General features: G+C 55.2%; 49 protein-coding genes, 1 tRNA gene and 1 pseudogene. 10 read left to right on the top strand and 41 right to left on the bottom strand.

Annotated elements, in window-relative coordinates:
• Window positions 1-666: 666 nt before the first annotated feature.
• Window positions 667-1806, top strand: coding sequence for a thioester-forming surface-anchored protein (locus BMOU_RS01720; RefSeq protein ID WP_034874132.1), 1140 nt, complete (start codon window positions 667-669; stop codon window positions 1804-1806).
• Between the two features lie 245 nt (window positions 1807-2051).
• Here BMOU_RS01720 and BMOU_RS01715 read toward each other — a convergent pair.
• From BMOU_RS01715 to BMOU_RS01675, 9 genes are all read right to left on the bottom strand, one after another.
• A tRNA-Lys gene (locus BMOU_RS01715) sits at window positions 2052-2125 on the bottom strand.
• 348 nt (window positions 2126-2473) lie between these two features.
• Window positions 2474-2920 carry a 50S ribosomal protein L9 gene (gene rplI / locus BMOU_RS01710; RefSeq protein WP_034874130.1) on the bottom strand — a complete coding sequence of 149 codons (447 nt, stop codon included), beginning with the start codon at window positions 2918-2920 and terminating at the stop codon, window positions 2474-2476.
• Between the two features lie 19 nt (window positions 2921-2939).
• The gene (gene rpsR, locus BMOU_RS01705) at window positions 2940-3188 is read right to left on the bottom strand and encodes a 30S ribosomal protein S18 (protein WP_003838589.1); all 249 of its coding nucleotides are present in this window, start codon (window positions 3186-3188) and stop codon (window positions 2940-2942) included.
• Window positions 3189-3226: 38 nt separating this feature from the next.
• Window positions 3227-3883 (bottom strand): single-stranded DNA-binding protein, encoded by a 657-nt coding sequence (locus tag BMOU_RS01700; protein ID WP_034874126.1) that lies wholly within the window; start codon window positions 3881-3883, stop codon window positions 3227-3229.
• 44 nt (window positions 3884-3927) lie between these two features.
• Window positions 3928-4215, bottom strand: a complete 288-nt coding sequence (gene rpsF / locus BMOU_RS01695) for a 30S ribosomal protein S6 (RefSeq protein ID WP_034874124.1) — start codon at window positions 4213-4215, stop codon at window positions 3928-3930.
• Between the two features lie 289 nt (window positions 4216-4504).
• Entirely contained in the window at window positions 4505-5518 is a 1014-nt protein-coding gene (locus tag BMOU_RS01690; RefSeq protein ID WP_034874122.1) for a ribose-phosphate diphosphokinase, read from the bottom strand.
• A 582-nt stretch (window positions 5519-6100) separates the two neighbouring features.
• Entirely contained in the window at window positions 6101-7078 is a 978-nt protein-coding gene (locus BMOU_RS01685) for a ribokinase (RefSeq protein WP_034874120.1), read from the bottom strand.
• A gap of 191 nt (window positions 7079-7269) precedes the next feature.
• A complete protein-coding gene (locus BMOU_RS01680) occupies window positions 7270-8226 on the bottom strand; it encodes a nucleoside hydrolase (RefSeq protein WP_051428855.1) in 957 nt (318 codons plus the stop codon).
• Window positions 8227-8489: 263 nt separating this feature from the next.
• Window positions 8490-9572, bottom strand: a complete 1083-nt coding sequence (locus BMOU_RS01675) for a LacI family DNA-binding transcriptional regulator (protein ID WP_034874116.1) — start codon at window positions 9570-9572, stop codon at window positions 8490-8492.
• 346 nt (window positions 9573-9918) lie between these two features.
• Between BMOU_RS01675 and BMOU_RS01670 the strand changes: the two genes are divergently transcribed.
• Window positions 9919-10341: a hypothetical protein gene (locus BMOU_RS01670; protein ID WP_235143645.1), complete on the top strand. Its 423-nt coding sequence runs from the start codon at window positions 9919-9921 to the stop codon at window positions 10339-10341.
• Window positions 10342-10684: 343 nt separating this feature from the next.
• Here BMOU_RS01670 and BMOU_RS11485 read toward each other — a convergent pair whose 3' ends face one another.
• Window positions 10685-10864 carry a hypothetical protein gene (locus BMOU_RS11485; RefSeq protein WP_235143644.1) on the bottom strand — a complete coding sequence of 60 codons (180 nt, stop codon included), beginning with the start codon at window positions 10862-10864 and terminating at the stop codon, window positions 10685-10687.
• Window positions 10865-11059: 195 nt separating this feature from the next.
• On the opposite strand from BMOU_RS11485, the gene BMOU_RS01665 reads away from it, so the two are divergent.
• A complete protein-coding gene (locus BMOU_RS01665; RefSeq protein WP_235143643.1) occupies window positions 11060-13423 on the top strand; it encodes an LTA synthase family protein in 2364 nt (787 codons plus the stop codon).
• A 47-nt stretch (window positions 13424-13470) separates the two neighbouring features.
• On the opposite strand, the gene BMOU_RS01660 is transcribed toward BMOU_RS01665, so the two are convergent.
• From BMOU_RS01660 to BMOU_RS01635, 17 genes and pseudogenes are all read right to left on the bottom strand, one after another.
• A complete protein-coding gene (locus BMOU_RS01660) occupies window positions 13471-14388 on the bottom strand; it encodes a glycosyltransferase family 2 protein (RefSeq protein WP_034874112.1) in 918 nt (305 codons plus the stop codon).
• Between the two features lie 58 nt (window positions 14389-14446).
• Window positions 14447-14908 (bottom strand): hypothetical protein, encoded by a 462-nt coding sequence (locus BMOU_RS11480; protein ID WP_235143642.1) that lies wholly within the window; start codon window positions 14906-14908, stop codon window positions 14447-14449.
• An 85-nt stretch (window positions 14909-14993) separates the two neighbouring features.
• Window positions 14994-15224, bottom strand: a complete 231-nt coding sequence (locus tag BMOU_RS11670) for an oligosaccharide flippase family protein (protein ID WP_268744933.1) — start codon at window positions 15222-15224, stop codon at window positions 14994-14996.
• Window positions 15225-15243: 19 nt separating this feature from the next.
• Window positions 15244-15573, bottom strand: coding sequence for an oligosaccharide flippase family protein (locus BMOU_RS11665; RefSeq protein WP_268744926.1), 330 nt, complete (start codon window positions 15571-15573; stop codon window positions 15244-15246).
• The gene (locus BMOU_RS11660) at window positions 15495-15791 is read right to left on the bottom strand and encodes an oligosaccharide flippase family protein (RefSeq protein WP_268744925.1); all 297 of its coding nucleotides are present in this window, start codon (window positions 15789-15791) and stop codon (window positions 15495-15497) included. The genes BMOU_RS11665 and BMOU_RS11660 overlap by 79 nt, the downstream gene beginning before the upstream one ends.
• On the bottom strand, window positions 15751-15852 hold the full coding sequence (locus BMOU_RS11655; RefSeq protein WP_268744932.1) for an oligosaccharide flippase family protein: 102 nt from the start codon (window positions 15850-15852) through the stop codon (window positions 15751-15753). The genes BMOU_RS11660 and BMOU_RS11655 overlap by 41 nt, the downstream gene beginning before the upstream one ends.
• Before the next feature lie 87 nt (window positions 15853-15939).
• Window positions 15940-16470 (bottom strand): glycosyltransferase, encoded by a 531-nt coding sequence (locus BMOU_RS10845; RefSeq protein WP_081738452.1) that lies wholly within the window; start codon window positions 16468-16470, stop codon window positions 15940-15942.
• A gap of 801 nt (window positions 16471-17271) precedes the next feature.
• Window positions 17272-18525: pseudogene (locus tag BMOU_RS01655) on the bottom strand (nucleotide sugar dehydrogenase).
• Window positions 18526-18821: 296 nt separating this feature from the next.
• Window positions 18822-19496, bottom strand: a complete 675-nt coding sequence (locus BMOU_RS01650) for a glycosyltransferase family 2 protein (protein ID WP_235143641.1) — start codon at window positions 19494-19496, stop codon at window positions 18822-18824.
• 1000 nt (window positions 19497-20496) lie between these two features.
• On the bottom strand, window positions 20497-20688 hold the full coding sequence (locus BMOU_RS11470; protein WP_235143640.1) for a hypothetical protein: 192 nt from the start codon (window positions 20686-20688) through the stop codon (window positions 20497-20499).
• Window positions 20675-20959 (bottom strand): glycoside hydrolase family 99-like domain-containing protein, encoded by a 285-nt coding sequence (locus BMOU_RS11650; protein WP_268744931.1) that lies wholly within the window; start codon window positions 20957-20959, stop codon window positions 20675-20677. The genes BMOU_RS11470 and BMOU_RS11650 overlap by 14 nt, the downstream gene beginning before the upstream one ends.
• Window positions 20960-21024: 65 nt before the next feature.
• Window positions 21025-21726 carry a glycosyltransferase WbsX family protein gene (locus BMOU_RS10835; RefSeq protein WP_268744924.1) on the bottom strand — a complete coding sequence of 234 codons (702 nt, stop codon included), beginning with the start codon at window positions 21724-21726 and terminating at the stop codon, window positions 21025-21027.
• 118 nt (window positions 21727-21844) lie between these two features.
• Window positions 21845-22459, bottom strand: coding sequence for a glycosyltransferase family protein (locus tag BMOU_RS11165; protein ID WP_161631963.1), 615 nt, complete (start codon window positions 22457-22459; stop codon window positions 21845-21847).
• Window positions 22440-22691 (bottom strand): glycosyltransferase, encoded by a 252-nt coding sequence (locus BMOU_RS10830; protein WP_081738451.1) that lies wholly within the window; start codon window positions 22689-22691, stop codon window positions 22440-22442. Before BMOU_RS10830 ends, BMOU_RS11165 begins: the two co-directional genes overlap by 20 nt.
• A 67-nt stretch (window positions 22692-22758) precedes the next feature.
• The gene (locus BMOU_RS01645) at window positions 22759-24567 is read right to left on the bottom strand and encodes a DUF4012 domain-containing protein (protein WP_235143639.1); all 1809 of its coding nucleotides are present in this window, start codon (window positions 24565-24567) and stop codon (window positions 22759-22761) included.
• Window positions 24568-24633: 66 nt separating this feature from the next.
• A complete protein-coding gene (locus BMOU_RS01640) occupies window positions 24634-26199 on the bottom strand; it encodes a sugar transferase (protein WP_034874465.1) in 1566 nt (521 codons plus the stop codon).
• 224 nt (window positions 26200-26423) lie between these two features.
• A complete protein-coding gene (locus tag BMOU_RS01635) occupies window positions 26424-27515 on the bottom strand; it encodes an acyltransferase (RefSeq protein ID WP_034874108.1) in 1092 nt (363 codons plus the stop codon).
• Between the two features lie 28 nt (window positions 27516-27543).
• Between BMOU_RS01635 and BMOU_RS01630 the strand changes: the two genes are divergently transcribed.
• Window positions 27544-28482, top strand: coding sequence for a glycosyltransferase (locus BMOU_RS01630; RefSeq protein WP_034874106.1), 939 nt, complete (start codon window positions 27544-27546; stop codon window positions 28480-28482).
• An 11-nt stretch (window positions 28483-28493) separates the two neighbouring features.
• Here the strand turns inward: BMOU_RS01630 and BMOU_RS01625 are convergent, their stop codons facing one another.
• Entirely contained in the window at window positions 28494-29477 is a 984-nt protein-coding gene (locus BMOU_RS01625) for a glycosyltransferase (RefSeq protein ID WP_034874104.1), read from the bottom strand.
• Between the two features lie 53 nt (window positions 29478-29530).
• On the opposite strand from BMOU_RS01625, the gene BMOU_RS01620 reads away from it, so the two are divergent.
• Both BMOU_RS01620 and BMOU_RS01615 read left to right on the top strand, forming a co-directional pair.
• Complete coding sequence (locus BMOU_RS01620; RefSeq protein WP_034874102.1) at window positions 29531-31585, top strand: glycosyltransferase; 2055 nt, start codon at window positions 29531-29533, stop codon at window positions 31583-31585.
• Between the two features lie 130 nt (window positions 31586-31715).
• The gene (locus BMOU_RS01615; RefSeq protein ID WP_034874100.1) at window positions 31716-32627 is read left to right on the top strand and encodes a surface protein A; all 912 of its coding nucleotides are present in this window, start codon (window positions 31716-31718) and stop codon (window positions 32625-32627) included.
• A gap of 56 nt (window positions 32628-32683) precedes the next feature.
• On the opposite strand, the gene BMOU_RS01610 is transcribed toward BMOU_RS01615, so the two are convergent.
• The 12 genes from BMOU_RS01610 to BMOU_RS01555 all read right to left on the bottom strand — a co-directional run bounded on the left by BMOU_RS01610 (window position 32684) and on the right by BMOU_RS01555 (window position 50430).
• Entirely contained in the window at window positions 32684-33988 is a 1305-nt protein-coding gene (locus BMOU_RS01610; protein ID WP_034874098.1) for a DUF2142 domain-containing protein, read from the bottom strand.
• 40 nt (window positions 33989-34028) lie between these two features.
• Entirely contained in the window at window positions 34029-35315 is a 1287-nt protein-coding gene (locus tag BMOU_RS01605; RefSeq protein ID WP_034874096.1) for an ABC transporter ATP-binding protein, read from the bottom strand.
• Window positions 35315-36151, bottom strand: coding sequence for an ABC transporter permease (locus BMOU_RS01600; RefSeq protein ID WP_034874094.1), 837 nt, complete (start codon window positions 36149-36151; stop codon window positions 35315-35317). The genes BMOU_RS01605 and BMOU_RS01600 overlap by 1 nt, the downstream gene beginning before the upstream one ends.
• Window positions 36152-36224: 73 nt before the next feature.
• Window positions 36225-37301, bottom strand: a complete 1077-nt coding sequence (locus tag BMOU_RS01595) for an NAD-dependent epimerase/dehydratase family protein (protein WP_081738448.1) — start codon at window positions 37299-37301, stop codon at window positions 36225-36227.
• A gap of 26 nt (window positions 37302-37327) precedes the next feature.
• The gene (locus tag BMOU_RS01590) at window positions 37328-38035 is read right to left on the bottom strand and encodes an IspD/TarI family cytidylyltransferase (RefSeq protein ID WP_283202113.1); all 708 of its coding nucleotides are present in this window, start codon (window positions 38033-38035) and stop codon (window positions 37328-37330) included.
• Between the two features lie 57 nt (window positions 38036-38092).
• Window positions 38093-39241, bottom strand: a complete 1149-nt coding sequence (locus BMOU_RS01585) for a LicD family protein (protein ID WP_235143637.1) — start codon at window positions 39239-39241, stop codon at window positions 38093-38095.
• Between the two features lie 96 nt (window positions 39242-39337).
• Window positions 39338-41209, bottom strand: a complete 1872-nt coding sequence (locus tag BMOU_RS01580) for a glycosyltransferase family protein (RefSeq protein WP_034874090.1) — start codon at window positions 41207-41209, stop codon at window positions 39338-39340.
• An 84-nt stretch (window positions 41210-41293) separates the two neighbouring features.
• Window positions 41294-44710, bottom strand: coding sequence for a glycosyl hydrolase 53 family protein (locus tag BMOU_RS01575; RefSeq protein WP_034874459.1), 3417 nt, complete (start codon window positions 44708-44710; stop codon window positions 41294-41296).
• Between the two features lie 106 nt (window positions 44711-44816).
• The gene (locus BMOU_RS01570; protein WP_034874088.1) at window positions 44817-45869 is read right to left on the bottom strand and encodes an acyltransferase family protein; all 1053 of its coding nucleotides are present in this window, start codon (window positions 45867-45869) and stop codon (window positions 44817-44819) included.
• Window positions 45870-45921: 52 nt separating this feature from the next.
• On the bottom strand, window positions 45922-47628 hold the full coding sequence (locus BMOU_RS01565; protein ID WP_034874086.1) for a GDSL-type esterase/lipase family protein: 1707 nt from the start codon (window positions 47626-47628) through the stop codon (window positions 45922-45924).
• 1 nt (window position 47629) lies between these two features.
• Window positions 47630-49309 (bottom strand): hypothetical protein, encoded by a 1680-nt coding sequence (locus BMOU_RS01560; RefSeq protein ID WP_051428862.1) that lies wholly within the window; start codon window positions 49307-49309, stop codon window positions 47630-47632.
• A gap of 128 nt (window positions 49310-49437) precedes the next feature.
• Window positions 49438-50430: a glycosyltransferase family 2 protein gene (locus tag BMOU_RS01555; protein ID WP_034874084.1), complete on the bottom strand. Its 993-nt coding sequence runs from the start codon at window positions 50428-50430 to the stop codon at window positions 49438-49440.
• 121 nt (window positions 50431-50551) lie between these two features.
• On the opposite strand from BMOU_RS01555, the gene BMOU_RS01550 reads away from it, so the two are divergent.
• Together BMOU_RS01550 and BMOU_RS01545 are read left to right on the top strand one after the other, a co-directional pair.
• Entirely contained in the window at window positions 50552-51994 is a 1443-nt protein-coding gene (locus BMOU_RS01550) for a CHAP domain-containing protein (RefSeq protein WP_034874082.1), read from the top strand.
• Between the two features lie 67 nt (window positions 51995-52061).
• The gene (locus BMOU_RS01545) at window positions 52062-52832 is read left to right on the top strand and encodes a leucine-rich repeat domain-containing protein (protein WP_034874080.1); all 771 of its coding nucleotides are present in this window, start codon (window positions 52062-52064) and stop codon (window positions 52830-52832) included.
• A gap of 24 nt (window positions 52833-52856) precedes the next feature.
• On the opposite strand, the gene BMOU_RS01540 is transcribed toward BMOU_RS01545, so the two are convergent.
• Entirely contained in the window at window positions 52857-54626 is a 1770-nt protein-coding gene (locus BMOU_RS01540) for a glycoside hydrolase family 25 protein (protein WP_235143658.1), read from the bottom strand.
• Window positions 54627-54917: 291 nt separating this feature from the next.
• On the opposite strand from BMOU_RS01540, the gene BMOU_RS01535 reads away from it, so the two are divergent.
• Both BMOU_RS01535 and BMOU_RS01530 read left to right on the top strand, forming a co-directional pair.
• Window positions 54918-56552, top strand: a complete 1635-nt coding sequence (locus tag BMOU_RS01535) for a sialate O-acetylesterase (protein WP_235143635.1) — start codon at window positions 54918-54920, stop codon at window positions 56550-56552.
• A 117-nt stretch (window positions 56553-56669) separates the two neighbouring features.
• On the top strand, window positions 56670-57533 hold the full coding sequence (locus BMOU_RS01530; RefSeq protein ID WP_034874076.1) for a hypothetical protein: 864 nt from the start codon (window positions 56670-56672) through the stop codon (window positions 57531-57533).
• Window positions 57534-57671 lie beyond the last annotated feature (138 nt).

The following is a 57671-nucleotide window of genomic DNA, read 5'->3' as shown; positions in this document are numbered from 1 at the left end:
ACGTCCTGTGGTACCGCTCAAAGAATGTACGCACATATGCGCAATATTGGCTAAAGACACTACATATTGCCAAAATATGAACATATTTGATTTGCCTAATCAGCCAATGCCGGGAGATGGCATCAAAGCCGTCATAAAGTGTGCGACGGAACACTGCGAAGGACCTTACCGCAATTGGTGCCGGAATCGGCATGTCCCGCGCCCACGCACTATCTATCGCGGAAGAGGTGCGCGACTCCGTCGCCTCCGCCCAGGAACTGAGAGAGGATGTGCGAAAGTACGGTTTTTCAATACGACAAGCCGCGTGAAACCCCTAGATAGCCCCTAGAAGGAATCATCTCGTTCGATCGGATCATGAGAAGCGTCGCCGCCGCCGGCGCGATTGGGTTTCGCGGGTTTCAGTTTGGATGCAGTCAGCATACAGTTATTCATTCGCCGATTTTCGTCGCTTCAAAGAGGGTGACGGATGGAAGGGTTCTGTCAGAAAATTCGTCCGACATCTTATGCAACCTTTCAGCTTGCGCCCGCAGGCAGAGGATTCGGGGGAAAAACTACACGTATAGGTACCCTGAGAAAGGCGAGATGCAGGATTTTCTCCTTATAATCGGAAAAAATCCGGTTTAATGGTTTTCCTGCTCTCCCGAGATTGAACTACGAGAGGGTACTATGAGAACAATCAGAAATCGAACACGCATCCTATCCGCTCTGGTCGCCGTCGCGGCGATCATGCTCATGGGCGTATTCTCCTCCGCCCTGGCGCATGCGGACGGCAATCCCACCGTGCCGGTACAGGTGTCGAAGGTCGACGCCGACGGTGCCGCGCTCAAGGGTGCGCAGCTGCGAATCTCCCACAAGGACGCCAATGGCGCAACCGTCACCGACGACGAATGGACCTCAGACGGCACCGTGCATACCACCAACCTGACCGCAGGCGACTACACGCTTACGGAGACCACGGCCCCTGAGGGATATGACAAGGCGGCCGACCAGCCGTTTACCGTCAAGGCTCCCGAAGACACCACTCCGACGGACTACACCTTCCAGGCAGGTGGCGCGCTGACTTCGAGTGCGCTCGTGTCGAAGGACGCCTCCAAGACAGTCACCCCCGTGTACTGCTTCAATCTGCGGAAGTCCAGCCCGACGGGAGGACTGGACTACACGAGGATCGAAGGTTCGGCCGACGCGTTCAGCCAGCTTGCCGAGCGCGCACGCCCCGGCACCGACCTGTATCAGGACGTGCTGCGCGTGCTGTACAACGGATATCCGAACAACAATGCAGGTATCCAGCAGCAGTACAATCTGACCGACCGGGAGTTCGCAGATGCGACCCAGTATGCGATCTGGTACTACACCGACTCCCGTCCGGTCGTGCCGCACCCCTATTCCGCCGCCGTCCAGGCGCTGGTTGACAGCACGGCGGACATTCCTTCGGGGCAGACCCTGGACATCTATAAGGCGTCCAACGATCGATATCAGAATCTGCTGGCCACCCAATTCCATCAGGCCACCCCACCGGTCAGCCTGACCATGGTCAACCAGAAGACCCAGACGCCGACGCCGACGCCGTCTCAGCCGACGACGCCGACCACGCCGACCACTCCGACGACTCCGACCACACCTGAGCAGAATACTCCGGTGAAGCCGCTGGAGAAGACGCCGCAGAAGTCGACCAAGGCGACCACCACCCAGCCCCAGACCAAGAGCCTGTCGAATACCGGCAGCAACGTCACCATCCTCGCGATTGTGGCCGTGATCGCTCTTGTGGCAGGTGGAGCCCTTGTTCTCGTGCGTCGTCGCATGAACTGAACATTATAAAGTTCCTTCATTCCCTGTGGGGCGTGCTCGCATCATGCAGGCACGCCCCACAGGCATTTGAGGGCGGTTGAGGCCGGGCTCATTGCCGGGCGGCGGCCATGACGGATGCCCGGGACGGATAAAGGGCGCTATCGGCCTGATAGGCATGCTCTTGCGCTGTTGCCAGTGTTACCGGAATGGGTTGTGACGGAAAACGAAGAAACCCTTGGAACCTAACGATTCCAAGGGTTTTGCTGTGCCCCCTCAGGGATTCGAACCCTGGACACGCTGATTAAGAGTCAGCTGCTCTAACCAACTGAGCTAAAGGGGCGTTGGTCTTGCGAGGATTTGTTCTCGCTGAGCACGAGAAGTAAATATACTCAGAATCGAATCAAATGCAACTCTCGGCGTGTCGCAAATGCAGAATCGCGGAATTCCAGCGATTATCGGCAATCCCATTACCATGGATGATCAGCGGGATCTACGAATGAGACCGTCCCTATGAGTTGCTCATACTTCAGTAATTACGATTTCTTCACAAATTAGATGTCGGTCCTAACGAAAATCCCCCTGCTCCACAGTGGTGCAGGGGGATTCCCAATGCTTAAGCTCAGACGTACAGTCTGAAGTCATTCACCATGGTCAGGCAAGACCCTAGCCATGGCGAACAGGGCCGAAATCACTCAGCGACGACCTTCACGAAGAAGGAGGCGGTGATTTCCGGGTGCAGAGCGACGGTCGCCGGGAAGTCACCGGTGGTCTTGATCGGCTCAACGGTGATGTTCTTCGGATTGACCTCGACCTTGGAAGACAGCGCGATGGCGATCTTCTCAGCGGAGATGCCGCCGAACAGCTTGCCGGACTCGGAGACCTTGGCTGCGATTTCGACGGTGGTGCCCTCGATCAGTTCCTTGGCGGCAACGGCCTCTTCGCGGGTGGCGACGGCCTTGGCCAGACGAGCGCGCTTCATGGACTCGATCTGAGCCGCGGCGCCCTTGGTCCAGGCGAAGCCCAGGCCCTGCGGGAGCAGGTAGTTGCGGGCATAGCCGGCCTTGACGGTCACCACATCGCCCGGGTGGCCCAGGTTGGTGACGGACTTGGTAAGAATAACCTTAGTTTCAGCCATTGTTCAAACCTCTCTAAGATCAGCGGCCGGAAGTGGCGTACGGCAGCAGAGCCATCTCGCGGGCGTTCTTGATCGCCTTCGAGATCTTGCGCTGTTCCTGCACGGTCACACCGGTGATACGACGGGAGCGGATCTTGCCGCGATCGGAAATGAACTTGCGCAGCAGGGCGACGTCCTTGTAATCGATCTCGGTGATCTTGGCGGCCTTCAGTGGATTCGGCTTCTTCTTAAACGGCTTGACCGGCGGCTGCGGCCTCTTGCGTGACATCTTGATGTTCTCCTTAAAATCTGGGGTTGCTTTTCAGCTTAGAATTCCGGCTCGCCGTCGTTGCCTCCGAATTCGGAGGAGCTGGCGCCGAAGGATCCGAAGGACGCTGCGGAAGAATCCGCGCTGCCCCACGGGTCGGAAGCCGGTGCTGCGGCGGGCGCGGCGTTGGCGGGAGCGGAAGCCCCGCCCTGATAGCCTGCGCCGCCGGAATACCCGGCACCGCCCTGGTAGCCGCCGGCGTTGCCGCCGAAGCCACCATTATTGTTCGCATAGCCTCCGTTGTTACCGGTGAAGCCACTGCCGCCACGATTGCCGGCATGGCCACTGGCGCTGGAGGTACGCGTAACCTGGGCGGTCGCGTAGCGCAGGGACGGGCCGATTTCATCGACCTGCATCTCGACGACGGTACGCTGAGAGCCGTCCTGCGCCTGATAGGAACGCTGCTGCAGACGGCCCTGCGCGATGACGCGCATGCCCTTCGACAGGCTCTGCGCACAGTGCTCGGCCATGTCGCGCCACGCGGAGCAGCGCATGAACAGGGCCTGACCGTCTTCGAACTGGTTCGAGTTACGGTTCCAGGTGCGCGGAGTGGAGGCAATCGTGAAGCTGGCCACGGATGCACCGTTGCCAGTGGTACGGATTTCAGGATCAGCCGTGAGGTTGCCCACCACGGTGATAATCGTTTCGCCTGCCATGACGTTACCTACTTACTTGTGCAGCTTGAAAAGCTTGAAATTACTTACTTGCGAAGAATCTTCGTGCGAATGACGGATTCGTTCAGGTTCAGCAGACGATCGAGTTCGTCGCTGGTGGTCGGATCAGCGAAGTAGTTGACCACGACGTAGTTGCCTTCGGTCTTGCCATCGATCTCATAGGCAAGCTTGCGGCGGCCCCAGATGTCGATGTTCTCGACGTCACCGCCTTCCTTGGTGACAGTTTCCAGATACTGCTCGGTCAGCTTCTTCAGACCGCGCTCATCCAGCTCGGGATCGGCAATGAACATCAGTTCGTACTTATGCGCAGACATCACCCACCTCCTTCGGACTATCGGCCATGGACTTTCCACGGCAGGAGTGTGTATGCGTACTGCCTTCACGCATCCATATATAAGGTATAGAGATACATTTCAGACAACCTGTTTAGCATATCCCGACACCCAGACGAGTCCTCCTTTTTTTCCGCTCCCCAAGCAAAGGGGTTGACGGCTTTCATGTCCCGAAAAAAGGAAAGGGGAAAGGCCGAGCGAGGAATCCGGCTTCAATCGAAAAGCCCCGCCGCAAAGGCGAGGCTTCGTCACATAGGTCACCAATCATGAATCATGCATAGATGCTGCGCGGACGCATGTCTTCAGGCAATCCGTTAAGCAGCGTGGAGACCGAACCGGATTCGAATACGGAACGGATGCCGGCGGCCAACAGCGGCGCGGCGGACAGCACGGTCATGTTCGGCAGACGCTTCTCTTCCGGAACCGGCACGGTGTCCGTAAGCACGATCTCCCTGGCACCGCAATCACGCAGACGTTCCACGGCCGGGCCGGAAAGCAGGCCGTGCGTGGCGACCAGGGTCACCGACTTCGCACCAGCCTCGCGCAGGGTGCGCACTGCCTCGCAGATGGTGCCGGCGGTATCGATGATGTCATCGACGACCACGCATTCGCGGCCCTTGACCTCGCCGATGATGCCGTGCGCGACCGCATGGTTCGGGCGTGTGGTGTCGCGGGTCTTATGGATGAATGCGAGCGGCAGACCGCCGAGCTTGGCGGCCCACTGTTCGGAAACCTTGATGCGGCCGGCGTCCGGGGACACGATGGTGGTGTTCTCCAGCGGCATGTTGTTGCGCACGTAGTCGATCAGCACCGGCATGGCGGTGAGATGGTCGACCGGGCCATCGAAGAAGCCCTGCTCCTGAGCGGCATGCAGGTCGACCGTCATGATGCGGTCGGCACCGGCGGCTTGGAACAGGTCGAAAATCAGACGTGCGGTAATGGGTTCGCGACCCTGATGCTTCTTGTCCTGACGGGAATAGCCAAGGAACGGCGCGACCACGGTGATGGAACGGGCGGAGGCGCGCTTCAGGGCGTCGACCATAATGAGCTGTTCCATGATCCACTTGTTGATCGGCATGGTGTGCGCCTGCATCACGAACACGTCGGCGCCGCGCACCGGTTCGGTGTAGCGCACGTACATCTCACCATTGGCAAAATCATATGAGGTGGTCTCAAGCACATGGGTGCCAAGGTACTTCGCGGTTTCCTCGGCCTGTTCGGGGTACGCGCGACCCGTCACCAAAGCCAGTTTCTTATCCGGGGTGCCTTCGAGAATCGCCGACATGCTTCGCCTTCCAATATACGGGTGCGTGAATTTAAGCCAAATTCAAATATAACAATGCGGGTGCCCATGCCGCACGCGGATGGTTCGCCCCACCAAAGTGTTATGGCAGGAGGATAAGGAGAATGAGAGAAAGGAGAAAGGAGGGAAAGGAAAAGATAAGGATGGCAGGAGGATAAAGAGAATAAGGGAAGTAAGAAAAGAGGAGAAGGAAGGGAGAAGAGAAGCAGAGAGGGCGGATTGTGCAGTGCGCCGCGCACGATTGCTCGGAAAAGACCCTTTCGAAAATCGTGCGCTTGGATTCCACTCCATACGGGTCTATTCGCGTCTCAGACAGCCAATTTCATACCCCCTAACTCAAGAAATCCGTTTTTCGAGGCCATTTAAGGGACATGCAAAAAACACGATTTGCCAAAACAGTCGTTTTGGCAAATCGTGTTTGTGCGAAAGTCGATAATCATCAGGAATAATTGCAACTACCGTCCGCCACCGCAACTATCGGTAAACTCCAAGCCACGCGTCACCGCAAAACCAGACCGGCCGCCGCCGAACCAGACCGCCACAGAACCCAGCGGCCGCACCAGCCTACTCGGCGAATGCCTCGCGAATCTGCGCGGCGTTGCCGTATGAAGCCTGCGCTCCGTAACCGGTGGCCGCATATGCGGACACGTACGAGGCGAGCTGCGCGGATTCGGAAAGCGTCATGTCCGAAGCGAGGCCAGCCAGCACGGTACCCATGAAGGAGTCGCCGCAACCGGTGGTGTCGACGGCCTTCACGCGAACCGGCGCGATGCGCTGAATCGGCTTTTCGGCGGTGGCGTCGAGCACCACGGAACCGTCGCCTCCCAATGTCACAATCGCCTGTTCGAAGCCGAAGGATCGCATTTCGGCCAGAACATGGCCCCAGTCGAAGGCATCCCAATCGTCGTCCTCGGGTTCGTCGATGCCGAGCAATTGCGCCATCTCATGTTCGTTGACGAGCAGGATGTCGGAGGCGGCCACCAGCTCGGCCGGCAGCGACGGCGTGAACGGCGAATCATTGAGCAGCACCTTCACACCCGCCTCATGGCAGATGCGTGCGGCGGCGGTCACCGTTTCGATCGGGCTTTCGAGGCACAGTCCGAGCACGGAGGAACGCACGAGCGCCTCACGTACGGATTCCACGTAGTCAACGGTCACCTGCGCGTTGGAGCCCGGAGAGTACACGATGGTGTTTTCGCCGGCTGCGTCAACGGTGATCACGGTGGTTCCGCTCGGCCCGAGCACGCGGCGCACGTGCGTGGTGTTCACGCCCGCCTCGGCCAGCGCGCCGAGCAGGAACTCGGCATTGCCGTCGGAGCCGACCGCACCGAACATCTGCACGGTAGCGCCGATGCGTGCGGCCGCAGCGGCCTGATTGCCTGATTTCCCGCCCGGCAGCAGCTGCAGCGGGCCGCCGGTGATGGTCTCCCCCGGCCCGGGTAGCCGTTGCGCGGTAACGGTGTAGTCCGCGTTCATGGAGCCGATCACCGACACCGTGCCGTGGATTCGATCCAATGCAGAGAGCACTTCAGTCGCACCCATCCTTGCCTCCTTGAGACGTTGTTTTCCGATTGTTTCCAATGATTTTCAATTATTGCGGATTCCGGTCCTTCAACGGGCGGCCCGTCCGTGAAACATTCCGTGAAACCTACTTTCCGTCCTTCTTGCTTTCAAACTCCACATTCAATACGGAAAAGGTCAAACGGAAAGGGCCGCGTCACTTCGGCGCGCCCTCACTCCGCGCTCCCGGCGAGCCCCGAAATGCGTGTCATGAACTCGTTCAGGAACCTTGGCACGTCCACGCCCACGGCCACCTTCATGGTCTTGACCGCATCGTTGAGCCGGTTTTCGTCACCGATGGTGCGGCCTCGGGTCGGGCCGTCCACATCGACCTTCATGTTGATGTCGAGCGTGGTCACGAGCGTCGGATCGACCGCCACGCCTACGGCGAGCGGATCGTGCAGACCGCAGCCGCCCAGGTGCGGTGCGGTGGTCTCATAGGCCTTGATGTAGTAGTCGGTCATGTCGGCCAGGAACGTGCCGGCCTTGGTGCCCAGATCGCGCCACTGCCGGGTCTCCTTGTAGGTGAGCAGGGTCTGCAGGGTCACGTCGAGCCCGATCATGGTCACGGGTGCGCCGGAGCGGAACAGATGGTCGGCCGCGTCCGGATCCTGCGAAATGTTGGCTTCGGTCCATGCGTTCACGTTGCCCGGAACGGTCAGGGCACCGCCCATGAGCACGATTTCGCCGATCTCGTCCTTGATTTCCGGCGCCTTGCCGAGGGCCGCCGCGATGTTGGTCATCGGACCGGTCGGCACGTAGACGAGATCCCTGCCATACGTTTTGACGGCGTCGATGATGAAGTCGACTGCGGATTCGGTTTCGACGGAACGGTCGGAGTCGGGGATGCTCACGTCGCCGATGCCGTTTTCGCCGTGAATGAACGCGGAGACCGGCAGCACTTCGAAACGGTCGGTGGCGCTGGAGTGCGGCAGCCCTTGGTAGACCTTGACTTCCGGGTGGCCGAGCAGGTCGGTTACGGCCAGTGCGTTGCGCACGCCTTGTTCGACGAGCACGTTGCCGTAGGTGCCGGTGATGCCGATGAGTTCGACTTCCGGGCTTCCTAGGGCGTAGGAGATGGCCAGAGCGTCGTCGACACCGGTATCCAAGTCCAGAATCAGCTTCTTCATGGTTATGCCTTTCCTCATTGACGGGCCTGACGGCGGTCCGCCACTACACGTCCCATTGTCGTCAGCTTGTATTGCACAAAGCAGGCGAGTACGTTCTCAACCTTGTTGTTACATGTATGATAAAGCGTTTTATCAAGGGAGTCAAAGGGGGTCAGCCTGCCCGCGTGTCGCTTTTTACCCCCGACAAGCGGAAAGGCCCGTCAAACCCCGCAGACCGACACCTTCTACACAAGAAGGGGATACACGTCAAAGAAGATGCACGGTCAGGCCCGGACCGCCTGCACCAGTCTCGGAGTAAGCACCTGCACCCGCGGACGAGACAGCCAGGGGCGCTCGCCGCCCTGGGCATCCTCGGATTCGGAATCATCCTCGCTCTTGCCGGCACCGGTGCGGCCGATTGCGACGTCGATGCGGGTGGAGAGCATCTGCCAGCACGCTGCCGCCAGTTCGGCGACGCTCTGTTCGACGGTGGTCATATGCATGCCGAGACCGAATCGATTGAGAATATTGTCGTAACCGATCACCCGCATATCCTGCGGCACCTGCAGACCACGCTCGGCGAGACGCTGACGGAATCCCAACGCCATCACATCGTTGCAGCAGAACACCGCCGTGGCACCGCCGTCGACAATCCGATCGGCGGCTTGGTAGCCGCTGTCGAAGCGGTAGTCGCCCGCAACGCACAATGCGGGATCGAAATGCTCCCCCGCCTGTTCGACGGCATCCATGAAGCCACGCTTGCGGTCAAACGCACTCGATTCCGCAACGTCACCGGTCACGATGCCGATATGCCGATGGCCTTCCTCCAACAGGTACCGCGCGGCAAGCTGGCCACCTACATAGTTGTCGAATCCGACGGCATCGCACCAACCGTTCTGCACAAGCCGGTCGATGAGCACCACCGGGCAGGCCACCTGCTCCACATCGGCCTGCAATTTGTCTTCGGCGGCGCATGATTCACGCGCGGGAATCAGCATCATGCCATCGACGCCTCGCGAGGAGAGCCGGACCATCAAATCATGTTCGACCGTGCGCGAATCGTCGGAATTGGCCACGATCAGCGAATAGCCCTGTGCGGCGCACTCGTCTTCCACGCATTTCGACAGTGCGGCGAAAAACAGGTTCTCGATGTCAGGAACGATCAGCGCCACGAGTTTCGACTGCTTGGTCACGAGGCTGCGCGCACTCTGGTTGGGCACATAGTGCAGCTCCTTGGCCGCTTTGGCGATCAGCTCGCGCTTTTCCATCGACACACGCGCGGGGCGCCCGTTCAGCACCAGAGATACGGTGGTCACCGACACTCCCGCAGCCTGCGCCACGTCCTTCAATGTTGCGCGTCGTGCCATATGTCCCCCTTAGAACATTGTTTCTTCTAGCATAAAATCATCACGCGTCACAACGCGCTGTGAAAATGTTCCCTTACCTGCACGCAACAGGCACTGCGTCACATCAATCGAGCACGGCACCCTTTAATGCCACCCGAATCACCTCGGCACCTCTGTATGCCCTTATATTGCAACCATTCCCCTCATAGAGAAAAAAACACGAAACCATTTCTTTAGCAAGCGATTTTCTCATGAAATTTTTTGTATGCTCTTAAGGTCTCGTTGAGATTCACATGCAACAGGATAAGAGGGAAAGAAATAGTGAAGATCGAAAAAAAGCAATGCCAAATCAAGGCATTCGATTGCAGTGATCGCCATAATCGCGGTCATCGCGATCGTATTGACCGTAGCAGCGATCATTTTTGTCGGCAATCGGCAGGAACTGACGCAAGCCGCCAGCGATACCTGCAAACTGAACGCAAAGACACTGACCGTCCATCAAAACAGCTTCGAAGCGGCACAGACCAGAGCCGAACAGGCGGCGAAGCTCACGGTCGACGATGTGGCGAACGGCTCCACGCTGGAAACGCTCAAGGATGCGATGAAGCTCGCCGACGACATCGACGATGCGCCGACCTGCCCCGCCAACGGCAGCGTGGATGACTTCACCAAGGCCACCAATGACATCAAGGACTACGCCAACGACCTGCGCAACATCACCAATGAGCTCGATTCCGCCGCCAAGGCCGTGGTCGCCTCACAGGAGATGAAGCTCGATTCCACCAAATAACCGCCTTCCGCCGACGACCTTCCAACCGCAATCGCCCTACCGCGGAACGGTACGGAAGATGGTCTGATGGATGCACCAGTTATTGGCGGCACCGTCGCCGCCAATGGCACAACCGATTGCGCCATCGTCTCGACAGCGCCCGCCCCACTCCATGCCCACCCTTCCGATGGAACGAACCTGGCTTGCTTTCAGTGCGGAAAGCCGCCCTCCCGCGTGGATTCGTATGCAGAAACCGCCCTGCAAACATACAGGAGATGTTGCACGACTCGTAAGCAGTCCTTTCGTCCAGACTGCGCCATTAGAATAGCCCTGATTCACTTAGAGTTCACCTCCCAAAGGCAAATCAGCCAGAACGGAAGTACCCCCAAAGGACGCGATGATGCAGAACATCCTGGCCACCGGTCACTCGAAGGATCTTCCATATCTGCAGCCAGCCGCATTCAGCAAACGCCCAGAACCGGTCGTCGGTGAAACACGCCATCGTTCCTTTCCCTCCTCCCGCACGGTCAATCAGCACATGCATATTTCACCTTCCATCATCAGAAACGCTTTCCGACCAGCCGATGAATCGACGAAACGGGCGCGGAGAACATCATTGTTCGTCAGCAAGCGGCCAATCCACGCGTCAACGGAACCACAAGCGCAACATGCTCAGCATCGTGCCACGCAGCGTAGGGGCACGCGCTACAGCCTGTACACGCAAGGCATGCAATCAGGCATGCAAACGACCGAGCATGATATCGGAACGGTCAACGCGCCCGCGCCGGTTCCGGCACTGGCGCAACCAGCCGCAAACACGGCATCGGCGGAGCCCAATGCGCTCGTTCCGGCCGACAAGGCCGAGGAACTGGCCGTGATCACGGTGCGTAAGGTGCATACCGTCGCACATACCGCCCGGCAGGCGGCCCGACGAGTGGCCGCAACCGTGCATCATGCCGCGGAGAAGGTTCATGACCGGTGGCAGGCCTTTACCGATCTGAAGCCCGTACGCAAGTTCATCGACATCGCCAAAATGCTTCACGGCCTGTGGCGCAAACGCATGAAGTTCTCCTATGCGTTCTACACGGTCGTGTTCATGCTGCTCACCTCGGCGGAGGTCATCTTCCTGCAGTGGGGCATGTGCACCGAGCCGGAATACGCCGCGGACGCGCAGGTCGACGATACCACCAGGATCATGCAAAGCGTGGCCGGTCAGCTGACGAAATTCGTCAGTCAGATGTGGCTGGAGCAGAAATACATATTCCTCGTCAATTTCGTTGGTTTGGGATTGGTGTATCTTGCGCTGATCTTCATTACGAACAGATTCTGGATTGCGACCATCATATTCGGCACCGTCATGACCACATACGGCGTGGCCAACAGCATCAAGGTGCAGTTGCGTAACGAACCGATCATTCCGGCCGATCTGACGTTCGTTTCCGGTGGTGACACCGGCAGCATCATGTCGTTCGTACCTGAGACCAGCGAAGCGCTCGTTCAAGGTGCAATCCACGTGGTGATCTGGTTCGTGGTGATATGCGTGATCCTATTCGCGCTCGACGGCCGCAGGAGATTCATCCATTGCTCGTGGCGCCACCCCATCGCGAACGTCAAGAACATTGTCGGCAACAGTTGCCGTGTTCTTGCCGCCGTGCTCAGCGTGGTGCTGCTCGGCTCGTATACGGCGGGCTTGAGCACCCCGGATTCGTGGTCCTACACTTGGGCCACGGATATGGGCTACCGCCCAGAATTGTGGAACTCCCTGATGGACGCGCAGAACAACGGTCCGGCAACCACGTTCCTGAGCCTGACCAAGGTCAAGGCCATGGATAAGCCGGAGAACTACAGCCAGAAGACCATGGAGCAGATCGCCGAACGCTATTCCGCCGAAGCGGAAACCATCAATCAGAACCGTGGCAGCGAACTGACCGATAGTACGGTGATCCTGATTCTGTCCGAGTCCTTCTCCGATCCGACGCGCGTGCCGGGCGTGAGCTTCGGCATCGATCCGATGCCGAACATCCGCAATATCAAGAACTCCACGACGTCCGGACTGATGCTCTCCCCCGGTTATGGCGGAGGTACCGCGAACATCGAGTATCAGGCGCTAACCGGTATGAACCTGGCCAATTTCAACGATTCCCTGATTGTGCCATACCAGCAGCTTGTACCGAATCAGGACGACCCGTACTCGTTCAATCAGATCTGGACGCAAAAGTACGGCGAATCCGCCACCTCCGCGGTGCATCCGTTCCAGCAGAGCATGTATCTGCGCAACATCAACTACAAAAAGTTCAAGTTCTCGAACCTGTATACGTGCGACAGCAAGGAACCACTCGCACATACCGGCACCATCGATCGTTCGCCGTATGTGAGCGACAGCGAGGCATACCAGAACGTTCTCGACTTGATCAATGAGCAGAAGGATGGCGACAAGTCGCAGTTCCTGCAGCTCGTGACCATGCAGAACCACATGCCGTACGGCGACTACTACGACAATAACGAGTTTGTGGACGCCGACACGTCGGAGAACATTTCCGACAGTGAGCGCAGCGACGTCGACACGTATGCCAAGGGCGTGAACTATACCGACCAGGAGACCGCCGACTTCCTCGACCAACTCAATCAGATCGACAAGCCGATCACCGTGATCTTCTACGGCGACCACCTGCCCGGCATCTACTACACCGCCGATAAGGATAAGAACAACAAGGTGTCGCTGCACGAGACCGACTATTTCATCTGGTCGAACAACGCGTCCGCCTCGCATGACACGAAGCTTGACCAGACCGAAACCGCCTATACTTCGTCGAATTACTTCATGGCCATGGCAGCCGAGCACATGAACGCCAAGGTGTCACCGTTCCTCGCCATGCTGACCGAGTTGCATCAGGAAGTGCCGGCCATGAGCCGCGTAATCGACACCAATGGCGGCATCGGTCAGGGACACGCCACCTATCTTGACCGTGACGGCAATACAGTCACCGTGAAGCATCTTTCGGAAAGGGCCAAGCAGCTGCTTGCCGACTACAAGCTGGTGCAATACGACCAGACCTCCGGCAAAAACTACCTTAAGGATCTGAAGTTCACGCAGGTTCCGTAAGGCCGCAGTTGGAGCAAAGCTTCAAAACGGATCTTTATTTTCTGTTATTACCATTCAGATGAAGACTCGTTCTGAAGTTTCGCTCCCGCCGATGCCCCGGCTCGATTACCCAACAGTCGAGCCGCGCAGTCGAAGCAGAATCTTATGATTTCGCATAAATGACACCCTTTGGCCAAGCCCTGGATGACATATTTGACCAGCGCCATTCCTTCACCAGCAACTTTCGCGCCGCCCAACAACGCCGCGTGCTTCTGAATCTCCTTGCCCATGAGATAGTTGCGTTTGTACTGCTGTCTGAGTGTGAAATTATGTGAGTGAACGACTTCCGCACTTGCCTCGTATGCAATCTTGTACCCGGCATGGAGGAACGCGGCGGCGATCAGCATGTCTTCGTTGGTGTCAATCGGATGCTCAAACCCTCCGACGGCAAGATATGCCGAGCGGCGATACGCAGCGCACACGTCGGAGGCAAAGAACGCCTTGATGCCCAATCGTTCGATATCGGAAGCGTCACGGATATGGGATTGTTCGGGATAGTTGAATTCCCGGACCAGACGCTCGGCAGGGCGTGCATCTGGGCGTGCAATCTGACGCCCAGTGACCAAAGCCACCTTTTCATCAGAGAAAGGTCTCATGAGATTTTCGATATAATGCTCATTCGCAGGCATGGCGTCTTGAGTCAGAAACAGGACAAAATCGCCACTGGACTCACGTAAGGCCATGTCCCGGGTGGCGCCATGATCGAAATCTTTGCGTTCGATTCCGATGAATCTGATGTTCTGACCGGTATGGCTCGCAATATATTGATTCACCAAAGCCGGAGTGCCATCATCCGACTGGGAATCAACGACGATGATTTCCACAGGCGGTAGGCTCTGGCTAATCAGTTTATCGAGCAGCACGGTAATCTGATTACCCGGATTCAGCGTCGGAATGATGACAGAAGTCAAATTCGACCCTTTCATTATATCCAGTCCCTTCTTCAAAACTTCAAGTCAATTATCAATAAGATTGATTTTTAAATTAAAAATAATAAATATCTACAATAAATATAAATATCATCGATGCAAAATATTCAAACATTTTTTTAAACCCGCCAGTTAAAACAACAAATATAATAAATAGACCAGTAAAAGAAAGAGCAAATATTAAAAGAGAAATCCACGTATTCAAAGAGGGGAAAAAACTCTTTTTACATAGCATACACGGAACAAAAGCAACGAAACCACATATAAGAGGGGTCACAACTTCCTTACAGTAGTCTCGGATTCGACCTTCAAGAGCAATTCTCTCCACATAATACACGCAAGTGAATATCTGTAAACAATAACCAAAGGCAACACCAATTGCAAGATTGGTCAAATTACCAGTCAACGCTCCCAACAACATGGAAACAACAATAATAACCGTCGCAATTGATGTCTGCCTTAGAAGTAAATCAGTACGCCCTGCACTTTGTAGCATCGGCCCGGTGATATTACCCAATAATTGACAAAATAAAGAAGACGAAAGAATGGCAAATAGCGGTACACAGTTCTTCCAACTGTCACCATAGAATATAACAACAATTTCATTCGAACATAATACAAATAAAAAATGTAACATATGCCCCAACTATTGCTAATACAAAAGTTATTTTATGATAGAAGTCACGGAGCCGATATTTATCGTTTTGATACCTAGCTAAGAATGGTTGTATCACACTAGCTAACACTTGCGGGACAAATGTAATTGGATACGCCGTCAGTTTGTAAGCCTTGTCATATAGTCCTAGGGATACGGAATTGAACGCTCTACCAATAACAAGATGATCCAGGTTCCTAGCGAAGTAATTTACAAAATTTGCACCAGCTTGAAAAAAGTGAATACTTTGCGATTATTCTTATTGAAGAAATAATATGCAAGTCAGTAAAGGAGAGTTCTTTCTTTATTGAGAGATAATTCCACAGAAAAACCAATATTGCTGTAATATTTATGTTCGCAACTAATGCAAACACTCCAAATCCTACATATGCAAGAACGATTGCAGCAAGGCCTCCAACAATCGTTGTTATGAAGAGTCTTACTCCAATTAATTTAAATTTCTTGCCTTTAAGAAGTAACCCGTTGGGGACCATGTTGACTGTGTTGAAGAATACGGATACAGACACCCAAGCACACAATGAAGCATAAGTAGAATCATGGAAGAAAAAAGCTTAATGGTGTCCCCAAAAAAGATGAAGACACAGGAAAGACAAAGGCCAAGACCACATGAAAAGATAAAAATAGATCCATAATCTTTCGAATCGAGTTCTTGATACTGAATAATTGCTGGACCCAATCCCAAATCAGCCAATATACTGAAAAAAACTTGTGAAGACTGTAACACCAGCCATCACTCCATATTGTTCCGGCGTAAGCAATCTGGCAAGTACAACAGTGATTGCCATCTGCATTATCACTGTAGAGTATTTCGACACTGCCTGAATGAAAGCAGCCTTCAAAAAAACTCATCTCTCTATGTTTTTTTTGACACATCATTCATCGACTATGCTCTTCCATTCACTCACAATGGTTTCAAGAGAAAATGCTTTTGCACGTTCCAACGAAAGTGCAGAGTATTTTCTACGTAATTTCACACTGGAAATTAATTTACTCAATTGCCGACAAAAATCTTCCACATCACCATCATGGGCAAGCAATGCATAACGCCCATTGTCAGTCACCTCACAAAGAGCAGGTATGTCGAATGCGACGACAGGAAGTCCGACACTCATAGCCTCTGCAGACACTAATGAAAAACCTTCCCAACGACTTGTCATAAGGAAGATGCTTGATTTTAGATAATGATCGAGCAGATCCCGCCCCTGCAAGGCTCCTCTTAAGATGATTTTATTCTCGACATGTGCTTCTTGAATGAGATCTAAGAAACGATTTTTGTCTACGCCAGTTCCGGCAACATTAATGTACCATGGTTCTGGAAGCGTGCGCGCAATCGCTATAAGATGATCCAGTCCTTTTTGTTCTATGGTCAACCGCGATGTGAACGAAATAACGTGGCTGTCCATATCCGCCACAGAATGATGTGGGTCAAGAGTGATTGGATTATGCAAAACGAATGAATTTGCATTATATTGCAACCATCTTTTACACGAGTATTTCTCAAGACAAATTATTCCATCTGCTTTCTTTACAAACCGAAGCAGAGAGTCGCGATTACTAAAAATATTTTTTTTGTTTCAACATACACATCAAAATTATTGTGCATCCATAAATAAATACGTATAAATGGATAACGTTCTTTTATTTTTGGAACGAGATGAAAGAAATGTGGATTTAAGACAACTGTATTAATCCTATTATCATCTAGATATTTTAAAAAAATGAATTTGCCAAAGAGACATAATCTTCCCGCCAGAAAAAAAGTTTTAACAAACGGAAAAAATTGATTTTTTAAGGTATCTCTTTCTTGTAGAATCAAAACGAACAACAGGCGCATTAACATGATAAAAAATCCTGTTTGGTATCATCCAAACAATACAAAGTCACATCTTCCCCCATGCTCATATAACGCATTTACAATTACTGATGTCACACGTTGTATGCCGCCCAAGCTCAGCGTCTCAGTTGTAAATAGAATGCGTTCGCTCACGCCTTGTCCTCCAAGTCAAGAACATGCCACTTCAACCACGAAATGACAACTATTGGTTCCGCAACGATTCCAGAAAATTCCTAGGATTCCTTACCTAAAATACGATATTCTATATTTTTATCATCATACTGTCTACTGACGCTCTACTAATCTACATACGTGGGGCAGCGTAGACATTCAGCATGCGTTCCATATGAAGTCCTCCGGAATCATGCCATCAATCTCTCCGGAATAGATCGCGGGTATAGACTTTAGCTTCCACATCCTTGAGTTCTGCATTCCAACGATTGGCAACAATCACGTCTACCCGTTCTTTAAACGATTCTAGATCATGCGTTACCTCAGAGCCATAAAATTCTGAGTCCTCCAACGTAGGCTCATACACCAATACAGTGACACCTTTAGCCTTGACCCTTTTCATCACACCTTGAATTGACGACTGCCGAAAATTATCAGAGCCTGACTTCATGGTCAATCGATATATACCAACTATAGGTTTCTTCTTGCCAGAAGCCAGAGCACGTTCCATCACTTCCGAAGCAATAAAATCTTTTCGAGTGCGATTTGCATCTACAATGGCACCGATGAGATTCTGAGGTACTTTGTCATAATTTGCAAGTAACTGTTTTGTATCTTTCGGGAGACAATATCCGCCATAACCGAAACTCGGATTATTATAGTGTGCTCCAATACGTGGATCCAGTCCCACTCCATGAATGATCTCTTCTGCATTCAAACAACGGGTCTGTGCATATGTGTCTAATTCATTAAAATACGCTACACGTAATGCAAGATATGTATTGGCAAACAACTTAATGGCCTCTGCCTCAGTTGGCCCTACAATCAGACGTGGTACACCCTTCGAACCATCCGGATTTGATCGAGTTTGCTCTCCCTGCGCAGTCCCCTCATCGAGCAATTGCGCAAATTTCTCTGCGGCCTCAATAGCCCGCGAATCATCCGCCGGTGCACCAACCACAATTCGACTTGGATGAAGGTTATCGTACAGAGCTTTCCCCTCACGTAAAAAATTCCGGACTAAAGATAATACGATCATCATTACGTGATTTACGCAGATTTATCGTGTAGCCAACGGGTACGGTAGATTTTATGACCACCCAAGCAGCCGAATTCACATCGCGAACCGCGTCAATAGCATTCTCGACACTAGAAGTATCGAAATAATTTTTTCAGTGGATCATAATTTGTCGGTGTCGCGATTACAACATAATCTGCATCTTCATATGCTTCAGATTGATTCAGTGTTGCGTGAAAATTAAGAGGGCATTCCCCTGTTATATTCTTGTTGAGAAATTCAGTAATTTTTTTCATCCACAATAGGACTTTCACCGCGATTCAGTGCTTCCACCTTTGAAGGCACGATATCCACTGCACAAACCTCATTATTTTGAGCAAGTAACAGCGAGACGGACAAACCGACGTAACCAGTACCAGCAACTGCAATTTTCATCATTGACATCCTTTCAGCGGAAGCAGTTTATACCCTTCAATAATTTACAATACATTATTACGAATCCATGCTGGCCTATCAACTAGATAAGCGACTTTAGGCATATCGCAGTACACAGCTATGTGTCTTATAGAAGTACAAGACTTTGCACTGCTCGCAATAAACTTTTCAAGTTAGGATTCATCTTGAAACTATTCATGAAAAGTGCCGCCTCTTCATGCCTAGTCAACCCGGATTTGCAAATTTGAGCTTTCGTATACATAAACCGAGAATACGAATCCCGATGTGAAGATAGTTCATCGAAATATTTTTTTTTCAATTAATGAATACGCCTCAAGTGCCTTGCTAACGTTCTGGGAGATGGAATCTGCAGAAATATAGCGCTCAACAAGTACTTCATCAGTGTAAGACAGCTTGTGGTCACGCAGCAAACGAAGCATAAGATCCCAATCCTGGAAACGAGGAATCTTTACATCGAACAAATTATCTTCAAAGAGCTCATGCCTCGCGAGAATCATCTGAGTACTCACAAAATTACGCCCGAGTAAATATTCATATGAAAAATTTGCCTTTATCGCTTGACGACAGGGCTCATATTCATCTTCAGGTAGCCCAACAGAATGCATCTTGCATATATCTATCTTCGAATTATAAAGGTTGATATTCTGAAGCTGCTTCTCGAGTTTTCGAGGCATCCAATGGTCGTCGCTATCTTGGAACGCAATATATTCACCATGTGCATGCCGAATTCCATTGTTACGAGCAGCGCATGCTCCTGCATTATCCTGCATAACATATTTAATTCGAGAATCCCCAAGCGAGGCAATGATTGATTCAGTGTTGTCTGTAGAACCATCATCAACAACTACTACTTCAAAATCTTTGAATGTCTGCTCTAGAACACTCTTAATGGAATCGCCTATAGTATCTGCACGATTGAAAGTAGGAATGACTACACTTACTTTAGGCATTGGAACTCCTAGTATGATTAAAAATTTATCAAACGATAATGTTTCCCATTCCTCCAAGGGATAACTGAAGTTAAGAGGAAAAGAAAAGTGTTATGTTGAAAGGACATCAGTTGAGCATCGAACATTGAATGTACTGCAATAATTCCCAACAAAAAATAACAGAAGCCATTCATTATTAGCAAGCAATTTCTTTTGAAGGATAGTTAAGAAAAATAAGAGTAACAATAAAACAATCAATCCATGATCATATATTATTCTCATATATGATGAATCAATATATAATCCTTTATTCACCAGCACTTCTTTTGTTCCACCTAGGAAAGGCAAACCAAAATGTTGAAGAGCATAGGAGGTATATGTAAGTCTAGAAGAAAAAGATCTTATCTATCTCTTTCATAGCTGATGCATCAGAAAAAGAAAATGAACAGTAGCGATATAGACAAGAAAAAAAGTAGCGCAAATTATATAATCATATTGAATAAGGAAATCAATTACCTTTTTTATGAACTAATCTGTCACTATATCGATTAATTATGAAAGAGACAATGAGGACAAGATATATTAAACAACATCCATTACGAGCATCCGTATAGTAGAACACCGCAGTATTACATATCCCTAGGAGAAGATATTCACTAAACCGCATGTTTTTATTACGCAGCCAAACCCAAAGCAACACAATATTAAGAAATATGTATGACAAAAAGGTCACATACGCAAATCCCAATGAGACACGCGCTGTCCCATCTGCTCTTATGTTGCTTACATTATCAATTAACCCCAAACCAGAAAACGTTACAATCAAAATGGTAATAATTGTTTGAAGCATAACTGTTATCTTTGCGATTTCTGAGAAAGCAATTCTTCGTCCGCAAAAAAAGAAGCATTGAAAATGCTAGCAAATCATTGTTACCTAAAAGGAAAGTTTGAAGATTTAGAAAGATAAGAACGACAGCAAATACTATTTCACCTGTCGTATGCTCTTTGATCGTAAAAAATCTCATGCAAAAGAAAAAAAAACTGGAACAATAGCATATAGTATATTTACATGTCCAAAATGTGCCGACAGCGTTGTTGTATTCAAGATTGCAACAATTAACCATATAGCATATCCTACAAAGAAATAAGGAGCCTCAAAAACTGCAAGCCCTTTATTTTTCTTTGTTACAAAAGTTTTCTCATTGTACAGCATCTTTCACCGCCTGCAACCAACCATATTGGTCGGATTCCGTTGGTTCGAGTATGGCTCCCTCACCCCACTCATTCCAAGCATTAATCACAGTGAAATCCATGTAATCTTGTCGATTTGAATGAATCAGTTGTGTCAAATAATCCGCAAACTTTGTGTAGCTTGCTCCTTGGGTAATAAAAGCACGCGTTCCTTTTCTTGGAGAATTATCGAAGTTCGTAAAGGCAGATCTTACGATTTGTCTCGTTCCGTATGTCCTCTGTTTATTTAAAATACGATTCCACAGATAATCATAATCTAGAAAATCAAGCTTTTTTCATCTTTTTATCGATAAAACGATCAGCCTGCTTTAAAAAGTGAAATTTCATAATGTGCCGAATACAATGGCTCAAATTCAAAGACCGCTTTAGAGTAATTACTAAATGCTTTTGGATTAAATGAACTGATATATTCAATAAGATATATATTTTCTTCCCCACATTTTCCAAGATACGAATTCCAAAAATTAATCATACTATCAAAATTAGGAATATTCTTTGGAGAATAGACGAAGAACACAGGACGTCCCTGTATTCTTAGATAACGTTCATCCTTGAAAAAAGGGATTAAATACTTAATGTGGTTTAACCAGTCTTCTTGTCCTCCAAATGTCTGAGGTATCAAGATTTCTTTATTTTTACCATCCCATGCTCGAGTCCAAGGTTCATTTGCCCAGCATAGACAAAATTGCTGTTTAGCCTCTTTATTTGTCAGCAAATCTTCTATTGGTTTTTCCATCAATTTTTTACCATTAAACCAATAATGATAGTATACAAATCCATCGATACCGTACTGTGCTGCAAGACGATGCTGCCTTGTCATTTCTTCTGGATGAGATAGATCGTAATAGTGGGAATTAATCGGTACAAGAGGCTGAGAATGCCCTTCGTATAATGGTTTTGCTTTTTTTACGTTTGTCCATTCTGTAAAACCTTTTCCCCACCAGCGATCATTTTCAGGAAAAGTATGAAATTGTGGAAGATGAATTGCAAAGGTCTTCATTTCACTCCTTAACCATTTCATTGCTTCTCATCAAGACTGACATGCATTGTCCTATACGTTTCAACAGTTCTCGTTTTAGCAATTGATTTTTTTCGTAAAATTTTTTAGTGCAGAGAATTTATTGACATACATTGTTGAAATGAGAGCGGCGATGATGTTCCTTTTTTTTGCAAGGCATAAATTCACCTAATTTGTTATAAAGCAGTTCTGCCTGCTTACAACTAGCCCAATATTTTCTTGCGTTCTCTTTTTGATTTCTAATTTTGCTAAAGACATTATATCGTTCGGCACCAACAGAATTAGTATTATGCTGTCTATATAAAACTGTTGGAGTACGGATTCCAAGTACATGCCCACAGCAGGCTGCGACCAACAGGGTCCACCAATCATGCATTAGAATTTTCTCGTCAAAAACATTATCAGTCGCTTTAACGATGACTTTCCGTAACTCAGCATTTCCTACTATTGTGCAGCCTGCGGCAACACTAGTTATAAGTAATTCTTGTACAGAGTCGCCTATCTTCTCTTTTCCTGAGTTTTCCAAAAAGGATGAAGCCGTAATTTTAAGATTACTATCCGTAACAGACATGTCGGTATAAACCATTAATGGGCTCTTTTTACCGTATTTTTCTTCAAGGTTATGCAAATATTTGAGACAAAGTGTCATTTTCTCCGGGAGCCAATAGTCATCTTGATCAGAGAAAGCAAAATACTCATTTTTGGAATATCTCAATATGTCTAAAAAAATGACTTTGTGGGGTACCATGCCGTATCCCTGTATCTAAAACTTCTATTCGAGAATCTTGATTAGACCAACTCTCTAAGATATCTATAGTGGAGTCAGAAGATCCATCATCAGAAATGAGCAAATCCCAATCGGAATAATCTTGGTTAACAATAGACTGAATCTGATCATTGAGATAATCGGCTCCATTATATGTTGCCATCAATATATCTACAGTCATTGTTAACCTCTCTACTCTGACTTATCCGGATACATCTATATTTTGAGAATCAACTGCAAAATAGACCTTAATGTTGGAGCTGGCAGGCTTTAGTATCGTAAGATACGCCGGTATTCGTCCAACCCATCGGTGTCTGATCAAGTTTGAGATCTTCCTTGGCTTTGGGTGAGGTGGTCACGTCGAAGTCGAACGTCGCATTCTGTCCGTAGGCGATGTTCGCAACGGTATAGATCATGCCATTGCCATTGAGATCGCCCTGCTGTGGGTCATCAATTTGCGCGGTGCCACCGACGGTAAGATTGGAGATGGAGCCACCGGCAGGTGCATAGAGCAGCATCTTATCGACAATGTGTCCACGCAAATCACCGCCGCCAAGAATGTAGGTGGGGCCGTTCACGTAATCCTCATAGGGCAGAGCATTCTCCAGAGTGACCGTCACATGGTAGGTCTGGGAACCGTCCTGATTGCATGAGGTACGTGTGATCTGCGTACTGCGGTGTAGGTACCAGTCCATCTTCGAAGCGTTGAGCTGGTTGAAGTACATGCCGAATTCCGGCTTCTCCTCATCGGAAGGGATACCGTTCGTCAGACCCATATCGGAGAAGGCCTTGTTCTCATCTTCATGGAAGCTCACAAAGCTCACATGGCGGCCGTCCGCCATTGGGGAGATGAGCTTGGCGATGGACACAAGCTTTTTGATACTCAGGTCTTTGAACGTGGCATCCATCACGTTGGAAGCCACATACTGGAAATACTCATCCTGGTAGGCGGTGTACACATCCTTATAGATGTCGTTAAGCAGGAACTGAGCCGTATTGTCGCCTGTCAGCAGCGGGCCGTTCGGAATCTGCACGTTACCATTCAGCTTCACCAGCTCCTGAATGAACACCGGATCGATGGCCATCACGCCATCCACATTGGTGGAGTGGCTGGACCGCTGCCAAATGGTGGCAATGTTCTTCGCCACGTTGTTGAAGTCCGGGTCCGCCTCCTGATCTCGAATATCGAAGGAGAACGGGAACAACGCCTTATCGGATTCCGTATAGACCTCGGAATTCTCGCCTTCGAACTCGGTATTCGGGTAGAAGTCACCCATCTGGAATGAACCGTTATTGGTGGTCATGCTGCCCAGCGAGCCACCCAAACCACCCGAGGATCGGGATTCCGAAGTGGTAGCCGCCAGAACCAGATAGGTACGCTGTCCATCCTGACCTAGGAAATTCGGTAGAATGGACAGCATTTCGTTACCTTGGTTCAATTTGTCGGCGATATCAGCGAACTGGTCCAACGCCTGGTTGTACGCATTCTTTACCATCCCGATATGCGGGGTAGGCAGGTTCTTCATCTTCTTATACTGCTGCTGGACTTGTGTGTTCGCCGTGTTCACGGCGTTCTTGAGATCCAGCACCGGCTGCATGTTGATTTGGCCATCGCCTGCGCTCAGGTCAGAACTCATCACCGTGGTCAACGTATCGGAAACCTCCGGCAACGTCTTCGAAGCGAGATCATCCACAACTTCCGTCATGCCCTGCACGGTGCGAATGTCATCGCCATACACCGGTACCATGGCCGCCAGCTTCCACAGGCTACCATGCGCGATGGTACGAGCGGCGCTGGTGTGCTGTTGCATCGGCTTGATGACCTTCTGCAGTGTGGCCGGATCCATCGTATTCTTGATATCTTTGATCTGCTTCACCGTTTCCACGGCGGCCATCTCGTGGTCTTTGACCTGCAATGCCTGCTTATAGAACTTGTAGCCGGCCACACCAAGCACCGCACCGAGGGCGACAAGCAGCACGAAAATGCCGAGCAACACCCAAGGCCATTTTTTACGCTGATTGGGTTGTGTAATGGCGTGGCTTGCATTGTGTTTCATAATCGACAACTCCGATTCGTTCTTCTGCAGTTCCTCGTGCGGTTTCGACACCCTATTCAGGAGCCGTCAGTACGCCCCGTCGCCGTGTAACACTACGCCCACGGTTTTAATCAAAATGGCGATATCCGTCATTAGAGACCAGTTCTCCACATAGCTCACATCAAGGAATTCGGTCTCCTCCTGCGAAAGATTGTTACGCCCCGAAATCTGCCACGGACCGGTAATGCCCGGGCGTACCAGCAGGCGTGTGGAATACAGGGTGGAGTACTGATCCACCTCATATTGGCGTTGCGGGCGAGGGCCCACCAGCGACATATCGCCCCTCAGCACGTTGATGAACTGAGGAATCTCATCAATGGACGTTTTACGAATGATTTTGCCCACCTTGGTAATGCGTGGGTCATCCTTGGCCTTGAACGCCACGCCAAGCTTCACGCCGGCGGCCTTGGCCACCTCGGCATCATGCTTGTCGGCGTCCACACGCATGGAACGCATCTTCAGCACATGGAACGGTTCGCCATACTGGCCGATACGCTCCTGTTTGTAGAACACCGGACCGCCGTCTTCCTTCTTGATGAAGATCGCGGTGATCAGCATGATGACGGAGCCCGGAATCAATGCGATCAGCGAGCCAAAAATGTCAAGCGTGCGCTTCATAAGGCGCGTCGGCCACGAGTATTGCGGCAGTGCGGCCGACATGATCGGCAGTGCGGAATTGTTGCGCATATTCACGCGGCCGCCGCCGATATCCGCCACGGAAGCGGTCACAGCCAACTCCATATTCAATGATTCGACTGCCAAGGAAAGCGTACGCAAGGTTTCGGAATCACGGGTGAGCACGTCGGCGATGAACACGGTACGGGCGCCAAGATTGCGGGCCGTCTGTGGCAGGTGGGAGTTCAACGCCAGCACGCGTAGCTTCTTTTCGCTCTCATTCTGCGGTTCGAACGGCACCGAAATCAGGTATTGGGGAGAATCCGGATCGGATTCCTCGCGCACCTCCTCCACCGGGCACACCGCAATCGGCATATAGCCGACGGCCACACCCATCTCGGAGGTGAGCTTGTTGATGGTATCCCGAATGCCCTGCGGAGATCCGATGATTACCGTCGGGTAGTTGAATTCGCCTTTACGACGGTTCGCATGCAGCAATCGACGCATCAGCCAGCGCTCGACCATGGTAAGCATGCCAGCAATGAAGGCGGCAGGGCCAACCAGCCAACGCGGGTATTGGGCATCGAACAGGTACGACAGCGAACACATGGCGAAAAAGTCAAGCACCCCGGCACTCAGCACCTTCGCATACAGTGCATAACCCTCGCCCATAACATGGCGGGCATAGCCCTGGCACACGGCCAAGCTCAGCAGCCACACCACGCACAGCACCACCAAGGTTCGCGGAACACCTCCGGCAATCTCCTGCTGCACCTTATGGAGCACATTCCTATTGACGAGGAACACGAGGCCGCAGGCAATGAGCATCATCACGGCATCAAGTACCAATAGCGCGGAATTGTACAGATAACGCCAAGTCGGGGCGGGGTGTAGCTGGAATTTCGGTTTTCTGTTGCCGGCCGCGGCCTCCGGATGGTAAGTACCATCAAAGAAGGTCGGAATGGGCCCTGTTGCCATGGTACTGGTGACCTGTCGTCGGACCCGGTTCCCGGAGCCTCCGAATTGGCTGGCTGGCATTACTTCTCCTCTGGCTCTCCCGTTACCCCCTACTGACTCTTTACGGGTCAGAAGGGTGGGAACGTTGACCCTATGGGTACATGCATCTCTTCAACTGCCTTATAGTACCGCAAGCCTCACCCTTGTCCTAATGCCGGCAATCGCTCCTGCCGCGTTCAAGAAGATCACTTCATCAGGAAGAGCCATTTGGCGGCAAGGGGGCAACGGGACACCAGCCACACCCCCGCATACGAGACGATGAACGCGGCGGCCATGATGCACGCATACAACGCCCAGCCGTGCACGGGCAGCGACGCATACTTCATGAACAACACTATGGGGTAGTGCAACACATAAATGCCATATGAACATATGGCCACGCTGCGCACAGGCCGGTACAGGGCGTTCGGAATCCACCTGCCATGCAACGCCCGCACCACGGCAAGGAACAGCATGCACCCGCCCAGCACCACCGGAGTGAACGCCAGACTGGACTGGAAACCATCGGCATGCAGATTCGACCACACGGCCGAAACGCACAACAACGCGAGCGCCACCACCATACCCGCATACACCGCAACCGGTGCGGTTCGCATGCCGAATCCTCTGCGCACCATGTAGCCGAACACCATATAGAACAGGAATCGCGGTTCCGTAATGCCGAACATGTCCAAAGCGCTGACGACCCGGAACGCATTCCCCTGCAATGCCATGATCTGATTCACGCTCGGCAGCACCGAGTAGAACACGAACAAACAGGCCAGTACCGCATATGCATACGGTTCCAGGCCACGCTCCCTAATGACGTGCAGCAGCAATGCCAGCAGCGGTACCAGCAGGTACGCGCCCACGATGGCCTGCATGTACCACAGATGGCCCATTGGCGCGGGGCCCATGAACAGCGCCGATTTCACGTAGTCGGCGAGGGTCACGCCGCCCGCACCGATGTGCTGCACCACTGCGAGCGCAAGATTGAATATCTCGTATGAGACGACCAGTGGCAGCAGATTGCGTTTGAAGAAGGCGAGGGTCCGTTCCTTCGTGTAGTCGCGGTCCAATAGCAGATAGCCGCTGATCATCAGGAACAGTGGTACGCCCAACGTGGATAGGCCGATGGCGCAGGAGGCGGCGATCTGGTTGCCGGTGAGACCGGCCAGGTCTTGGCCGTTGACCTGCGCAACGGCGGCGCGCAGTGAGTGGATGCTCAGTACGCATAGCACGGCCAGCGTGCGCAGCACGTCGATGCTTTGCACCCGGCTCGTCTTATCTGCGGCCATTCAAGCTCCTTCACGCAACTTCACGGTCATGATTTACGATAGCGTAGTGACCATTCAACAGCATGACCAGCTTCCGCAGTTCTCCCTGCTTATGTCAGTGTATGCCAATGATTCGCTGCCGCAGATAGAGAGGGCGATCGCCTCCGCCACGATCGAGCAGTCGTTGCCGCCTACGCAGATCGTGATCGTGCGGGATGGCCAGGTGCCGGACGATATCGGGCGATTCCTGCAAGGCCTGCCCGGAACCGTCGCTGGCTGGTTCGGCGTTCCCGGCGCCTCTCCGATGCCCTGCCCGGAAGTGACCGTGGTGCCGCTGGATGCCAATCAGGGCCTTGCGCATGCGTTGAATGAGGGGTTGCGGCGGTGCCGTTACGATGTGGTGGCCCGTGCCGATAGCGATGATGTTTCCCTACCTGAGCGTTTTGCCACGATGATGCCGTTGTTCGCCGCCGATCATGTGCCGGTCATCGACATTGCCGGCAGTGCCATTCAGGAGTTCACCGGCGAGGAGAACCGTAACGGTCAGGTGCGTACGCTCCCCCGTGAGGGCGCGGAACTGGAACGTTTCGCCCGTATGCAGTCGCCGCTGCACCACCCGAGTGTGGTGTTCCGTAGGTCCGTGGTGCTGGCCGCCGGAGGCTACCCGGAACATATCGGCCGTTTTGAGGACTACATGCTGTGGGAGCGTCTCATGCTGCGCCATGCGCGTTTCCATAACGTGCCGGAGGCATTGGTGCTGTACCGCGTGGATGCCGGCGCATACCAGCGTCGCGGCGGTTTGGGTATGTTCCGTGACGAGCTGCAACTGCAGTTGAGATTCCTGCACGACGGCTTCGTGAATCTTCCGCAGTTCCTGCGCAATGTGCTGGTCCGTGCCGTCTACCGGCTGTTGCCGACCGGTTTCAGAAAATCCTGCTATCACCTGCTGGTCGCCGTGCGCAACAGGCTGACCGGCAATCGTAGGTAGCTTCCCTGATTTCAGCCTTCGATCGCCGTGATACGCTGCGCAATCTGCGTCACATCGGCGAACAGCTCCGCATTGGTTTGCGGATCAGTGCGCCAACCGTCATGCCAGCCGCGTTTGAAGCAGTCGACAATCACTTCCCTATTGCCGGAACGCAGATAGGTGAGCACCCAGCGGCGGGCGGTTTTCAGCAGGAATTCCACGAATTCGACCGCCGTGAAATTGCTGCGGGACAGGCGGAACAGCCATAGTTTGTTACGCACCTCATTGTAGAAGCGCTGACCCGGATCGGCGTCGCTGGAACCGAACACCTTGGTCTTGTGGATCACCTCACTGGTGGGCACGTAGTAGCCGATGCCGTGCTTGAGCAGGGCCGTGGTGAATTCGAAGTCGTCGTTCCACAGAAAATAGGCGCTGCGCGGCAGCTTATGGAGGCCCACGATCGCGCCGGCGTTGATCAGGCACGAGACGAACGACAGCGAGCGCGCCTGATAGGTGCTCTCCCCCGCCGGACCGGCGAACGCTTTCGTACCTTTGCGCACCCATGTACGCGGTCTTGGTTTGTTCATCAGGTGTTCGCGGCCGTCGACCCACACCGCCTTGGACCCGAGTATGGTGGGCAGGGCGTGGTTCACGTCAAGCGACTCCTGCGCCGCCTGAAGCAGTTTCTCCAGCGCGGTAGGCGTCGGTATGGTGTCGTCGTCCATGATCCACACGTAGTGGGCGGCGTCATGGTCGGCGGCGATGGCATTCGGATCGACCGCGTCGGCAATGCCCGCGCAGAATCCGCCGGCTCCGCCGACATTGTGCGGCAGGGCGATCACATCGGCGCTCACCGGGTGTTCGCGCGCCACCTGCAGCGCGTGGTCGGTGCTGGCGTTGTCGACCACGATCACGCGGTCGGCAGGGCGGGTCTGGACCGCAAGGCCGTCAAGGCATTCGCCCAGTAACTGTTCACGGTTGTAAGACACCACCACGGCGGTAACGTTGAATCGCATGGGTTTCATTATACGGTGAGTGGATACGGCGGCCGTGCGGGTGCAGCGGCCATATGGCGATGGGCACTTTATATAATGAGTCCATGCTGAATATGAACGCTTCCGCAACCGACCATGCCGAAGATTGGGAGACCGTCAATCGCGTGATCTATCCGATCAAGGATCAGGATCTCACCCTTCCTCTCTATGTGATTGAATGGACCCGCCCGCACCTGACCGATGCGGTGTTCGATCCGCGTGTGGATATGAAGAAGGTCGATTTCGGCAGCCTGAACAAAACCGGCTACCAGCATCTGGTCAACGAGGGTATCAACCAGCATTCCAACACCAGCGCACGAGACATCTTCACCATTGATTCACGTAACGAGTTGACCGTGCGATCCGGCAAACATGTGTCGTTGTGCACGTTCTTCAACGCATTCCCGGCCAGCTATTGGAAGCGCTGGACCAATGTCAGCAAAGTCCGTTTCACGGCCGAAGTACGGGGCAAAGGCGAAGTGGTGCTGTTCAAATCCACCGGCCGCGGACTCTTCTCGCCGGTGAACACCATGACCGTGGACAGCGAAGGCGCTTGCCAAACCATTGAAGCCATACTCCCCATGACCAACCTGCTCGACGGCGGCTACTTCTGGTTCGATGCAAAGGCCGACGACCGGATCGATCTCACCGTATCGAACGCCTGCTGGTCGGTGCCGGGTAATGAGCGCACGGTACGGCAACGGACCACGATGTCCATCGCCATCACCACGTTCAATCGTCCTTCCTACTGCCATAACCAACTGAAGACCATTGCATCCGAACAGAGCCTGCGCGAGCGCCTCGACACCGTCTACTGCACCGACCAGGGCACCGATCTGGTCAAGGACCAGCCGGGCTTCGACAAGACGGCCGCGGATCTCGGCGGCCAGCTGACCTACCTGCGCCAGGGTAATATGGGCGGTTCGGGCGGATTCTCCCGTGGCATGTATGAAACGTTGAAGGCGGGCACCAGTTCATACACCCTGTTGCTTGACGACGATGCCATCAGCGAGCCGGAGGCCATTCTGCGTTCCATGCAGTTCGCCGACTACGCCAAGAAGCCGACCATCGTCGGTGGCGGCATGCTGCATCTGGATAATCGCACCGTACTGTATACGCAGGGCGAGCGTTTCACCCGCAACAACGTGTGGATGGCACCTTCGCAGGGGTTGGGGTATAACCATGATTTCGCCGCGTTCCCCTTGCGTGATTCGCCGGAACGCCACCGCCGTATCGATTCCGATTTCAACGGCTGGTGGATGTGCCTGATTCCGACGGCGATCATGCGGGAGATCGGTCTGTCGTTGCCGATCTTCATCAAATTCGACGATACCGAGTATGCGGTGCGCGCCTTGGAGCATGGCTACCATACCGTATGCCTGCCGGGCGTGGCCGTGTGGCATCAGGCTTGGCATGACAAGGATCCGTCGCGCACATGGGAGGAGTACTTCTTCCAACGTAACCGCTGGATCTGCGGTCTGCTGCACTGCCCGAAGCCCGGCAGGCGGTTCGCGTTCGAAATGCTGTACGGCGATGTCAACGTCGGCCTGAAATTCGTCTATTCCGCACTGAAACTGCGCCATATGGGACTGCGGGACATCATGCGCGGACCGCAGTACATCGTCGATTCCATGCCGGGCAAACTCGCCGAAGTGCGCAAGGCACGCGAAGGCTTCGCCGACACCACCATGGTGAAGGACATCGACGAATTCCCGGAACCGAAACGCGAATTCTTCGCCGATCCGACGCCGGATACGCCGAAGAACATCAAGAAGGCCGGCATCAAAGCCATTCTCAAGGCGCTCACTTCACGCGGGGACGGCACGAAGGACGTTCAGCCGGACATCGCCATTCCGGCCAAAGACGCCATCTGGAGGTCGTTCAACGGCATCAATTCCGCCATCGTGACCTCACCGGACGGCAATACCGCCGCCTGGTGCCGCCGCAACAGCAGGTATTTCCGCAAGCAGATCCGTGAAGGCCTGCGGCTGTCCCACGCACTGACCTCACGGTGGGAGCGGCTCTCCAAGGAGTATCGCGAATACGACATGGCCAGCGTGGATGTCTGGAAGAAAATTTTCGAAGACTGAATTGCAATGCATGATGGCTGCGGTTTCAACGGAAATCGCAGCCATTGTTTTTGCAGCGCATGAATGGGGCTACCATGGGCTGTAATGGCATTCCAAAGGCGGAATGCCGCGTATGAGAAAGAGGAGCAATATGAGAAAATCACTGGTAACGACCGTTGTCGCAGGCGCACTGGCGTTGTCCATGGCCTTTGCAACCACCGCATTCGCCGATCCGGCGGGAGTCGTCGATCCGCCATCCGCCAACTATACCGGTTGGGTGAACGCGAACGGGAACAAATACTGGTTCGATAACGGAGTCATGGCCCGCGGCAAGGAGATTTTCGATCCGGGAAGCAATGCATGGTACTGGCTGGACGACGACGGCATCATGGCGCATAACAAAGACGTGTACCTGCGTTCCAACGGAGGCAAGTGGGTGCGCTACGACGCCGACGGCCACATGATCAAGGGCGAGCAGTACTCCACCGCGGCCGGCCATGTCGGCTGGTACTACTTCGACCCGGTCACCGGAGCCATGGCCAAGGGCATGCGATATGTGCCGTCCAACGGCGGCAAGTGGGTGTACTACGACTGGATCACCGGCATCATGGCCCACGGCGAACGGTTTGTGAACTATGACGGCGATCACACCGGCTGGTATCTGTTCGACCAGGTTACCGGCGCGATGTTCCACGGTGATACCTACATCCGCTCGAACGGCGGCAAGTGGGTGCGTTACGACCGAGTGACCGGCAAGATGGTCAAGGGCCTGCATTACCAGGACGGCGCGTACTACTACTTCGACCAGACCACCGGAGCGATGGCGCACAGCCGCGTATGGGTGCCGGAATGGAATGCCTACGCAACATTCGATTCGGTCACCGGCCGCCAGGTGAGCGGCAATTCGAACTCCGGCAATACCGGAGGCAACACCGGCAGGAACATTCGCGGCCAGTGGTGCAAGTCCAGCGAGCAGGGCAAGCAGAAGACCGACGGCGACGGCACCCTGATCGTCTGTGAGTGCCGCAACGGCAACAAGCGTCCTCACTGGTACGCCAAGTAGTCGCAATCCATAAAAACCAATGGAGTCGAAGAATTCTTCGACTCCATTTTTGTTTGTCACTTCCAGTCAACGAGGAACGAGATCGCGATGCCGAAGTAGGAGAATACCGTCAATGCGATCACCGTCGCCACGTATACGGTCCTGTTCCGCACGCCGGAGACCAGTCGTGGAACCAGCAGAAACAGCAGTGGCAGTATCGGCACGAAATAACGGTTCTGTATGCCTGAAGCGTATCCGCTGGATTTGCCGGCCCATGCGATCAGCATGGCCGTGCAGGTCGCCGCGAAGTATGCGCAGCTCACCAATGCGGGAACGGTGAGCTCCTTCCAACCCTGCAGATGCCGTTGCGAAGCGCCGACGATCACCAGGATGGCGATGGCGAGCAGCACCGGGATAACGACGGCGTTGGCCAGCTGCACGGCTTCGGTGCCCGTGAAGAACTGCAGATTGCGGCTGGAGTTGACCAATCGTCCATTGATTTTCTCCGTGTCCACGGTCAACGGTTCGAAGAATGTCTGGAACCAAGAGCCGATCAATGAGAATGGATCGGAGATCATCTGGCTTTTCAGCTGGCTGATCTGTTCGATGCTGGCATGACTCGGAGCGGTGGCGATGTGCGAAACCTTGCGGTTCCACATCGCCATGGAGGCGATCGCCGTCACGATCGGCAGGAACAGGGCCACCTTCAGCGGCATCCTCTTCGCCTTGCCCAGCAGCACAAGCACGAAGAACGCTATAAGAATGCAGGTGATCTTGACTTGGCCCAGCATCGCGGCCAATACCGACAGTATGACGATATGCAGCCACCCGAACCGGGCGCTTTGGTAGCAGCACAGCACCACGGCGATGAACAGCAGCGAAACGCTGTTGATCATCGCATCGGCCGTCGGGAACGTCAATGAGAAGAACGTCATCGGCAGAATGGCCGTGGCAAGAATCGCATACCGGAACTCGCGGGCAAGATATATCGCCAGGGCGATGATGCCGGAAGTTATCAGTAATGTGGCGATGCTTGAAGTTTTGTAGTCGCCTCGAATAATCAGGCTTGGAAGGTAGGCGAATGGCGAGTTCACCGCAGTGTTGTTGAACGGAATAATGGTCCCATTGTCATTCTTGACCACCCATTCGGGAAAATCAGGGGACAGCTGCGGCACAATCGTTCCGGAGCGCAGTTGTTCCACACGAAGCCAGTGGGCCGTTGAATCGTTCTGATATGAGTATTTCCCGGCGGAAATGACCGTCAGGCCCGTCACCACGGTCAGCAGCCAATACAGTATGGCGCTGATTGCCGAAAATCTTGGCACGGTCTTACCCGTCGAATCTTGCTCCGAATGCTTGGTGGAACCGTGCCGTGCGCTCATAGGGCGTGCCTCACTACTTATCGTCTCGTGGCAATTATAGTCAGGCCGGCTCTTTTTCCACTTGGGAATCATCTAATGGCTCAATTGTCAAAGCCCTGTCGCTGAGAAGCGCATACTCACGATTGCGGTTATCACGGATCACAAAGCTGCAGGCGTTGTCGTCGAGGGCGACGCCGACGGCGTCCGTACCCTTCGGATCGCTTGGGCTTGGCGTGCGCAATGACGTAATCAGACGGAATTCGCCGTTATTGAACAGATTCAGCGGCATTTCGAAATGCACGGTCTGGTGACCATGCCGCTTCATTTTGAGCACTTTGGCACCGGTGTCGTAGGTGATGCCGCCACGTCGGATATCATGCAGCGCGATGGCCAGGTAGAAGTCTCCCGGCTCGTCATACTGGTACTCCACGTCGAATTTGAACGTGTCCGCACTGGAGCAGACCTTCGGGGAGACCGCAATGGTCTTGAGCAGCGGGCAACGCTCGTTCAAGCCGTTCGGGTAACCGCCGCGTTCCTCCTGGCGCTTGCGTTCGGCTTTCTCTTCGGCCTCCAGATTGGCCAACGTGTACTGCTGCGACACGGTTTCCGGGTCGCCGATGGCCTCCACCTCGCCATCCGCGATCATCATGGCGCGGGAGCAGTATTTCTTCACGGAATTCATGTCGTGGGTCACGAGAATGACCGTCTTGGACGGATCCTTCTTGATCTCGGTGAAGAAAGCGTCGCACTTGCGCTGGAACGCCTCATCACCGACCGCAAGCACCTCGTCGAGCACCAGAATGTCGCCCTGGGCCTTGATGGCCACGGAGAACGCCAAACGAACCTGCATACCGGACGAGTAGTTCTTCAGCTTCTGGTCCATGAATTCTTCGAGTTCCGCGAATTCGACGATGTCGTCGTACATCGCTTCGACTTCCTCATGGGTGAAGCCGAGCAGGGAACCGTTCAGATACACGTTCTCACGGCCGGTGAGCTCCGGGTTGAAACCCACGCCCAGTTCGATGAACGGCACCAGCTTGCCCGTAACGGCGATCGAGCCGTTCTCCGGGTAGTAGATCTGCGAAATCAGCTTCAGCAGCGTGGATTTGCCGCCGCCGTTCCGGCCGACAATGCCGAAGAACTCACCCTGATGCACCTCGAAGCTGATGTCTTTGAGCACTTCCTGCTTCTTGTAGCCCTTGATGCCCTTGGTCCAGTTGATGAACGCCTGCTTAAGGCCGGTGGCCTGCTCCGTCGGCAGTTTGAAGCACTTGGATACGTGGGTTGCCGAAAGCACCACCGGATTCTTCATATAGTCGATCTTCTCGATCATTTCCTCATCGGACATCACATGACCTCCGCGAACTTGCGGCTGTTGCGGCGGAACAGATAGACACCGAGCCACAGCAGCACAACGGTAAAGACCAGCGGGAACAGACGAATGCCCCAATTGCTGAACTGATTCCAGATGGTCGGCTGGGTTTCGGGGGCGATGAAATTATGGCGAATATCCTGAATCGTCTGCGCGAACGGGTTCAGCAGCTCCAAACGGGCCAGATCGGCAAGCACTCCGCCCCGATTGGTCACATAGGTGAGCGGATAGATGATAGGCATGCCGTAGAACACCAGCTGCTGCAACACTTCCCAAATATGGGCGATATCGCGGAAATACACATACATGGTCGCCATCAGCAGGGTCAGCGCCAAGGTGATGGCATACAGTTCCACGATATTCAGCGGCAACAGCACCACACGCCAGGTGAACTGCACACGGGCCACGAGTGCGAAGATCAGCACGACCACCAGGTTGATGGCGAAGCTGATCAGGGCGCCGATGGTGGCGGACACCACCACGATGTAATTCGGGAAATGGATCTTGCGCAGCAGATCGCCGCGGTCCACGACCGAACGCAGACCGATATTGGTCGATTCGGTAACGAACTGCCAGGAGCTGATGCCCAGCAGCAGCACCACCGGGTAGGTCGGCGTGCCGTCCGACATGCGCAGGAACTTACCGAACACCACGTACATCACGCAGAACATCATCAACGGCTTGAGCACCGACCATGCGATGCCGAGGAACGACCCCTGATAGCGGAGCTTGAAGTCGGTCTTGACCAGACCCTGCAGCACGGTCCACGCATAACCGTACCTGTCTCGAATATTCGTCACCAGCTGTTTCACAAGTTGTATCCTACCAGTGCCCGTTCTTAAGCGACATTGTACGTTGGAGAATGCCCCGCATTTCATTACAACGTCATATGCCACGCATCGCACGCAGAGTACGTTCGATTCCCTGCCGGATCGAATACTTCGCCTTCCAGCCCAAACCGGCCAGTTTGCCGCCGTCCATCAGCGCAAGCGTCGCCTTGGAATAGCCTTTGGCCTCCACTTCGTCGGGAAGTTCGAAGCGAACCTTGACCCCGCAGCATTCGGCCACCAAAGCGGCCAGATCACGCAATCGGCAGTCGGACCCGGAATCGGCGATGTTGTAGGCCTCGCCCACCTTGCCCTGGACCATGCAGTACAGCAGACCTGACACGGTGTCTCCCACATAGGCGTAGGAATACCGCTGGGCGCCCTCGCTTTTCAGGATGATGTCTTCACCGGCCAACCCCCTATGCATGAACTGCGACAGCGCCTTGCTGTCATCCGTGTGCAAAGTGGGACCGTACGTACGCGCGATGCGGGGCATGACCGGGCGCACGCCGTACTGTTCACGGTAGGCCTGGCACAACGATTCACCCAAACGTTTGGCCTCCGGATATCCGGCACGCAACGTGTTGGCGTCGATATACCCGCAGTAGCGCTCATCGAACCGTTCCGTATCGCCACGGTTCTGCCCGTAGACCTCCACGGACGACGCGAAGACGAAATCAATGCCGTCGCCACGATGCGCGGCATCGCTCCGGCACACGTAATCCAACAGGTTCTTCAGCCCGATGACATTGGACGTAATGGTGGCGACCGGTTCCGTGGCATAGGCCCGGGGATGCGTGGTGCTGGCCAGATGCACCACGATATCGGCCGGCATATCGGGGCAGGCCCCCGGCACGGACACATCCATCTGCACGGCGTGGAAATGCCCGTCATCGGCATATGGGAAGCGAGCGCGAATGCGTTCGGCGCTTCGCCCGATGGCGATGACATCGCACTGGAAATCCGTCTCGGCATTCCTGCGCATCAGCACGTCGATGAGGAAGGTGCCGATCATGCCGGTCGCACCGGATATCGCGATGGTCTTGCCGTTCAACCGGGACCAGTCGATGGGCAGGGCCGCATAATATGACAGGTCGTCCTGGTAGAGCCGTGATTGCAGACGCTGGTCGGGCAAGGCCATTCCTTTCGACGTTCGGTATGTTATTTCAGCCAGGTATCCTCATCCGCCGTGATGTAGGCCTTGAACAGTTCCAAATCGCCTTTGGTGGTGAGTTTGATGTTCTTGTCCGAGCCTTTGGCGAAGTGCAGGGTTTCGCCGAGATCGACCATCATGGTGTTGGTGTAGCTGGAACCGTGGATGCCGATGTTCTCCTTGAACGCCTTGCGATAGGCCGCAAGAAGCTTACCGTAGCGGTATGCCTGCGGCGTGGAGACACGGCGCAGCTGTTCGCGCGGCACATACTGCACGGTGATTGACGGGTCATCCTGATTGATTACGAAGATCTGCTCGTTGTATGGTAGCGAGGTCACGGCGTTGCCGTACCGCTCGCATACGCGAATCACATCGGTGAGCACATTGGCGTCGATCAGCGGCCGGATGCCGTCATGGATGATGACGATGTCTTCCGGATCGAGCTCATGTTCCAGGTGCTCGACACCGTTGCGGATGGATTCCTGCACGCTGTCTCCGCCGGTTATGATCCACTTGAGCTTGTCGATGTTGAACTGTTTGGCGTAGGCATCGACCATGGTCTGCCAGCCGTCGATGCACACCACTGCGATGGCGTCGACGTCGGGGTGGCGCTGGAAGCTTTCCAGCGTGTAGATGAGCACGGGTTTGTCGAACACGTTGATGAACTGCTTCGGAATGTCCTGGCCCATTCGGGTTCCGGAACCGCCCGCTACCACTACCGCTACGTTCTTTATGGAGTTCACTCTATGCCTCTCGACGATCCGTATTGGAATTCATCGTTCGATGTATTCGCGAATGGTGTTCGCATCCGCCTCCGCCAGGGTATGGCGGTCGACATGCTCGAAATGCAGACCGATATCGTCTGGCAGGGAGAAGATGTCGCCGTACGCATGGTTCAGCAGATACATGTGGTTCGCCGGAACCGGATACGCGCGGTTTTCGAAGTTCATCAGCGGCAGCGGGAAGATGTCGTCGATGGCGCTGATCCATTCGAATCCACTGGGGTGATCCATATTGTCGTAGGCGCGGACGATGCCGGCCGCCTCCTGCCGGGAACAGATCACGCCGGCCCCGCGCATCCTGGCCAGCTGGTCGTCAAACGCCTTCGAGATGAGTGTTCCGGCTTCCGAGTCGGCGGGAACGTACACATTCTCGTTCCAGGCCGCGCGAATCCGTTCATCGGCTTCTGACTCTTCGATGGCGGCCCTTCTGTGTTCCTGCACCTTCAGGAACGTGTCATGGTCGGCCGCACGGACCCAATCGAACGGGAACAGGTCCACGAATCCCGGAATACGGGGGTCTCGCGGGGCGAAACGTACCTGACGGCAATGCACGATGCGGTCCCAGACCACGGTGACCTGATAATCCGGATTCGATGCGAGCGCCTGCTCAAGACGGTCCAGATCGTCGCGCATGATGCCAAGGTCAAGATCGTCATCCCACGGAATGAAGCCGTGATGGCGTACCGCACCGAGCAGCGTGCCGCCGACCAGCCAATACCGGGTGATGCCGTTGGCGTTGCAGATATCCGCAAAATCGTTGAGCATCCTGCTCAGAGCGGCCTGCAGCAGGCCGATGTCGCCTTCCGCTTTCGGCAGGTCGAGAAAGAAACGCTTGCGTGCGTCCAGGCTGGTTTCGCCGGGTCTGCGGTATTGCGCCCAGAATCGGATATCAGCCTTCGATTTTTCGGCGATCTGCGTACGGTACACGGTGTCGGCCAGATTGCGGGTGTCTTCCCCCAGGCCGCGGATGCCGTACATGGCATCGCGAAGTTCGCACAGCATCGATTCCTGCCGCTTCAGCGCCTCGTCGAGGTGGCTGTTCTCCTTCTCCAGATCATCGACCCGATCCATGAGCCTTTGCATGGAACGCTCTGATGGCCAGAAGAGTCTTTCGCGCAATCGCCTCGCTACAGGTGCCATGATCGTTCCTTACTTTGCATAGGGCCGGTAAGGAAAAACAATACCGCATGCACCTCCTATCGAAATGCATGCGGCTCACGTCAACAGCTTGCGGAATCAGTCCATCTTCAGGTAATGCTTCCAATACGCCACCGAGGTCAGTTCGGCGCGTGCATCGGCGTATTCCTTACGCAGACGTTCGATGTTGGCCTTGTAATACTTAAGATCCCTCGCATAACGCTTCTTGATCTGCGCATAGCGGTTCACGTCCTTGGTGCGGATGGCACCCTTACGGTTGTACCAGTCCAAAACCACCAATTTATGTTTGCCGCGGATGGCACCGGCCGGGTACAGCCAGCCCTGCAGCGGGATGACGGCATATCCGGAACCGTTCTTCTTGAGGTAGCGCTGGTTGTTGTCGGTAATCAGGTCTTCCAGACGTTCCTGCAGACTGCGCGGCTTATCGCCGTCAATCAGCTGACGGTCGACGTCTTCGACGCGGAAGCCGGACAGCTCCGGATCCCTGTCGGCCTGCTGCTGAAGGGTCGCGAAGTCGACAAGCTGCTCCTTGTTGCGATTCGCGGCCATGAAGCTCTGTTCGGACTGGCCAGGTTTCCTGATGAACGCCGGTCCCTTCAGGAAGTCCTCGAAAGCGTCCAGGCACAACTCCGCGTTCTCGTAACCGAATTTCTTGAGCTCCAAACGAATATTGTTATGCAGCTCGCGCATGAAATCGGCGTCAGGGGCCATGCCGCACGTCGCCTGGGCGATCATGGTGTTGCGGGTGGTCTGGTAGCGCTCCACGGCGGCGTTGTACCGTTCGAAGAACGACATGTGCCATACGCACAGGCTGTTCATGGTGATGAAACCGGTCTTGCAGCGAATGCCGTACTCGGCATCGTCGCAACGCACGAACACCGGCAGCGGCAGACCGTTCTTCTCGATGACGGAAATCGGGATGCAGCAGTACCACCAGGCGGCGTACATGTTGTTCTTCTGCCACTTGGTCGGCGTATACATCTCGTTGTAGATCAGGTCTTCGAACAGGGTCAGTCGAAGACCCGGCTTACAGCCGGCGAAAGTGCCCTGTGGGGTCATATTGCCGATGTCTTCCCACTGATCCTCGCCGATTTCATAGTTCAGCATGGCGCCGCTGATCATGTCTTCACGATGCTCGTCCTTGAGAATGCGAAGCAGATTGTATGTGCGCTTGATGCTTTCCGGCGATACCGCGACATCATCATCCATCAGCAGGATGTTGGTTGCCTTCGGATCCTGTTCCATCGCGGTGATCATGCCACGGGTAAAGCCACCTGCGCCACCGACGTTGTCGTTCGGCACCACCGTGACGCGGTCGCCGCTGAGCTTGTCGGCGTCCAGGGTACGGCCGTTATCCATCACATACATATGGAAATGTTCGGCGATCGGGTCATCGGAGCCGATGATCTGGTCCTTGACCAAGCCGATATTGCGTTCGATGAACGCTTCCTTCTTGAACGTGGTGGTGGACAGGACGAGTTCGACATCGTTGAGCTCGCCGTCGATATCCAGCTCGTAGTAGCTGTTGCGGATGGCGACGGTTCCCTCGGTCTTGATGAGGAAGCCGATGATGATCATGCCATCGGAGACCTTCAGCGGAAGGTCGACGGTACGCCATTCATCCGACGCTTCCTGCTTGTAGGAGACGCCTTCAACCGGAATAGGATCGTGGGCAAAGGCGTCGCCCATGGTCTGCTGCACCTCGCATGCGGCACCCTTGAGCTCGAGATGTAGGGTGAAGCCGGTCGCACGCGTGTAGCGCTTCAGCTTCATTACGGATAGCGAGTTGAAATATGTGCTGAAATCAAAGGTTCCAGCGGTAAACATCTTCCACTCGCCGAGCTGTTCGTCAAAAACGACCGGCTGGTCAGAACGGCAGTACAATGCCGGATAGGCGACAGAACGAGGATTCGTCTCCAACAGTATGTTCGCGAATTTCATCGAAGTCATACGTCATAGGATACTGGTAGGCCCTGAAGAGCACATACGGGTGTGCGCTCCTGAGAACGCACACCCTCCATATGCAGTCGCCCGTCACCCTCGACCGGTCACCTTGTCGAAATAATGCCAGGCATGCCATTCGGGAACCCAGGCACGACCGTGGGCCATCTTGCCGGTGTACTGGTCGAAGTAATACCAGGCGCCGTTACGGCGGTCGAGTCCGTGCACCATGATGCCGGTCACCGGGTCGTAACGCACCCACTTGCCGCCGTTCGAGCGGATGTAGGTGTCGCCGTGGTACATCGCGCCGGTGGTCTTATCGAACAGGTACCAGCCGGTATGCGCCTTGTCGTAGTTCACGAACTGCTCGCCGTGGGCCATGATGCCGGTGATCCAGTCGTAGTACACCCACTTGCCGCCATTGGACGGCAAGTACTTCATGCCCTTGGCCATCTCACCGGTGACCGGGTCGAAGTAGTACCAGCCGACATGGCCGGCCTTGGTGGAGTACTGTTCGCCCTTGACCATATGCGAGTTTGCGTCGAAACGCACCCACTTGCCGCCCTTGGAACGGTTGGATTCGTCCTTCGGAATGAACACGTCCTTATCGCAGGCGATGGTGCCGTCGGCATCGGCCCAGTACCAGGCGTTGCTGTCCGGGTCATAGAATGCGTGGCTACGCGCCATACGACCGTTGTCGTACCAGTGGCGCACACGGCCATCCATCACCCAGCCGTTCTTCTTTTCGGGATTCGCCGTCGTGCTGACGACCTCCTTGAACGCCTTCAACGACTGCAGCGGATTGCCATGATCATCGAACACCGCCTGATTGTCCCAACCCGAAGCGCTCCACGCATCGTATTCGGTACTGCTCGGATCGTTGTTCTTGGCGTAGGAGCTTGCCCAGCCAGTGGCCGCATCGTTGGCATAGGCCTTGTTGATGGCCCAATGGTTGGTTCCGGGAACCACTGCGAGCCATGCCGGCTCCCAGTAGAAGGCGCCGAGACCAAGGCCCGTGCCACCGTCGGCGGAGGTGACCGTCTCCAACGTATCGTGGATCACGTCGGCCTGCCCCTGCACACTCACCTGATACGGATATTTGTTGTTCTTGTTGGTGTCGGTATTCGGGCCGGAAAGATTGTTCGGACCGCCGTCACTATCGTTCTCGGTGAACGGATAGCTGAATTCGACGACCGCGAATTCCTTCTTGTACTTTTCGGTGACGACCTGCTCCAGCTTGATGAGCGCGCCCATCGGATCCTTGTTGGCATCGGTACCGTCCGATCCGGAGCTCCAGAACGGATAGTAGGTGCTGCCGTACACGTCGTAGTCCAGCTTGTATTTCTTGAAGTAGTTCAGCGCGAAGTCAGCCGAGCCCGAATCCGTGTACATGAAGTGCACGGCCACCTTGGTGCCCTTCGGGGCATACTGGCGAATGGCTTTGGAACCTTCGTTCATCAAATCCACGAAGTTCTTCCACTCCTGGTCCTTGGCGTTGTCCCAGTAGCTCACCGTCACGCCGCACAGGCCGCTGTTCGACTCATTGCCGAGCTGCACCATGCCGAGATCCACGCCGTTGTTCACCATCGTCTGCATCACGTTCTTGGTGAAATCATGCACGTCGGTCTTCAGCTGGTTGAGATTGTGGCCCTTCCATGCCTTCGGCGTACGCCACGAAGAGGCATAGAAATCGTTGTAATGCAGGTCGAGCAGCACCTTCATGCCATACTGCGTGGCCTCCTTGGCCATACGGGTCACGGTGTCAAGATCGTCGGTGCCACTGCCGTAACTATTGCCGTTCTCATCATACGGATCGTTGAACAGGCGCAGACGCACCCAGTTCACGCCGTTGTCATGCAGAATCTTGAACAACGGCTCCTCTTGCCCGTTGAAGTTCTTGAACCGCACGCCGGCCTTATACAATGCCTCATAGCTGGACACATCGGCACCACGGATGGTGTCTTCGGTCACCGTGGACACCTGCTCCACCGAAGCGGTCTGCTGGGAAGCACCGGTGTCGGCACCCGTCTTGTACGGATCGTCGGCGGTCGGCACCATATCGGCATCTGCCGGATTGGCCGCCGTCAGCTGGCCGAACACCTTCAGTGATTGCAACGGCTGGCCCAGATCATCGAACAAAGCCGCATCGTCCTGCTGGCTGGCCCCGCCGTTGCCGGCATAGTCGACATAGCCGGACGCATACTTGCTGGCCCAACCGGTACCGTATTCGTTGGCGGCGTTCCAGTTGTCGTCGGCGTTCCACAGGCCGCCCTTCACCGCGATCCAAGTGGCGTCGCCGTAGAACACGCCGGCGCCATTGGCATTGTTCCTCGCGGACACCATGGCCTTGTACAGGCTGCGGATATAGTCCGCCTGGCCTTGCGGGCTGAGCGTCTTGCCGTTCTGCTTGAGATCGCTGGCCCCGCTGGCGTTGCCTTGCCCATCGCTGTCATATTCGGTGAATGGATACAGCACGTCAAGCACCGCCATGGATTTGCCGTATTCTTCGGAAATCATCCGGCGGGATTGTGCCAGGCTGTTCAGATCGTCATACGCCGCATAGACCTTGGTGCCGATCACGTCGTAGTCGACCTTGTAGTACTTGAGCATGTCGACGTACGTGGTGGTCAGCGTCTGGTCCACCGACGAGCATCCGACCGCGATCCTGGTGCCGGCATCGTTGGCGCGAATCGCCTTGCCGGCGGCGCTGATCAGCTGGGCCATGGGCTTCCAGTCATCCTGACCCAGAAAACCGCCCTGCAGATCCTTCTTGTTCTTGCTGTCCTTGTAGTACGGCGAGCTGATCTCACTACCGATGGTCACCATGTCCGGCGTTACGCCTGCGGTCTTGAGCTTGGAAAGGGAGTCGGCGGTATAGCCGCTCACCTGATCGGTCAGCTTGGTCAGATCCGTAGGCCAGCCCTTCGGTAGCTTCTGCACGGTTTTCGACGTGTAGAAATCGGAGTACAGGAACTGGATGTTGACCTTCAGACCGTTGGCCTGGGCCACTTTGGCGGTGGCGATGGCATTATCGAGTGTCGGATTGCCGCCACCGTACGTGTTGCCGTTGCCGTCTGCGGGATTCACCGCGACCTTCAGCAGCACATAGTTGATTCCGGAGGATTTCAGCAGCTGCATCATAGCGTTGTCGTCCAGATCATTGCCGTCGAAATCCTTGAAGGCATAGCCGTTCTTGGCGGTTCGCGCGGTTTTCATGACCTGATACGAGGTAAGGTTCACGCCGCGCACGGTATCGTCCTGCATGGAGGAGACGCCCGCCACCTGTGCCGGCTGATCCTTGACCCCGGTATCCGTTCCGTTGTTCCATGGAGCCGGATACGAGGAATCCTCCGCAAGTGGAGCGATGTCGGATTCGTTCTGTGTGGATTCCTCCAGCAGCCGCTGTTCCTGGCCGGCGCTCTGTTCGGCCGCCTCGGCGCGCAGCTGAGTGCTGGTATGGATATCATCGTTGTTCGATTGCGCATCCTGAGCGAACGCTCCGGTAGGCATGCACATCACTAGAGACACCGTTGCACCAATAAGCGCAGCGGTCGCTCTCCTTCTCTTCATTCGGATTCCCCTCTGTTTTTTCTCCGGCCGCCCCTCGCAGCCTCGTTTACGCGGCGGATCGCCTGCGCTTCGCCAACTGTGGGTAGAACCACTCGTTGACCACCGGTACATAGTACAGCAGTGCCGCAAAGGCCAGATCGATCGGCAAGCGCACCGCAAAACTCGTCAGAGTCAACGGAATATGCGGCAGCAGGTCATGCAGCGCCCCCAAGTACGTCTGCCACGGCAGTACATCATCCTCAACAAGATGCACACATAAGATGGCGAGACTCGACCGCCCGGTCCAACTCAACGCCGTTCCCAAAGCGGGCACACGGTCGAGCAGTTTCGAGATGCCGACCACGCACAACGTTCCGGCAAGACTGCCGATCACCGCCTGTACCGGGCGGGTGCCGTAGTTGTTGATGGCCATGCTCATGCCGCCGAAACGGACGATGGCGACGATCCAGATCACGCCGGCAACGCCCCACAGCCACGGGAAGCGTTGCACATAGCCCAACAGGTCATGTCGCTTCGCCAAGTAGCCGACATACAGGAACGCGACCGCGCACATACCCGACTGCAGACTCCAAGGCAGCCACACATATTGGGCGGAAATGTAGCCGATCGCAAAGCTGGCCGCCACCCAGACCGGCGTATACGGCAGTTTGGCGAAAGCATGCAGCAACAGGTGTGCCCAGAACAACGCCAGCAGGAACCAGATCGCGCCGATGCGCAGTTCCACGGGCCACAACGTACGGTCGGAGGTGTCGCCATTCCCGTACAACACCGTCTCGCCCCAACGTTGCAGCATGTAGGCCCGGCCCTCATGGTTGATGGTCGCCATGCAGGTCACGCCGACCAGCACCGCCGCACCCGTCACCGCGTATGTGCACAGCAACTGCCTGGCCTCCTTAGCCCAGCGGAAGCTGCGTTCCGGGTGCATGAAATAGCCGGACAGTATGAAGAACAACGGCATGTGAAAGGAGAAGCAGACCGCCACCACCAGCTGCGCGGTGTGATGGGGGGTGAACAGATTCGCCTCAATGGCGCTGTGACCCAGAATCACGGCAAGAATGGCGATGCCCTTGGCTATGTCGAAGAAACGGATTCGTTGCATAGTGTACTCGGTCTTCTCCCTGCTCGGCCTACTGGCTTAGACTCCTCTTACCTTATAGACCGAGCAGCTGTCTCATGGCCCGCCACATCACATCCTGACCCATACGGTTCGGATGAATGCCGTCGGTATACAGCGCCTGCTGCGGCATGCCAGTGGTGCGACCGACCGTTTGGAATGCCGAATACAGCGAGGCATACTGCCATCCATGCCGTCCGCAGATCTGCTGCAGGGCTGCATTCTCCTGATACATGGTCAGGCTCCGGGGGTCCGACAACGTATCGATATTCGCGATCACATACACGTTCTGCGAGCCATAGCGGGCCGCAACCCTGTTCAGGTACGATTCCGCCGCGGCCGTGAAATCGTTGGCGTTCGAGAGCCTCAGCCGGTCGTTCGCACCGAGCATCACGATGGCCGCATCCTCGTGGCCGAGCGTGTCGTCACCGATGGAGTTGTACGCCGAATACGAGCCCTTGCCCGGAGCGCTGGCATTGGTCACCGACACGCCCCGGGATTCCAAGTAGTGTCTCAGACTGTTGACCGCCATGCGGGACTGCGACGACGGCTCGTAGTACGTGATCCCTTCCAGTTGGAACAGCTCCCGGGAAGTATACGGATACGTCTCATCGGAGCCGACACCGGCAGCGATGCTGTCACCCAGAATGCGCACCGAATGGTACTTTCCCTGCCGAATGCGCGTGCCGAAAACACCTGCGGAGGCCTGTACGGTATCCTGTGGTACCGCTGACGAACGGCGGGTATCGACCGCACCGGTGACGGTATTGAAATAGTAGTTCGCGCCGTTCACACTGTGCCAGCCATACAGCATCCTGCCGCTGGGCCAGTCATAGCACACATGCTTGCCGCCGACCCACTGCCAGCCATACTGCACGGCTCCGGTGTGGGGGTCCAACAGATACCAGGCTCCGTCAATCGGCTGCTCGCCATACAGCATCCAGCCCATACGGCGGTCGTAGAACACCCATTTCTGCTGCTTGGCATGGTAGACGAAGCCGTATTTGACCGCACCGGTCGTATCGTCGAAGTCATACCAGTGGCCGTTCACCGCATGCTGTCCATGTAGCATCTGGCCGGAAACCGGGTCGTAGCAGACCCACTTGCGCTGAGGGGCGTTGTAGTAGAAACCGTGGGTCATGGCACCGGTGCGTTCGTCGAAGTGGTACCAGCCGGTATGTGCGGCATCGTAGTTCACGAACCGTTCGCCGTATGCCATCTTGCCGGTGATCCAGTCGTAGTAGACCCATTTGCCGCCATTCGAGGGCACGAAGGTCATGCCCTTGGCCATGGCACCGGTGTAGCGGTCGAAGTAGTACCAGCCGCCATAGCGGCAATCCTCACCTTTGATCATGTGGCCATTGGCGTCATAACGCACCCATTTGCCGCCATTCGAACGCAGGAAGACGTCTTTGTTGCGGGCCATGGTGCCATCGCCATCGACCCAGTACCAATTGCCGTCCTGCCGGTCATAGATCTCCCGGGAACGGACCATCTCGCCGTTCTCGTAGTAATGCTGCCTACCCTGATCCCAACCGTTCTTCGATTCGGTCGGCGCGACCGCTTTGTCGGATTCGACCTGCTCGGACTGCTCGGGTTCGGCGGACGTGGTGGATTCGGCGGATACGGTCGGTTCCGGGGTCACTTCGGAATCGGCCTGCGCAATATGCGCACACAGGCCCGCCATGCCCATCGACATTGCAAAAAGAACGGTTCCAAGCACCTTAGCTTGTTTTCCACGCATGTCATGCCTCCGATTCATGCGAGTTCTCCGATATTACTGTACCCCGTACCGCAGCAGGCCTCGCAGCAAAACGACGTCGGTAGACGCCCCTGCTCCAAGCCACCATCGTTTGGATGCCATAGGCCGCCATAGGTATCAACAACAGGTAGAACGGCAATGTATAGATGCCCTTGGCCTCCCACAGCACATAGCATAGGAAGCCGCCGAGGAACGAGGCGCACAGCAGCACCTGTACGAATACCTTGTCGGCGTTGCCCTCCTCGTTACGGCTCCTGAACACAGCACGGGTCAGTGCGACGAGTCCGATGAATGCCAGTAGGTACATCACCGTCTGGGCCACATTCTCATATCGCAGCAGGATGTTCGATCCACGCCCCACCAGCAGGAAGGAGGCCAATCCGGAAAAATGATTCGACGAATCGCCAAGTTCGGAGTACAGCGACGTCATGAACGTGGGCTCGGCCCATTCCGACGCCAGTTTGGCGGTGAAGAAGCGAAGTCCCTCACTTGGATTGCCGAGAAGCTCGGCAAGGCGGTCCTTGACGAAGCCCGTGGAAATCTGCACCTGCTGCGCATAATCATTGCCGGTCTTCTCAAATGCATCCAGCGCGAACCTGCTCCACCAACCGGCGGGTGCGTTGCCCGGCTCCCCCAAACCAAGCGCAATCCAGGAAATCATCGGCATGCCCTTGCCGAAATCCTGACCGGTCCAATGCTGCACCAAACTGACGGGCAGTTTGGAAATCACAAAGGCCCCGCCTGCGGACGCGAAGGCGACGATCAGCTGCCAGAGACGGCGGTTACGCCATACCGCGAAGATCACGGCGAGAATTGCGGCAAGGATCACGATCTGATACGTGGATTTGAACACGATGCCGATGCCGCAAATCAGGAAGCCGGCCACAATCGTAAGCCCGCTGGTCCAGACCTTCTTCATATGGAACGCTTCGGCCACCACTGCGGCTCCTGCGATGGTGATGAAGAAGCCCACGGCGTTCGGGTATACGAATGCGGCGAACATCAACAACGGCGCACAGGTCGCCACCAGCACGGTGAATGCGCCATACCCCACCGCCTCAAGTCCAAGATGGGTGCCCAAACGCCACAGCACCGCCACCAAGGCCGTGATCGCGAGCGCACTGACGATTTGGAAGGCGAAGACGTTCTTTACGCCGAACAGGGCGAATATCAGCAGATACCAGAGCATCGGGCCGCTTTGGAACGGGTAGTACGAGAGGTACGTATATGCGCTTGGGTTACCTCTGCTTATGCATGTCGCCTCGGTGGCGCCAGGCGGGCAGAATTCCGGACTGAACTGGTTCAGGTTTCCTTTGAGAAGGGTATCGGCGGCATCCATCAAGCTCCAGGAATCCGGATACCGGTACGTGGTCAATCCCAATGAGGTGATCCAGATGATTTGCATGATGGTCACATAGGCCAGCAGCGCGACCAGCACCCAACGTTTCGGGAAGCGCGAGATTCCGGCCGCCAACAACGCCAGTACCACGAGCAGCGCCACGACTCCCAGCACGAATGGTATGGAGGGCAGCCCCAAATGGTAGCGCACACGTTCCGTGACATCGCCGAGTTCCGGCGTTTTTCGCTCGAACATGACGGTGAAGCAGATCGACAGCATCAGCAACACGGCAACGACCGCGGCCTGGAATCCCAGCGCCAGCACCGTCAGCCATCGAGGTGCCGTCTGCCAGAATGCCGATTGACGTTCAGCTACGGCGCGTGTGTTCCTCTCGTTCACTCAATAATCCCATCTTGCCTGAAAAAACATGAGAATGGCCTACCCCGGGCCATCTATAACGATTCCTCAATGATATAGCGCGGACGCGCCTTCACTTCCAGATAAATCTTGGCGATGTACTCGCCCGTCACACCAAGCGCCAACAGAATGAATCCGCCCAGGATCCACATCGAACACATCATGGAACCCCATCCCGCCACGGCATGGCCGGAAAACACCGAAACCAATGTGTATACCAGCATGATGACGCCCACGAGCACGGAGAATACGCCAAGTCCGGTAATCATGGTCAGCGGCTTGGTGGAGAACGACGTGACGCCTTCGATGGCGAAGGAGACCATCTTTTTCAGCGGGTATTTCGATTCGCCGGCCACACGGGTGCCGCGTTTGTAGAACACCTTTGCGGTCTTGAAACCCAGGGACGGCACCAGACCGCGCAGGAACAGGTTCGATTCCTTGTATTGCGACAGGGCCTGCAATGCCGCACGGCTCATCAGTCGGTAGTCGGCATGGTCGGGAACGGTTTCGGTGCCCAACCACTTCATCATTGAATAGAAGGCGTGGGCGGTTCCTCGCTTGAACGCGGTGTCGGTATCGCGGTTATCGCGCACGCCATATACGATTTCGGCGCCTTCGCGGTAGGCCGCCACCATGCCGTCGACGGCATTCGGATCATCCTGCAGGTCGGCATCCATGGAGACCGCGGCATCGACGTTCAATTGCAGTGCATGCATCAGGCCGGCGAACAGCGCATTCTGATGTCCGCGATTATGGGCGAGCTTCACCCCGTGGAAGATATTCGGCTGCTCACTGTGCAAAGCGGCGATCACATCCCACGTCTTGTCGGCGGAGCCGTCATCCACGAAAACGACCGAACTTTCGGAGGCGATCTGGCCGGCATCCTTCAAATCCTGTAGCTTGCTCTTCAGAACCCCTGCAGTGACGTGCAGCGCGGCTTCCTCGTTATAACAGGGAATCACGAACGCCATTACCGGCGCTTCCCGCAACCGGGCACACGTGTCGTAAGCATTCTCTTCATTCGTCATGCTTAATAGTGTATGACAGGCAGCCAACTCATGCGCTGGAAATCCCCGTGAATCCCCCTCCTGTTGTCATGCGACTACTATAGTATACCCCCTAAGGGAATAGGGAGGGGATTCACCACCAATGAACAAACGAACATTGATCATGGCCGGATTCATCGCCGTCACAGTGCTTCAGGGAATCAGCTATCCCGCAATCGCACTGGCCGATGAGCCGACCGCACCGCAGTCTTACTCAACATCGCAACCGGCCGGGGAGACCCAGTCCTCGGATGGCGTCCAAAACGACGGCGCATCTTCGGACGCATCGGATGGCGCGGCCTCTTCCCAAACCCCCATGCCAAGCCCGAAGACGACCCAGTCCGACACCACCGCACAGTCCGAGACCGAAGCGCAGTCGGATGTCGAAGCACAGTCCGAGGAGGCTTCCGGCAAATCGGCCGATCCCGGCACGACGGCCGACTCGAACAAGTCGACCGAGTCCGATCAGCCATCCGAGCCGGCCAAACCGGAGAACGGCTGGGACCAGAACAAGCAGCACTACTACGAGAACGGCACCATGGCCGTCAGCAAGGATGTGTTCATTCCCAACAGCTCGAACAACCGCAAGGAAGGCATATGGGTTCGTTTTGATCAGAACGGCAACCTGATCAAAGGCGAGAATTACCATAACGGCGGCTGGTACTACTTCGACACGACCACCGGAGCCATGGCCAAGGGCGTCAAATACATCTCCTCCAACGGCGGCAAGTGGGTGTACTACGACGTGATCACCGGCAAGATGGCCCATGGCGAAGCCTATCTGCACTACGACAAGGAACATACCGGCTGGTACTACTTCGACCAGTACACCGGCAAGATGGCCCATGATTTCGTATACATCCGGCAAACCAACAAGTGGGTGTACTACGACAGGATCACCGGCAAGATGCAGTACGGCGAGCACTGCATCAACGGCGGCTGGTATTACATGAAGCCGGTCACCGGCGCTCTGGCCAAGGGCAGAACCTGGCTGGCAAGCGGCAACAAGTGGGTGTACTACGACAAGATCACCAGCCGCATGGTTCACGGCGGCGCCATCATCGACGGCCACCACTACTTCTTCGACCCGTATACCGGCGCGCAGTACAGCAAGCAGCAAATCGCCAATCGCCTGGCATCATACGCACGCACCTATTCCAGCCAGCATCCCGACTGCCCGGGCGCCTTGGCCGCGAATGGCGGCCTCATCTGCCCGTTCGGCCCGTGCATGTCGTTCGTCTGGTACGTCTTCCATGCCGCAGGACTGGACGTATTCCTATGCGACGGCGCCAAAACCGGTTGGCCCCACCACAATTTCGACTGGTACAACTCCCGCGGCCGGGTCAGCAGCACCCCGCAGGTGGGCGACGTCGCCTTCTGGAAGTTCAGCGACTCCTGGGCCAGCAGCTACAGCGCCAGCCACGCAGGCATCGTAATCGCAGTGAACGGCGGCAATGTGGTGATTGTCGACGCGGCCTACGGCAACATCGGCGTACGTTCGGCCTACAGCGGCGCACGCTACGCCCATCCGTACTACGACGAGTGATTTTCCGAACCCGGTTCCACAACCGATTCGTAAGCATTCACATATCATCACAGCAAGGTGGTGGCACATGAAACGAGGCGTTCGCGCCGGCACATTGGCACTGATCGTGGTCCTGTCGTTTGCTCCGGCGGCATGTTCCACTCATGGCGGTGAAGCATCGCGGACGCCCACCTCCACCTCCACTCCGACGACGTTGGACGACACCAAAACCAACACGTCGGTGTCCAAGAGCTTCTCCGAAGTCGTACCCGACGAGGCATTGGCCTCCTGCCTTGCATCCATTCTCGACGCGTCCGGCAAAGCATTCCCCACCGCAAAGGCCGCAAAGCTCACATCCTTGGCCTTCACGCAATACGCGACCCAGTACCAGCCCTGCGGCAAAGACAATCTCAAGCATGTCACCACGCTGGAGGGGTTGCAGCATTTCACCGCGGTCACCGACTTGGATCTCAGTGAATTCAGCGCGCTGAAGAGCATCACACCGGTCACGTCGATGAGCTCACTGACGCAAATCAATCTGCAAGACACCGCCATCTCCGACATTTCGGCGCTTTCACGGCTCGCATCCCTAAGCAGCATCTCATTGCCGGTCCACGCCTGCAATCTGAAGGCCCTCGCCGGCCTGCAGCCGACCGCAGTGAATCTGCAATGCCCGACCGCCGATATCACGCCGTTGGATGGCAAGAAGACGCAAATCTACGTTCCCGAAACGTTCAGCCGCGATGCGGCGCAGGCATCGGCGCAAACCGGCAACACCATCGGCATCAGCCAGAAAGACGGTTCCTTCGAAATCCTCCAGCCAGGCGATGACGGTACGGTGACGTCCCGGAAAATCTGAGTCCGCCCACGGGATGCTCGATGCTCAGCCGCGGCCGGTGATCGTATCGAACGTGTGCCATGCCTTCCACTGCGGCACCCACGTACGGCCATGGGCCATGGCTCCGGTGACCTCATCGAAGTAATACCAGGCGCCGTTCTGCTTGTGCAGGCCTTTGACCATCTTGCCGGTGGAACGGTCGTAGCGCACCCACTTGCCGCCGTTCGAACGCAGATAGACATCTCCATACGTCATCGCGCCGGTGACCTTGTCGAACAGATACCAGCCGGCATGTTCCTTGTCGTAGTTCACATAGACCTCGCCGTAGGCCATTTTGCCGGTAGTCCAATCGTAGTAGACCTTTTTGCCGCCGCTGGACGGCACATACTGGATGCCCTTGGCCATGGCCCCGGTGGTCGTGTCGAAGTAGTACCAGCCGCCATAGCGGTAATCCTCGCCCTTGACCATATGGCCGTTGGAGTCATAACGGACCCATTTGCCGCCGTTCGAACGCAGGAATACGTCTTTGTCATGCGCCATGACGCCGTTCGAGTCGATCCAATACCAAGCGTTGCTGTCGGGATCGAAGATCTCCTTGCCCTTGGCATAGGTGCCGTCGGCATCCTGCCAGTATTTCTGACCGTTCCGCGTAACCCAATGGGCCGCAAGGTTCACGTATTCCCTATTGCCGAACGCATTCATGTCGACATTGCCGCTGATGCCGTTCACGTGACCGATGCTCGTATACTGCCAGCCACGGCTGTTCGCCGAATAGGAGAAGTTGGTGCGGGGACCGTAACTGGCCACCCACTTGGCCTTGGAACGAATGTTGCTGTGGTTGAGCGGACCGTTCAGATAGCTCGTATACGAGTACACGCCCAAATTGTTGTACCCGGCCGCCTGCAGGCGACCCCACCACGCATTCACGATGCTGTTGTATACATTCGGATCGGTCGGTACCTGATGGCCCGTCCACGTCCATCGTTCCAAGTCGTAATACACCGGGAAGGACAGGTCGTTCGGCGAGACGCCGGCCTTTTTGAGCAGCCCTACCAGATCATTGCCCTCTGCGGTGGCCGTGTTCGCATCATACGAATACGAGTACGTGTATATGCCGAACGGAATGCCAAGACGCTTGCATTCGCTGATATTGCGCAGCGCCGTCGTATCGAATCCGTTGTCCCAACCGTAGGAGATGCGGATGATTGCGCCCTCCACGCCATCGGCCTTCGCCTTGGCCCAATCGATATTGCCCTGCCATTGCGAAACGTCGATCACGCCCTTCGCCTGCTGCACGAACAGACTGCCTCCTGATTCGAAGAACGCCTTCGTATTGTTGTAGGAGCCCCAATATGCGCCATATTCGTTCGACGTGAATTGCGCCGGCGTCACTTTGCCGTCGGTGTTCGTCGAGGACTGTTCCTGCGACTGCCCCGAGGCATTGGCATCGTCGACTGACTCCTTCACATCGGAGGCGGCGACCGGGATGAAGGTTTCGCCATCGGTTTTCGCCAACGGATCGGGAGCCTGCTCCTCGGTGCCGACCAGTTCCGGATCGGTCACCGTCTCGCCGGTCTCGATGTTCTTGACGTCGCCTTCGGTGGTGACCGCCAGATTCTCGGATACCACAGTGGCGCTATCCGGAATGCTCTCATTCACCGAATCCGGTAATTGGGCCTGTGGATTATCGGGCATGGCATCTTCCGAAGACCCGCCCTGATCAGCCGGGACGATACCGGCATTCGCATTGCTGCCGGCAGCGGTATCAGTCGAATGGTCCATCAGCGCACTGGCCGGAACGGCGCCCACCAACATCAAGGCTACGGCGGCAGACACGGTCGCTACGATAGGAACGGCTCTCTTCAGCAAACTCACCGGCAGATCCTCTCAAAACATATCCCTGCATGGCTTCTTTCATTCAATCATCCCGCACCGTTTTTCGCATCAAATCCTCGCTCCGTCTACAGCATCGCCGCATAATCAGCCGCCGAACGCCGCGGCGGAACGATTTTGAAACTTATCGGCTATGCTCTACGATGTGGATTTCACCATTCACGAAAAGCGGAACCTACCTAGTGGAGTCCTCACCATACCGAAGGGGAAGTTGTGAACAGGAAGCGGCTAGTGCACATGCCGGTTGCGGTGGCTGCCGCCGTCGCCATCATCGTATCGATCATCTCCGGATGCGGAGGTGCGGCGCAATCCGCGGGATCGGCCACGCAATCCTCGGCACAGCACATATCCGTGACCCTGCCGTCATACTATGCCGAAAACATGGTCTTCCAGCGTGGCAAGCCGCTGGTCATCCAAGGTACGGCCACCGCCACAAGCGGTGACGCCGGCGGCAACGCCATCGACCAGTCCAAACTGTCCGCAACGCTCACGCGGGGCAAGACGACCGTGAACGCGACCGTGAACGTCAGGAACAGCGGGGCGTTCACATGCACGATGAAATCGTTGCAGGGCGGGCTCAAGCCATACCGGCTCACCATCACATACAACGGCGAGACCGTGTTCGATCTGGCGAAGGTGTATGTGGGAGACGTGTTCGTGGCGGCCGGGCAGTCGAATATGGAACTCAACTACACGCAGTACTACTCCTCCGGCGGCGACGCCAACTGGAATTGGGGCGGCGGACTCATCTCGCGCAACGATCTGCCGAAACTGCTCACCGATGAGAACGTGCATTTCGTGGTGGCCGAGCATAGCGTCGACAACACCGACTTCCCGCTGATCGACGCCAACAAGACCTCCGGCTGGCTTGCCGCCGATGGCACCAATTCGCAGCATCTGAGTTACCTGGCGCAGCAGTTCGCAATGCAGTTGCGCGCCAAAAGGGCCAACATACCGATCGGCATCATCCAAACCTCATGGGGCGGTACCGCAATCAGCCGCCATGTGCAGGGAGGCGACATCTACGCGAACCACATCGCGCCGCTGACCGGCTTCCGCGTGGCGGCCGTGCTGTGGTATCAAGGCTGCGACGACGCTGCGACGCTCAGCACCTCCCTGGACTACGAATCGCAGATGACCGCGCTGATCAACCAGTACCGCAAGGTGTTCGGCGAAAGCACCCTGCCATTCCTGTATGTGCAACTTGCGCGATGGTCAGGCTACCAATACATGCAGAACGTACGTCAGGGGCAGCTGCGCACGCTTGACAACGCGAATCTAAGCAACGGCACGAACGTGGCCATGACGGTCTCCATCGACACCGACAAAGGCACGTCGAAGGTGATCCATCCGCTCGGCAAAGACATTCTCGGCGCACGCATGGCCGCACAATACGAGGCCATGGTCGCCGGCGAGAGCGTGCCGTCCGGGCCGATCATCGAATCGGCGACGCGCAGCGCCGACAAGTCCGCGATCACACTGTCGTTCAAAGACGGCACTGCCGACAAACTGCGATCCATGAAGCCGAACTATTCGAAAAGTGCCACGGCGAGTGTGCCGGACTATGCCAAAACCCCGAATGCCACACCGCTGAACGGCATCGCGAACGTGGCTTCTCCCACCACCGATGCGCTGCAGGGCTTCGAAGTGGCCGACAACAAGGGCAACTGGACGTCGGTCACTGCCACAATCGCAGGCAGCCAGGTGCGGCTCACCTCCACCACGGCGACCATGGCCGACATGACGCAGGTACGTTATCTGTGGAGTGGCGACCCCAACTGCTCAAGCATCCTCTACAACGGCGACACCCTTCCGGCCAGCCCGTTCACGGTCGCAGTGCGAAATTAGTCATTTGCCGTACCGCCATCGGTTTTGCGACGAGGAAAATGCTCCTAGTATGTCGCAAGGGGACACTGCGCCGTCTTTCGTGCGCGAACAGGTCCGAAAACGTATAGAGAGGCACCAATGAAGAAGAGCATCGCAGCAATCGCAGTCGCGGGTATGCTGGCAATCGGCATGGTCTCGCTGCCGTCCGCAGCCATGGCCGATGAGACCGGCACCTCCGGCGAGACCGCACAGACCGATCCGAACATGACCACTTGCGGTGCGGATAAGCTCTGCAGCACGTTGCAGCATGTGAACCAGACCGGCCAGCAGCTCAAGACCGATCTTGACACCGCCAAGCAGCATGCCGAGCAGTTGCATCAGAACGCGCATGATGACGCCAACGCGCTGCGCCAGTACAGCGAACAGGCCTGGAAGAACTATCAGGAAGATCGCGAAGACGTCAAGAACGCGCTCGACGGCGCCTCCAAGCGCGGCCAGGAGATGCACGACATCCTGCATCAGGATGCGCAGGACACGCAGACCCACCTCAACCAGCTGCATAACGATCTGCAGGAGAGCCACACCGCACTGAAAACCCAGCACGATTCGCTCGTCGCGGCACGCCAGGAATGGCACAAGTCGTTCATTCAGGCGGTAAAGGATGCGCAGAATGATGCATCCGGAACCGATGCCACCTCCGGTACCGACTCCGCCGCAGGTAACGGCACGTCGGTTCAGACGGTTTCCGGCAGCGGTTCCGCCACCGCCGCCCAGGGGTCCGCCACCGACAACGGCGGCACGGCCAAGTCCGATACCACCGCGAGCGCATCGTCCGCGAATCAGACCAGTGCGGCCTCCGGCGCCGTGACCAAGTCGGAATACAATCAGCTGGCGCAAACCGGCATCGGCGTCTCCGCCGCCTGTGCGATCATCCTCGCATTGAGCGGTCTTGCCTACGCCGTCAAGATGTTCGTGCAGTACAAGCGCGAAACCGCCGAGTAATCCAAGCGATCCGGACATTTCGTCAAATCCGCAAGCCCAACGCAACGGCTCTTCACCAATACCGTGGTGAAGGGCCGTTTTGCTTGCCCTCGGTCTGACCACCACTATGTACGCTCGGGAGGCATTGAAACGCCTTCC

The organism is Bifidobacterium moukalabense DSM 27321 (assembly GCF_000522505.1).
Lineage (GTDB): Bacteria > Actinomycetota > Actinomycetes > Actinomycetales > Bifidobacteriaceae > Bifidobacterium > Bifidobacterium moukalabense.
The sequence above is the reverse complement of the archived record's forward strand: the minus strand, read 5'-3'. Positions and strand labels throughout refer to the sequence as shown.

Bases quoted from the DNA above. Each gene is read 5' to 3' on its own strand.
- BMOU_RS01720 (WP_034874132.1), top strand. From the start codon at position 667: ATGAGAACAATCAGAAATCGAACACGCATCCTATCCGCTCTGGTCGCC.
- rplI (WP_034874130.1), bottom strand. From the start codon at position 2,920: ATGGCTGAAACTAAGGTTATTCTTACCAAGTCCGTCACCAACCTGGGC.
- rpsR (WP_003838589.1), bottom strand. From the start codon at position 3,188: ATGTCACGCAAGAGGCCGCAGCCGCCGGTCAAGCCGTTTAAGAAGAAG.
- BMOU_RS01700 (WP_034874126.1), bottom strand. From the start codon at position 3,883: ATGGCAGGCGAAACGATTATCACCGTGGTGGGCAACCTCACGGCTGAT.
- rpsF (WP_034874124.1), bottom strand. From the start codon at position 4,215: ATGTCTGCGCATAAGTACGAACTGATGTTCATTGCCGATCCCGAGCTG.
- BMOU_RS01690 (WP_034874122.1), bottom strand. From the start codon at position 5,518: ATGTCGGCGATTCTCGAAGGCACCCCGGATAAGAAACTGGCTTTGGTG.
- BMOU_RS01685 (WP_034874120.1), bottom strand. From the start codon at position 7,078: ATGGGTGCGACTGAAGTGCTCTCTGCATTGGATCGAATCCACGGCACG.
- BMOU_RS01680 (WP_051428855.1), bottom strand. From the start codon at position 8,226: ATGAAGAAGCTGATTCTGGACTTGGATACCGGTGTCGACGACGCTCTG.
- BMOU_RS01675 (WP_034874116.1), bottom strand. From the start codon at position 9,572: ATGGCACGACGCGCAACATTGAAGGACGTGGCGCAGGCTGCGGGAGTG.
- BMOU_RS11485 (WP_235143644.1), bottom strand. From the start codon at position 10,864: ATGCATGTGCTGATTGACCGTGCGGGAGGAGGGAAAGGAACGATGGCG.
- BMOU_RS01665 (WP_235143643.1), top strand. From the start codon at position 11,060: ATGCAAACGACCGAGCATGATATCGGAACGGTCAACGCGCCCGCGCCG.
- BMOU_RS01660 (WP_034874112.1), bottom strand. From the start codon at position 14,388: ATGAAAGGGTCGAATTTGACTTCTGTCATCATTCCGACGCTGAATCCG.
- BMOU_RS11655 (WP_268744932.1), bottom strand. From the start codon at position 15,852: ATGGCAATCACTGTTGTACTTGCCAGATTGCTTACGCCGGAACAATAT.
- BMOU_RS10845 (WP_081738452.1), bottom strand. From the start codon at position 16,470: ATGGACAGCCACGTTATTTCGTTCACATCGCGGTTGACCATAGAACAA.
- BMOU_RS01650 (WP_235143641.1), bottom strand. From the start codon at position 19,496: ATGCCTAAAGTAAGTGTAGTCATTCCTACTTTCAATCGTGCAGATACT.
- BMOU_RS11470 (WP_235143640.1), bottom strand. From the start codon at position 20,688: ATGCTGTACAATGAGAAAACTTTTGTAACAAAGAAAAATAAAGGGCTT.
- BMOU_RS10835 (WP_268744924.1), bottom strand. From the start codon at position 21,726: ATGAAGACCTTTGCAATTCATCTTCCACAATTTCATACTTTTCCTGAA.
- BMOU_RS10830 (WP_081738451.1), bottom strand. From the start codon at position 22,691: ATGACTGTAGATATATTGATGGCAACATATAATGGAGCCGATTATCTC.
- BMOU_RS01645 (WP_235143639.1), bottom strand. From the start codon at position 24,567: ATGAAACACAATGCAAGCCACGCCATTACACAACCCAATCAGCGTAAA.
- BMOU_RS01640 (WP_034874465.1), bottom strand. From the start codon at position 26,199: ATGGCAACAGGGCCCATTCCGACCTTCTTTGATGGTACTTACCATCCG.
- BMOU_RS01635 (WP_034874108.1), bottom strand. From the start codon at position 27,515: ATGGCCGCAGATAAGACGAGCCGGGTGCAAAGCATCGACGTGCTGCGC.
- BMOU_RS01630 (WP_034874106.1), top strand. From the start codon at position 27,544: ATGATTTACGATAGCGTAGTGACCATTCAACAGCATGACCAGCTTCCG.
- BMOU_RS01625 (WP_034874104.1), bottom strand. From the start codon at position 29,477: ATGCGATTCAACGTTACCGCCGTGGTGGTGTCTTACAACCGTGAACAG.
- BMOU_RS01620 (WP_034874102.1), top strand. From the start codon at position 29,531: ATGGCGATGGGCACTTTATATAATGAGTCCATGCTGAATATGAACGCT.
- BMOU_RS01615 (WP_034874100.1), top strand. From the start codon at position 31,716: ATGAGAAAATCACTGGTAACGACCGTTGTCGCAGGCGCACTGGCGTTG.
- BMOU_RS01610 (WP_034874098.1), bottom strand. From the start codon at position 33,988: ATGAGCGCACGGCACGGTTCCACCAAGCATTCGGAGCAAGATTCGACG.
- BMOU_RS01605 (WP_034874096.1), bottom strand. From the start codon at position 35,315: ATGTCCGATGAGGAAATGATCGAGAAGATCGACTATATGAAGAATCCG.
- BMOU_RS01585 (WP_235143637.1), bottom strand. From the start codon at position 39,241: ATGGCACCTGTAGCGAGGCGATTGCGCGAAAGACTCTTCTGGCCATCA.
- BMOU_RS01580 (WP_034874090.1), bottom strand. From the start codon at position 41,209: ATGACTTCGATGAAATTCGCGAACATACTGTTGGAGACGAATCCTCGT.
- BMOU_RS01575 (WP_034874459.1), bottom strand. From the start codon at position 44,710: ATGCCTACCGGAGCGTTCGCTCAGGATGCGCAATCGAACAACGATGAT.
- BMOU_RS01570 (WP_034874088.1), bottom strand. From the start codon at position 45,869: ATGCAACGAATCCGTTTCTTCGACATAGCCAAGGGCATCGCCATTCTT.
- BMOU_RS01565 (WP_034874086.1), bottom strand. From the start codon at position 47,628: ATGCGTGGAAAACAAGCTAAGGTGCTTGGAACCGTTCTTTTTGCAATG.
- BMOU_RS01555 (WP_034874084.1), bottom strand. From the start codon at position 50,430: ATGACGAATGAAGAGAATGCTTACGACACGTGTGCCCGGTTGCGGGAA.
- BMOU_RS01550 (WP_034874082.1), top strand. From the start codon at position 50,552: ATGAACAAACGAACATTGATCATGGCCGGATTCATCGCCGTCACAGTG.
- BMOU_RS01545 (WP_034874080.1), top strand. From the start codon at position 52,062: ATGAAACGAGGCGTTCGCGCCGGCACATTGGCACTGATCGTGGTCCTG.
- BMOU_RS01540 (WP_235143658.1), bottom strand. From the start codon at position 54,626: ATGTTGGTGGGCGCCGTTCCGGCCAGTGCGCTGATGGACCATTCGACT.
- BMOU_RS01530 (WP_034874076.1), top strand. From the start codon at position 56,670: ATGAAGAAGAGCATCGCAGCAATCGCAGTCGCGGGTATGCTGGCAATC.